The organism is Legionella sp. (genome assembly GCF_047605385.1).
GTDB lineage: Bacteria > Pseudomonadota > Gammaproteobacteria > Legionellales > Legionellaceae > Legionella.
The window spans coordinates 1-57,671 of sequence record NZ_JASGFU010000011.1 but is presented as its reverse complement, the minus strand read 5'-3'; the positions used below and the strand labels follow the sequence as shown (position 1 = coordinate 57,671).

Below are 57,671 nucleotides of genomic sequence, written 5' to 3'. Positions count from 1 at the left end.
AATAATTTTTTCATCACAGTTATATTTTGCTTTAATTGCTGTTTTGATAAGACTTAAAGATTCGTCAAGAAGGTAACTGTCTTGGCCAGTTAATAGATACAGTGGATGAATTTTTTTCTGCATTTGCTGGGCAAGCATGTGTTGCTTTATTTGCATGGCGTTATCTTATTTGTGTTCATTGAGCCGATAGTTATTTTGTAACGAGTACATATATCGTCATTGCGTGAACGGTTGTTATCTTTTTACATCCATCCAGGTTCATTACGGTGACTGAGTTGGTTGATGATTTGTACTACAGCATCTTGCTTCATTTCACCGATCAGAATATTTTCTTCGTCTGTCGAGCCCAAGATCCGGTCATTATTAATTGTTAATTGGCGAGAAACACTTATGGTCTTGGGTGCCTTTATTATCTGCCCTTTGCGTGTTTGTAGCATGAACTCTACATACAATAGTAACGTATATTGGCGGGGATTGGTACTGGCACCAATACTGATAATTTGGCGATCAATAGTGAGCCGATTAATGACCAGCCAATAGTTGGCAAGGGCCTCATCTGAATTTACATGAATATTATATCCTTCCAGTTGAGTCGTTAGGATTGAGATCAATTGTTTGTCATTATTGTTGCTGATGATAGCAACGTTATTAAGCCAGGTTGGAATATCGATCATACCACGTAAATGAAAACCGCAAGCCGATAACAGCAGCATTAAAACGAGTGGTGTGAATAGTTTTTTCATTAGCCCACCACCAGGTTAATTAATTGTCGATGTTGAACTACAATCGCTTTTTTCACTGTGAGATTGCCAATAAAGTCATGAGCATGTTCTTTAGCAGCAGCAATTAATGCTTCTTCACTTGTATCAACACTGGCAGTGAATTGTGCTCTTAATTTGCCATTTACCTGAACTACATAATCTACTTCATCGGTTTTTAAAGCTGCTTTATCGACACGTGGCCAATTGGCATCAATAATTGCTTTTTCAAAACCTAACTGCTGCCATAGATGATGAGTGATATGCGGTGTGATCGGTGCCAGTACGCGTAATAATATACTCATGCTGGAGTGAATGAAGAATTTATCTTCTTCAGTTTCAATGGCATAGCTGGAAATTTCGTTAAATAATTTCATACAACCAGATACAACAGTATTAAATTGATTACGATCATAATCACTAGTTGCTTGTGCCAGAATTTGATGGACTATATGACGTGATTTTTTTAAGCGACTGTCTACTTGTTGCCAATTCACATGTCCATTACCACTGAGAATGATGTCATTAATTTCTGTAAGCATAGTTTTATGCTGATGTGCGAAAGCCCAAATACGTTTTAAGAAGCGATGAGCTCCTTCAACACCAGAATCAGACCATTCTAAAGATTGCTCAGGAGGGGATGCAAACATGACAAATAAACGAGCTGTATCTGCACCATAAGTATCAATCAAATGGTTAGGGTCGACAACATTGCCCACAGATTTAGACATTTTATGCCCGTCTTTGAGTACCATTCCTTGAGTTAGCAAGGCTTTAAATGGTTCATCAGAATTTAGTAAGCCTTCATCACGCATTAATTTATGGAAGAAGCGCGCATACAGTAGATGCATTACTGCATGTTCAATTCCACCAACGTATTGATCTACCGGGGTCCAATATTTGGCACGATCATCGAGCATCGCATTTTCTTGCCCTTTACAAGCAAAACGCGCATAGTACCAAGAGGATTCAACAAATGTATCAAACGTATCTGTTTCACGGGTAGCATCTTGGTTACATTTAGGACAAGATACGTTGACAAATTCTTTGCATTGCGCAAGAGGTGATCCAGCACCAGTAAAACTGACGTTTTCTGGTAAGACTACTGGTAAGTCTTCATCAGGAACAGGAATAACACCACACTGTTCGCAAATAATCATTGGAATTGGTGTACCCCAATATCGTTGTCTGGAAACCCCCCAGTCGCGTAATCGGTAATTAATAGTTGCTTTACCCGCATCGTTATCTTCAAGAAATTGAGTAATGGCAGCAATTGCTGTATTTGAATCAATACCATCAAATTGACCGGAATTGATTAATGTTCCCTCACCACTATAGGCTGATTTTTGAAAATCATGATGAACGCCTTGAGCGGATTTAATTACTTGCTTCATTGGCAATTTGTATTTTTGTGCGAATTCCCAATCACGTTGATCATGGGCTGGAACCGACATTACTGCGCCAGAACCATACTGCATGAGTACGAAGTTAGCGATCCAAATGGGCAATTCTTCACCAGTAATTGGGTGGGTTGCAGTAAATTCAGTTGCGATTCCACGTTTTTCCATAGTTGCTAATTCAGCTTCAGCCATTTTGACGCCTTGGCAGCTGGTAATAAATTCAGCCACTTCTTGATTATTTAAAGCAGCTTCTTTAGCAATAGGATGGTCACTCGCTACAGCAAGGTAGGTGGCTCCCATTAAGGTATCTGGACGGGTTGTGTATATTTTTAAGCGTTTAGGGTACTTGTTTACATTAAAATAAATTTCTGTCCCTGTAGAGCGACCAATCCAATTGCGTTGCATTTGTTTTACTTGTGCTGGCCATTCATCTAAAGTGTCTAGGGAGCTTAGTAATTCATCTGCATAAGCGGTAATCTTAATAAACCATTGTGAAATTTCTTTACGCTCTACTAAGGCTCCAGAGCGCCATCCACGGCCATCAATAACTTGTTCATTAGCTAAAACAGTTTGATCTACTGGATCCCAGTTAACGACGGCGTTTTTCTTATAAACTAAACCTTTTTCAAACAAGCGGATAAAGAACCATTGTTCCCAACGATAGTATTCAGGAGCGCAAGTTGAAATTTCGCGGCGCCAATCATAAGCATTACCTAAACGTAAAAATTGTTTCTTCATGGATTCAATGTTTTGCTTAGTCCATTGAGCAGGGTGAATGTCGTTTTTGATTGCTGCATTTTCTGCAGGTAAGCCAAATGCATCCCAGCCAATAGGTTGCAACACATTTTTACCTAAAGCGCGTTGGTAGCGTGCAATCACATCACCAATGGTATAATTACGGACATGCCCCATGTGTAATGTTCCACTGGGGTAAGGAAACATGGATAAACAGTAGAATTTTTCTTTATTTAAATCTTCTGAAACATTAAAAGATTGTTTTTTTAGCCAATACTGTTGAGCGTGTTCCTCAACTTCTCGTGGTATATAGATATTATCCATGGTCCAGTTTATTAAAAAAATGATGGTTAAGATCGCTAAGGATAACTCCTCTTGTGTTTGCCAGCAATAGATAAACTTAAATTCCGGATTTGAATTGAGCATAAAAAATGCTTGACATGAAGATATTTTGGCTTGAATCGAGATTAATTAAGGTAATTGAGTTACTGTTTTTATTGTTGACCAATTATGTTTTTTATGATAAATTTGTGTTTAATTTTTTCATTAAAAACCTAATGAAGCTAACACATAATGATTTAATAAACCTTGGAACTGGATTGGGATATCAAAATCTGGAAGAAGGTTTATGTGCCGGTTTAGGGGGTATGTGGCTGCAAGCGGTTTTTGCAGAGGATGAAGCAACGTTTTATCAACGGCTTGAGTTTATTAGCGGTTATAAAGAGCGATTTTCTGATCTTATTCAGGAAATAAAACAAGCTCAACGAAAACAAAATAAAGATCTAACCTCTACAGATGAACAACTAGTTGATATTCCTGCATTTTTTGATGGAATTAAACTCTATTTGCATCCTGATCAAGGCTATTTTTCCAATGAGTTTTTTGTCACTCCACACCATATTTCAACTATTTTTTCTGCAGCAAAGTCAGATGTCTTAAAAAAGAAAGAAATAGAATTGCTTTTTGATAAAAATTGTTGCTTTACCAAAGCGTTATTAACTCATTTTATTCAGGATTTAGAAAGTATTTTAAGCAAAACGCAAGATTCAATTCCTATTATCTTGAATTCAGTAAATCATCAGATTTGTTTAAAATATAATAAAGAACACTGGTGTTGGGATTATGTTGATACAAATGATTTTGAACGTTTTCCTGAGGATGATCAGTATGTTCGGGAATTAAATATTTATTCTTTAGTGGGCAGTATTTTTGCATCTTTTTTTACGCGCGACTATGCTGTTTTTAATATCCAAATTTTAACCACTAGCGTTAATGATTCGCTTAAAAATGAATTGCATCAGTTTGATTTAAAATATCCACTTGATGCAACTCAACTAAAATATGATAGCTTGAATACGAGTGTTTTTCATTTAGCCTGTCGACATGGTGATCTTGAGACAGTTAAAGAGTTCTTAAAACCTGAAATGCGCACGGATGTGAATCAAGCAACATATAGAGGAGGAGCGCCACTTCATATAGCTTGTCAAAACGGTCATGTTAAGGTAGTTCAAGAACTCTTAAAACCTGAAGTACATGCCAATGTGAATCAAGCAAATAATAATGGAGCAACGCCGCTTCATATAGCTTGTCAAGACGGTCATGTCGAAATAGTTCAAGAACTCTTAAAACCTGAAGTGCATGTTAATGTAAATCAAGCGATGAATGATGGAGCAACACCGCTTCATGTAGCTTGTCAAAACGGTCATGTCGAAATAGTTCAAGAACTCTTAAAACCTGAAGTACATGTCAATGTGAATCAAGCAATGAATAATGGAGTAACACCACTTCATATAGCTTGTCAAAATGGTCATGTTGGAGTAGTTCAGAAGCTCTTAAAACCTGAAGCACATGCCAATGTGAATCAAGCGACGGATGAGGGAGTAACACCGCTTCATGTAGCTTGTCAAAACGGTCATGTCGAAATAGTTCAAGAACTTTTAAACCCTAAAATGCATGTCGATGTGAATCAAGCAATGAATAATGGGGGAACGCCGCTTCATATAGCTTGTCAAAACGGTTATGTTGAGGTAGTTCAAGAACTCTTAAAACCTGAAGTACATGTCAATGTGAATCAAGCAATGAATAATGGATTAACGCCGCTTCTTATAGCTTGTCAATATGGTCATCTAAAAATTGTTGAAGAGATTTTAAGCCAAACGCAACTAAACCCCATTAATTTTGATACCGTCTTATTTGTTGGTAATGATACTCAAAAAGAAGAAATGAGGATAACTGCTCTGGATGTAGCGATTTCTACGAATAACAAAATTTTGATCAGTATGCTAATCGATTGGATTAGTGAACAAAACTACTCACTACCGATGATTATTTCCCCAGGAATGCTCAACACATTAATTCATTTGGATATAAACAATCAATACCTCCCAAAATTACAACACTTTATGGATGGAGAGCAACTCCAAAGACTATTTAGTATTAAATATGATTTGTCTTATTCTCATGGCTCGTTAACTCAGTTAGGTCTATTTAATCAAAACTCGAAAAAAGTTGATTTGATCCTTAATGAAATTCTTCGTCAGGCAAAAGAAGGTCAGTCTGAATACACGAATATTTGTATTGAGTTGGGTTGGCTCAATCAGGAGAATCACTTAAATTTGCATGCTCCAAAAATTATTCATGAGGCTTATTCTGTTGTGGATAACGAGATAAAGTGTTTAAAATTTTGAGTTTTTAAAATTTATTCTGAATGTGCTTACATCGCTTTATTATAAAGGCAAAAACAGTGAATAATGCACAAAAAATAAGTACAGGATATTCACTCCAAATAATCCAGAGTGTGCTGCCTTGAGCTGAATAAATAGTGCTTTGTAATACCCCTGCGCTAAAAGGAGGGAGTGTATCAATTATATCTCCATTAGCATTAATCACAGAAGATAAGCCATCGTTATTCACTACTACTTGATAACGTCCAGTAAGTAGTGAAAGTACTTGCGCCATTTGTAATTGTTGATAACTGGCAAGAGAATGCCCAAACCAACCATTATCGCTAATGGAAACAATCCATTGTGCTTTGGGCATTTGCTCTCTTAAGGTATTTGGATAAGCAAGTTCATAACAAATAAGACTCGCAATAGGGTGGCCTGCAATTTTAATTAGAGGCTGTTCTTTTTTTCCTGGGACAAGATTAGGCTCAGGTAAATTGAACCAACGATTAATCGTTTTTAATGGCATAGGAATGTATTCACCAAAGGGAACAAGTTGTCTTTTTAGTTTTTTTCCTTTGGCTTGTCCTAAGGTAATGACAGAATTGTAATAATTAACTTCGTTGTCGGTTGTTGGTTGTAATATGCCAAGCATGATCGCACTATTGGCTTTCATGGCTTTATTATTTAATCGATGCAGATATTTATCAATATAACTTGCTGGCAGCGGTATTGCTGACTCAGGCAAAATAATTAATTGCTTTCCAAGTAGCGTATTGATTGAATTTTCATAATACTTTAAGAGATTCCAAAACAAACGTTCATCCCATTTATCACGCATGGATAAATTGGCTTGTATGCCGCCAACAGTAATTGCTTCTTTTTGAATTTGTGTCCAGGAAATATTCTTACACAAAGAAGGACTAATGAGGATTAAAATAAAAATTCCTGAGTAAACATAACGCTTTTGTGCGCTCTCTTGCATGATTAGGGCGAGAAGTGCTGAGGCAAAAGCACAAAGAAAGCTCAAGCCATACACTCCTAATAAAGAAGTCAAATATTTAATGGGTGTATCAATAAGTGGAGTACCTATGAGTAACCAGGGAAAACCTGTAAAAAGGGTAGAACGCAGGTATTCACTAAGACACCATAATACGCCGAATAAAATCGCAGAATAAAGTTTATGTTTTTTAAACTCAAGAAATTTAAAGCAATAAGCAAATATCCCTGGGAATAAGGACAAATACATAATAAAAATAAGAGTAACCAAGGCAGAGAGCCCGTAGTTTAATTGACCGTAGTCGTGGATACTGACAATGACCCAAGAAATCCCAAAACCAAAATATCCCAACCCATAAAAAAAACCTAAGGCAATAGCCTGTTTGCGCGAACAATTTTTAAGTCTGGCAAAAAGAAAAGCCAAACTTAAAATAATTAATCCTGGCATGTGAAAAGGAGCAAAGCCAAATGGTGCCAATAATCCATTGAAAAACATGAAAAAATAATTCAGATAACTCACCTGAATCGTGGCATTAATAGGGATGGAATTGGCTAAGGCAGTTTGCTTCATATACTGTCAAAGATTATAAAATCATTAAGATAAATGAGTCCTGTACTAAGGTCAAGAAATGATGAGCTGAACTTTGCAATTCTCAATATTTTGTGTAGGATGATCGCGTCTTACAAAGGAGAGGGATTTATGTATAACGTAATGATCACCGGCGCAGGGAAAATTGGAAGTTTGATTGCTTGCTTGTTAATGGAAAGTGGTTCTTACCAAATTCATTTAGTTGATGTTGATTTTAATGGTACTGATGTAAAACGGCTACTTAATGCATTGCCAAAAATTAAAACAGTTGCTTTAGATGTTACAGACAAACATGCCACACAAGCCTATATGGAAAAGCACGGGATTGTTGCGGTGATTTCTAGCCTCCCTTATTTTTTGAATACTCATGTGGCAGAAGCTGCCAAAGCTGCCAAAGCTCATTATTTTGATTTAACGGAAGATACGTTTGTTACCGATGCAGTCAAAGCAATTGCTGCTGATGCGCAGAGTGCATTTGTCCCTCAATGTGGTCTTGCTCCAGGTTTTATCAGTATTGCTGCAAACAGTTTAATGCAAGAATTTGAAGAATGTCATCATGTGCGATTACGGGTAGGCGCATTACCTCAAAATGCAAGCAATGCGTTGCATTATTCATTGACTTGGTCTACTGATGGTGTAATCAATGAGTACGGTAATCCCTGTTATGGAATTAAATATGGTAAAGCCGTTACCTTATCTCCTCTTGAAGGGTTAGAAGCCATCCAAATTGATGGATGTGAGTACGAAGCTTTTAACACTTCAGGCGGCCTGGGAAGCTTAGCTGATTTATATGCTGGTAAAGTACAAACCATGAATTACAAAACCATGCGTTATCCAGGTCATTGCCAAAAGATGCGTTTTCTCATGAAAGATTTACACTTAAATGAAGACAGAGCAACATTGAAGCGTATTTTAGAAAATGCGATCCCCAAAACATATCAGGATATTGTCATTGTTTATGTGACTGTTGAAGGAAAAAAACGAGGTGAATTGACTGAAAAGAACTATGTGAAGAAAATTTACCCCCAAGAGATTTCCGGATTGGAGTGGTCTGCAATCCAGGTAAGTACTGCATCAAGTGTTTGTGCAGTAGTTGATTTGGTTTTAGGGCAAGCCAACGAATATCAAGGCTTGGTTTTACAAGAGAAATTTCAACTGACTGATGTCTTAAAAAATCGTTTTGGTCATTATTACGCATAGATACGATGAAGAAAGTTATGGGAAGTCGTAGCTTGCTTTAGTTTCATTGCCATTAAGAGATTTGTCATGCTCACTTTCGTGAGGACGACACTAAAAAGCTTATGGCTCTAGTTTTATGCTTTTCCAGGAGTTATTTATGGAATTATTAAAGCAATTAGATATTCAAGATATTAATGCCGGTGCTTTTAGCGGCCAAGGTTGGCAAAGCGGGACTCATAAGCATACTTTTATTTCGTTTAATCCCACTAATGGGGAAAAGCTCGCGGAAGTCGCTTCTTGTTCTGCGGATGATTACGAGCAAGTCATAATGCGGGCACAAAATGCCGCGCAAGAATGGAGAAAGGTTCCGGCACCCAAACGTGGTGAAATTATTCGTCAAATAGGCCAACTACTGCGTGAAAAAAAAGATTTACTTGGCAGTTTGGTTTCCTTGGAAATGGGTAAATCCAAACAAGAAGGAGATGGGGAAGTTCAAGAAATGATTGATATTGCCGATTTTGCAGTGGGGCAATCAAGAATGCTCTATGGTAATTCAATGCATTCTGAGCGTCCTAACCATCGTATGTATGAGCAGTGGCACCCTTATGGAGTCATCGGAGTCATTTCTGCATTCAATTTTCCTGTCGCGGTTTGGGCTTGGAATGCATTTTTAGCCGCAATTTGTGGTAATGTAACACTTTGGAAGCCCTCAGATAAAACGCCTCTATGCGCAATTGCTGTGCAACATTTATGTAATAAAATATTAAAACAAAATGATTGTCCAGAAATTTTTAGTTTAATTATTACACAAAAACAGCAAGTCATCGATGCCATGGTTAATGATAGCCGCATTCAGCTAATTTCCTTTACTGGATCAACTGCTGTAGGAAAGCAGGTGGCAGCAAAAGTTGCTTCGAGACTAGGCAAAACTATTTTAGAATTGGGTGGTAATAATGCAATTATTGTAGATGATTGTGCTGATCTGCATTTAGCCATTCCAGCAATTGTTTTTGGCGCCGTAGGCACCGCTGGTCAGCGCTGTACTACTACACGCCGTTTATTTGTTCATGAATCTCACTATCATTTTGTTCTCGATAAGCTCCGTTTTGCTTATGAGCAAATCACGATTGGCGATCCTTTGGACAGTCATAATTTAATGGGGCCATTAATTGATCAACATGCAGTGGCGCAATTTAAAAAAACCATGAATCGCATTAAAGAAGCAGGTGGCAAGATTGTCTTTGGTGGTAATGTCTTAGATGAGCAACCAGGATTTTTTGTGCAACCCACTTTAGTGACGGATGTAAAAAATAATTGGGAAATCGTGCAAGAAGAAACTTTTGCACCTATTCTCTATGTTATGCCTTATCGTACCTTAGATGAAGCCATCGAATTACAAAATAGTGTTCCACAAGGTTTATCTTCAGCTTTATTCACGCAAAATTTGAAAAATGCGGAGCGTTTTCTGAGTGCCTGGGGAAGTGATTGCGGTATTGCAAATATCAATATTGGCACATCAGGTGCAGAGATTGGTGGGGCTTTTGGTGGGGAAAAAGAAACTGGCGGTGGCCGTGAGTCAGGATCTGATTCATGGAAGGCTTATATGCGTCGACAAACCAATACAATTAATTGGGGGGATGAATTGCCTTTAGCACAAGGTATTCGCTTTAATTTGTCGTAGTAATTAAATAATTGAATGTTACTTGGGCATTGCCCAAGTTCTTTAATGCTCAATAATGAGGGAAACATGATGCAAGAACCTTTTTTTATTAAAAAAGTCGCGGTTCTCGGTGCAGGAGTGATGGGAGCACAGATCGCAGCACATTGTGTCAATGCAGGGATTCAAACGTTACTGTTTGATCTGGCCGCAAAAGAGGATAATGCCAATGCATTGATTGATAAAGCAATTGCTAATTTAGGCAAACTAAAACCAGCTCCTTTGGCAACTGTGCAAACTGCTACTTTATTGCAGGCGCGTAACTATGAACAAGACTTAACTGATTTATCTTCATGTGATATTGTCATTGAAGCCATTGCTGAACGACTGGATTGGAAGGAGGATCTCTACAAACGCATTTCTCCTTACTTATCAGGACATACCATTTTAGTGAGTAATACTTCTGGTCTGAGTATCAATACGTTGTGCTCTGTATTGCCCCAAGTGCACCGCGAGAATTTCTGCGGCGTTCATTTTTTTAACCCACCGCGTTATATGCATCTTGCTGAACTGATTCCTGCAAAAACAACTCATAAGCATTTATTGGATCATTTGGAAACGTGGTTGACCAGTTATTTAGGTAAAGGAGTCATTAGGGCTAAAGATACCCCTAATTTTATTGCAAACCGTATCGGGGTATTTTCATTATTAACTACTATGCATCATGCTTTAACAATGAAGATGGGACTTGATGAAGTCGATGCATTAACAGGACCATTATTAGGTCGACCAAAATCTGCAACGTTTCGTACCATGGATGTGGTTGGTTTAGATACAATGGAACATGTGGTTCATACCATGCAAGAGGAGTTAAAAGATGATCCATGGCATTCTAGTTTCACACTGCCTCAGTGGCTCACTAAGCTTATTAAAGAAGGTCATTTAGGGCAAAAATCAGGTCAAGGTATTTATCGCAAAAAAGGTAAAGAAATTGAAGTATTGGACATTCAATCAGGCACTTATCGGTCATCCAAAGGGCAAGTAAGCGATGAGTTAAAAACCATTATGAGCAATAAAGATCCTGTAGCACGTATGCAAGCATTGATGAGTTCTAGTAATAAGCAAGCTCAGTTCTTGGCTGCTTGTTTTAGAGACTTATTCCATTATTGCGCTTACCACTTAGAAGAGATTGCTGAGAATACGCGTGATGTGGATTTAGCCATTCGTTGGGGTTTTGGTTGGATGCAAGGTCCATTTGAAACTTGGCAATTATCTGATTTAGCGCAAATGACTCAATTTATTAATCAGGGCATTAAGGACAAGCTTACCTTAAGTAGTGCTGCCTTACCGGGATGGCTTTTCGAAATTAACGCTTTTTATACAGAAGAAGGAGCTTATTCACCACAACAGAATAACCATCAAGCTCGTAGTTCGTTACCAGTCTATCATCGCCAATTTTTCCCAGAGCGTGTGATTAAAGAAAGAGTGCATCCTGCTTCGGTAATTTATGAAAATGAAGGGGTGAGCTTATGGCATTTGCAAGATGATGTTGCAGTGCTTAGTTTTAAAACTAAAGCCAATACCATTGGTCAGGAAATTTTGGATGGCGTCGCGGGTGCTTTAGAAGCTGCAGAAAAACGATGCCGCGGTATGATTGTTTACCAACAAGATGCAAATAACTTTAGCTCGGGCGCTAACTTAAAAGGTATTTTGCACTTAATTAAAGAAAATAAAATGCAAGCCTTGGAAGAGATGGTAAAACAATTCCAATATATCTCCTTGAGCTTAAAATACAGCCCAATCCCAACTGTTGCTGCTTTAAGAGGGCGTGCTTTAGGTGGCGGTTGTGAGTTTATGATGCATTGTGATGCTGTCGTGGCTGCATTTGAATCTTATCCTGGTTTGGTGGAAATGGGAGTTGGTGTTATTCCTGGTGGGGGAGGTTGTAAAGAAATGGCCCTGCGTGCTGCACAACGTGCAGCTCCTGGTGAACTGATGACTATTTTGCAAGGTTATTTCCAACAAATCGCAATGGCACAAGTTGCTGGTTCTGCTGCTGAAGCAAAACAGATGGGCTATTTACGTTCTAGCGATACTTTTGTAATGAATGCCAATGAGGTGTTGTATGCTGCATTAGCTAAAGTGAAGTTAATGCATGCAAAGAATTACATGCCACCACTGCAAAAGCAATTTCAAATCGCAGGAATTGAAGGCCGAGCTAAATTACAAGCAGGTTTAGTGAATTGGCTAGAGGGTAATTTCATTTCGCAGCATGATTATTTTCTGGCAACAGAATTGGCCAATGTGCTTTGTGGTGGGGATTTGAATCAAGGTACTGTTGTTGATGAACAATGGATGTTGGCTTTAGAGCGTAAAGCATTTGTCAAATTGGCAAGCACGCCATTAACACAAGCACGCATAACCCATATTTTAGAAACAGGCAAACCCTTACGTAATTAAATGGAGATTTAACATAATGACGAATATATACATAGTTGATGTATTACGAACTCCAGTAGGTAAGGCTCCACGTGGTGTTTTTAAGCATACTTTGCCGGATGATTTATTAGCATACACTATTCGTACTTTAACAAGTCGTAATAAGTCCATTGATTGGGAGGAAATTGGGGATGTGGTAATTGGTTGTGCTATGCCAGAGGCTGAGCAGGGAATGAACGTTGCTCGTATTGCCTCTTTGCTTGCTGACTTACCGCAATCAGTTCCTGCAATGACTATTAACCGTTTTTGTTCTTCAGGGGTGCAAAGTATTGCGACTGCAGCAGCCGCTATTCGTAGTGGGGAAATGCATTTAGCGCTTGCGGGTGGTGTTGAAAGTATGTCGATGGTGCCTTTAGGTGGTAATAAATATACAGCGAATCCTTCCATATTTGATAATGAGCATGTAGCTATTGCTTATGGTATGGGGATTACCGCTGAGAATGTGGCTAAACAATGGCAAATTACTCGCGAACAGCAAGATGAGTTTGCTGCAGAAAGCCATAAAAGAGCAGTTACTGCACAACAACGTGGTGATTTTAATGCGGAAATTGTTCCTGTCGAGATTACGATTAGGCACGCTGATTTGGTGAATGACACTACTGTTGTGAAGAAAAAATTGATCAGTGATGATGAAGGTCCACGAGCAGATACCTCATACGAAGTGATTGCGAAATTAAAACCGGTTTTTGCTGCACGCGGTACAGTGACTGCGGGCAATAGCTCTCAAACTAGTGATGGCGCAGGTATTGCTTTATTAGCGAGTGAAGAGGCTGTGCGCAAATATAATTTAAATCCTATGGGACGGTTATTAAGTTATGCGGTTGAAGGTGTGCCACCTGCAATTATGGGAATTGGTCCAATTAAAGCCATTCCTGTTGCTTTAAAACGTGCTGGGTTGACTTTAGATCAAATTGACTGGATTGAGCTTAATGAAGCATTTGCTGCACAGGCTTTGGCGGTCATCAAAGAACTTGGTTTGTCACGTGAGAAAGTGAATCCTTTAGGAGGAGCGATTGCCTTGGGGCACCCTTTAGGTGCAACGGGAACAATTAGAACGGCAACTTTATTGCATGGTTTAAAACGTACCAAAGGCCGTTATGGTATGGTGACTATGTGTATAGGTACTGGAATGGGTGCCGCTGCAATTTTTGAAGCATTATAAGTATGTAGATATCTCAATTATTCCGGAGAATAATTTTGATTATGTCGGGCCAAGGCCCGACCTACGTCTAGTAGCCAGTGATTGCGCATTCTTCTGGATGCCGCGAATAAACCGCGACACGCAAGGGGTAACACCTTGTGTATCGGAGGTTCACGGTTTTTGGTATGATGATTTTTACAGTATGGATTTAATTCTTATCGCGGAAGATAATGCGGCCTTTAGATAAGTCATAAGGAGTTAACTCGACTTTAACTTTATCGCCAGTTAAGATTCTAATGTAATTTTTACGCATACGACCAGAAATGTGGGCGGTGACAACATGTCCATTTTCTAATTCCACACGAAACATTGTGTTGGGCAGTGTATCTATAACAGTACCAGCCATTTCTATATGATCTTCTTTTGCCATAGGTCTCTCAGTGATGTACCAACAATTAATTAATAAAATTGAAAAATAAAAAACAAAATGTTTCTCGCAAGTATACTGCTAAAGTGAAGAGGATAGCAATTAACCTGTGTTAAAATCCTTGAAGTTGTAGAAAATTTAAATGTGATTCAATACGATGTCCCGATATCAATGAATAAACCAAACTCCTTGGTTGGTTGGATATTCCAAGGTATTTTTTAATAAGCGCAAGAATTCCTTGCGACTAATGATACTTGCACCCAGATTTTGCAAATGATTTGTAGGTAGTTGGCAATCAATAAAATCAAAATTCCAGGAAGAAATTGTTTGGGATAAATAATAAAAAGCAATTTTTGAGGCGTCAGTTACTTTATGAAACATGGATTCACCAAAAAATGCGTGGCCTAAGCTTAAACCATATAAGCCACCAACCAGTTCTTTATTTAACCATATCTCAAAAGAATGTGCATAACCCATAGCATGAAGTTCGGTGTAGGCTTCGATCATTTCGGGAGTGATCCAGGTATTTTCAACTCGCCCTTTGTTGCTTGCGCATTCAATCATTACTTGGCGAAATGCAGTATCTGTTGTCAACTGAAATGGTTTTTTGAGTGATTTTGCCAAACTATGGGATACCTTAAATTGATTAGGGTATAAAATTAATCGTGGATTAGGTGACCACCAAAGTACAGGTGAACCAGGGCTATACCAGGGAAAAATTCCTTGAGAATAGGCTTTGAGGATACGTTGCGGGGTTAAATCACCACCGATAAGCAATAAACCTTGTCGGTCACTGGTTTCGGGATCTGGGAATATATACTCTTCCACCATGCTAATTCATTTCTCCACAACTCTTGGTTTTATTTACGATATTTATTGCATATCCTACAATTATTATAAATGAATTTAGGGGAAATCAATTGGATTATCTTTATAGCTTAGGAAATATTTTAATTCTTCTTAGCCTTAGTTGTAGAAAAGTTCTTTTGATTCGTATAGTTTTTGCCTTATCGGACACTTCATTTTTATTGTATGGTATTTTAGCTCATGTTCCTCCAATTGTTTATTGGGCTATTGCCTCATTAGCTATTAATTTTGTGCAGATTGGCTTGTTAATTAGAGATATGGTTCCTAAAAATTTAAGTGAAGAATTACAAGAAATTAAAGGTCTATTTTTTGACAGTATGCAAACCAGTGATTTTCTGCGTCTTATAAAATTAAGCCATCATGGTAAAGCTGAGAATAAATTGATTTTAGAAATGGGGAAACCGGTGAGCGCATTAATGCTGATTACTCATGGAAAAGTGTATATCGACATTCATGGCAATATTTTAGAATTGGGTCCTTACCATTTTATTGGTGAAATGAGCTATTTTAGTGATGGCAATGCCAGTACCACGATTCACGCTCGCGAGCCAGTGGAGTATTTATATTGGAATTATGCCGATTTACATCGTTTGCAAATCAAAAAACCGCCTTTATTCATGAAAATGATTGAAGCTATGGGTAAGGATATTATGTTGAAAATGTTAAATCGTAATAAGGAAAGCATAGCCGTGGTTTCACCTTCGCCTTAAAGTGAGTGGGAAAGAGCTTCTTTCCCAACTATAGAATTTTACTTTAGAGATCCAAATCCAGATATTGTTCCGCATCAAGTGCTGCCATGCAACCAAAGCCTGCAGAGGTAATGGCTTGGCGATAGACGTGATCAGCCACATCCCCACAAGCAAATACACCAGGTATCGAGGTACTCGTGGCCATGCCTTCTAAACCTGATTTGATGGTGATATATCCATCACGCATCTGCAATTGCCCTTCAAATAAGCTGGTGTTTGGGGTATGACCAATAGCAATAAATACGCCATCGAGATTCAGCTCGGCAATGGTATCATCTTGTAAATGACGTACTTTAATTCCTGTTACTTTTTTGCCATCACCAAGTACTTCATCTAAGGCACTATTCCAAATAATTTTTATATTGCCATTACGGACTTTCTCAAACAGCTTATCCTGAAGAATTTTTTCAGAACGTAAGCTATCACGACGATGAATTAGCGTGACGGAAGAAGCCAAGTTGGAGAGATATAATGCTTCTTCTACAGCTGTATTGCCACCACCAATAACACAGACGGATTTATTGCGATAAAAGAACCCATCACAAGTAGCACACGCAGAAACACCACGTCCTTGATAGGCTGCTTCTGACTCTAATCCCAAATAACGAGCAGAAGCACCAGTTGCAATAATTAAGGCATCACAAGTGTAGGCTTCACTGTCGCCTTGTAGAGTAAATGGTTTTTTTGATAAATCAGTTGTTACAATATGATCAAAAATTACTTGCGTATCAAAGCGCTCTGCATGTTTTTGCATGCGCTCCATGAGGGCAGGGCCTTGTAATCCTTCGACATCACCGGGCCAGTTATCAACTTCAGTAGTTGTAGTGAGCTGTCCGCCGGGTTGCATGCCAGTAATTAAAACAGGATTGAGATTGGCTCTTGCAGCATAGACTGCAGCAGTGTAACCTGCAGGTCCTGAACCTAATATGATCAAGCGGTGGTGGTTGCTAACGCTCATCGTTTCAGCCTTCCTTAATATTTTGATATTTTGTGTTAAGATTGCGAATATTATGACATAAACAGGCATATGAAAATACCTATGGCAAAACAACAAATGGGAAGAAAGGCAAGTTTCCCTAAAAAAAACATGCCAAATTTTATTGCTAAACGAATTAGTGAAGGCAGTTTTATTATTACATTAACTGGGGCATTGTTTGTGCTCTTGTCGTTAATGACTTATCAATTTAGTGATCCTGGATGGTCTCATGTTTCTCATGTTGGGATAAAAATATCCAATTCTGGCGGACAAGTTGGGGCCTACATTGCCGATGCACTTTATTTTGCTTTTGGATATATGGCGTATCTATTACCTATCGCCTTAGTGTATGTTTCTTGGGCAATTTTGCAGGATTTACGTGCTTTAAACACCTTGGATCAACGTGTTTTAGCCTTGCGCTCGGCGGGTTTTGTTCTGATGATTATTGGTGGCTGTGGACTTTTAAGCTTTGAAACCCAATTAAACAAACTTGATGCCATGCATGGGCCTGGTGGTTTAATTGGACAAGCAGTGGGTCAAAGTTGGTATCATTTACTTAACTTACACGGGGCCACTTTATTGTTGTTGGCTACTTTTTTGGTGGGTACAACATGGTTAACCGGAGTTTCCTGGTTGCAAGCCGTAGAGTTAATCGGTTTTTATACTTTATTTTTTATTAATAAGCTTATGGCTGTTTTAAAAAAAGCAGCTTATCTAGGAAATGCTGGTATTGCTGGCTATAAAGCGCGAAGCATTGAAGTTAAAAATAAACCAGCACAACAAAGAGCAGCTCCAACATTATTTAAATCGAAAGCTGAACGAGAAAAATCAATAGTTGAGAAAGAAATGCCAGCCCCTGTTGTTTTAGTAACTCCAGAAGGGAAGCCTGTGATTGTGAAGCCTGCCCCAGTTGTTGTGGCTCCACCACCACGAGAAATGAAAGAAATTCGTGCGCCGAAATTGCATAACCCAGGTGCTTTGCCTTCACTGGAATTGTTAGATAAAGGGGAGCCGGGTAAGCCTATGGGCGGTTATACCCATCAAGAGTTGGAAAATTTATCTCGTGATTTAGAACAACATTTGTTGGACTTTGGTATTCAAGCCGATGTAGTTGCTGTACATCCTGGGCCAGTAGTTACGCGTTTTGAATTGCAATTGGCTGCAGGGGTTAAGGTCAGTAAGTTAACAGCTTTATCCAAAGATTTAGCGCGTTCATTATCGGTGATTTCTGTTCGTGTAGTTGAAGTTATTCCTGGTAAAACTGTTGTTGGTTTAGAGTTGCCAAATCAATCACGACAAATGGTTCGTTTATCGGACGTATTATCTACTGAAGTTTATCAACAGGCTCATTCACCGGTTACTTTGGCTTTAGGCGTTGATATTGCTGGTCATACAGTGGTTGTTGATTTAGCAAAAATGCCTCATTTATTGGTTGCAGGAACTACCGGATCTGGTAAATCGGTAGGGATTAACGCCATGATTTTAAGCATTTTATTTAAGGCAACCCCCGATCAGGTCCGTCTGATTATGGTTGATCCGAAAATGTTAGAATTATCAGTATATGATGGCATTCCCCATTTATTGACACCTGTCGTTACTGACATGAAAGAAGCCGCCAGTGCTTTACGTTGGTGCGTTGAGGAGATGGAACGTCGTTATAAATTGATGGCTGCTTTAGGAGTAAGAAATTTGGCCGGTTTTAATGCTAAAGTTGCTGAAGCAATTGCTAATGGTACACTCCTTGTAAATCCATTATGGAAGCCAATTGATTCTATGGATGATACAGCACCACAATTAGAAGCTTTGCCTTATGTGGTCATTGTTATTGATGAGCTTGCTGATATGATGATGGTAGTTGGCAAAAAAGTAGAACAACTTATTGCTCGTATTGCCCAAAAAGCTCGTGCCGCAGGAATTCACATGATTCTTGCAACGCAACGCCCATCAGTAGATGTTTTAACTGGCTTAATTAAATCGAATATTCCAACACGAATGTCATTCCAGGTTTCATCAAAAATTGATTCTCGTACTATACTGGATCAGCAGGGTGCAGAGCAGCTTTTAGGACATGGAGATATGCTGTATCTGGCCCCAGGCAGTGGTGCTCCTTTACGTGTGCATGGTGCCTTTGTTGATGATAAAGAAGTACACCGCATTGCGGACGATTGGCGTTCACGAGGTGAACCCAATTATATTGATGAAATTATTAAAATGCCTGGAGAAGGAGGTGAAGGTGGTTTTGATGAGGATAATCAAGCAGAAGATGATGATCCGCTCTATGATCAAGCTGTAGAATTTGTGATTCAAACACGCAAGGCTAGTATTTCTGCAGTACAAAGACGATTAAAAATTGGTTATAACCGTGCAGCCAGAATGGTTGAAGAAATGGAGCGTACTGGAATTGTTGGCCCGTTAGATGGCGGTTATAGAGATGTTTTAGTGAACTCAGTCACTGAGGAATAAACATGAAAAAAATAATGCTCACGCTACTTTTAGGTTTTACGACTGCAGCTTTTTGTGACACACCCGAACAAGTGCTGCAAACTAAGTTGAATTCCATCCATTCGATGACGGCCACATTTAAACAAGTGGTCAAAGCCAAATCGCGGGTAGTTTCTCGTTCTTCTGGAACAATGGCTTTAGAGCGTCCAGGCCGTTTTCGCTGGCAAACTAAAGAACCCATGCCACAATTAATGATTGCTGATGGCCAACGCATTTGGGTTTATGACAAAGATTTAGAGCAAGTAACGGTCAAAAAACAAGAAAAAGGTTTAGGCGGAACAGCTGCTTTGTTTTTAAGTGGCTATGATGATACAGTGACTCGCGATTTCACTGTTGCTCAAAGTGGTTCAATGGCAGATCCTGCCTTTGATTTGAAATCAAAATCAGCTAAAGCTAATTTCCAACGTATTCGTTTGATGTTTCATCAAAATATGCTGACTGGATTGGAATTGTACGACCAATTAGGGCAAATCACTACAGTGCAATTATCTCAAACAAAATTGAATCCTAAATTAGCAGCTGTTTTATTCCAATTTAAGCCGCCTAAAGGGGTTGATGTGGTAAAGCAATGAGTGATACTAAAAAGCAGCCGTTGCTCCCACTAGCAGAGCTTTTAAGGCCTAAGCATTTAGATGAAGTCATTGGCCAAAGTCACTTACTGGGGGAAGGCAAGCCATTGCGGTTGAGTTTTTCTGGCCGCAAGTTGCATTCAATGATTTTATGGGGGCCTCCAGGTGTTGGTAAAACAACAATAGCTCGGCTTGCAGCAAAAGCTTTTGACTGTGATTGGATTGCTCTATCTGCAGTGTTTTCTGGAGTAAAAGACATCCGTGCTGCTATGGAGCAAGCACAAGAAAATTTAAATCAGGGCAAACATACCATTTTATTTATTGATGAAATTCATCGTTTTAATAAATCACAACAAGATGCACTTTTGCCTTATACTGAATCAGGTTTAGTGACTTTTATTGGAGCCACTACTGAAAATCCTTCCTTTGAAGTGAATTCCGCCTTGCTTTCCAGAGCACAAGTGTATGTATTAAAGCCCTTGTCAAATGAAGAACTCAAACAATTATTCACCAAAGCTCGTAGCTCCATTATGAAGGATATTCTCTTTGATGAAGCAGCTGTTGCCATTATTGTCAATTATGCTGATGGTGATGCGCGAAGATTATTAAACTGCATGGAGCAATTAGAAAATGCTTGTGCAGCACTGAATATCCAGAAAATTACTAAGGAATTTGTTATTAACTCACTGGCTGAAAGTGCGCGGCGTTTTGATAAGGGAGGCGATCAATTTTATGATCAAATTTCTGCCTTACATAAGTCAGTTCGTGGCTCTAATCCAGATGCCGCTCTTTATTGGCTTTGTCGGATGTTTGATGGTGGAGTAGATCCAAATTATCTTTCGCGCCGTGTTGTACGCATGGCCTGGGAAGATGTTGGTTTGGCTGATCCACGTGCCATTCAAATTGCTAATGATGCAGCTGTAACTTATGAACGTTTAGGCTCTCCGGAAGGTGAGTTAGCTTTGGCACAGGCAGTGATTTATTTAGCAGTAGCTGCGAAAAGTAATGCGGGTTATAGAGCATTTAATCAAGCCATGGCCTTTGTAAAAAAAGATAAATCGCGAGAAGTTCCCATACATTTGCGTAACGCACCAACTCGTTTAATGAAAGAATTAGGCTATGGTCATGAATATCGTTATGCTCATGATGAGCCTAATGCTTATGCTGCCGGGGAAAATTATTTTCCTCAAGGAATGAAAAAACAAAACTGGTATCAACCAGTACCACGTGGTTTGGAAATTAAAATTGCAGAGAAATTATCATTTCTAAAAAAATTAGATAATGATGCTAATGAAAAATGAGCATTAACATAGCAATTTCTCTGATGATTCCTAGCCAAAAAGGTTATTTTTCATTCTTTAAATGAATATTGTTGAGCAATATTTTTTCAAGTCGTGCTTTTCCTGTCTTTCTGATTAATATTTACTAATTGCATGATTTTAAAAGAGTTTTCATTTCATAAAAAAATTTGATACATTCTTTAATATCCGAAAAAATGTAACGTCCAGAATGCATTATTCAAATTATCAAACATGTGCGGTAAGGCCACAGATTTCTCTATCTGAATGGGATATTTTGTCCAGTTTGCCTACTGCACTTGTGATTATTAATTCCCAAGGTCGAATGGTTTGGCTTAATCCTACAGCTGAAGCGATGTTAGGCTATGGCTTGCTAGGTTCATTATGGTTGGATGTTCTTTTACGTGCTTTTGTACCACGTGCTGATGATGGGCACGAGGTTTCTTTGGCGGATGGGCGACGTGTACACGTTGCTTTGGCTACATTAGACAGCTTACCAGGTATTTTAATCAGCTTAACCGATATTACTGCCACTCGCGATTATGAAAAAGCCAAAGAAAACGAAAAACGCTTGGTTTCCATTGGCACCATGACCGCTCAATTAGCCCATCAAATTCGAACCCCTTTAGCATCAGCAATGCTTTATACTGATCACCTAAACACAGTGGCCGAAATGGAGCCACGTGCTGAGGCTTGGATCTTACGCTTGAAAGAGTGTCATAGCAGTATTGAGCAACAAATTCAAGATTTATTGCTATTTGCCAGAGGTACCACCATTGAACCGACGCGCATGGATATGGATTATTGGTGCGCTCAGTTAGAGCATCGCGCCCAACCCTATGTAACAACGCATTCTGTCTTATTTCAGGTTAATAACCAACTAATTAAACGTGAAGGAATGATTCATGGTGAATCATTAATTGGTGCTGTTTTAAACTTAGTGATTAACGCAATACAATCAGATGCTACGGAAGTATACATAACTCTTGCATCTATGGATAATTCCGGTATACAAATATCTATTGATGATAATGGTAAGGGTATGTCAGAAGAGGTAAAAAACCATGCGTTTTCTCCTTTTTATACAACCAAAGCAAAAGGTACTGGTTTAGGTCTAGCAGTAGTTTATGCCGTGGTGAAAGCCCATGGTGGTTATGTAAGCTTAGAATCTACAGAAGGGGTAGGCACGCAGGTTAATCTGTATTTGCCATGATGCGCTAACCAAGTAATAACATTAGTATGAAAAAGGGACTTTGATATGAGTCATGTTCTAATTGTTGAAGATGATCCAGTATTAAGAGAAGCATTAGCTGAAACGATGACCATAGCAGGTCATACTTATATTACCGCTAAAGACGGTAAGGAAGCTTTGGCTTTACTTGAATTGCATAGTCCAGCAGTAGTTCTTACTGACATAAGAATGGATATAGTGGATGGTAATCAATTATTGGATGAAATCCAAAAACGACGCCCAGGTTTACCGGTGATTTTAATGACGGCTTATGGTTCAGTACAAGATGCGGTCATCGCAATGCGTCGTGGAGCGGTGGACTATTTACAAAAACCCTTTAGTGCACAGCTCTTAACCGAAAAAATTAATCAGTTTATTAAAGTTGAAATGGACGAGGATACTGGAGAGCCAATAGCCCAAGATCCTAAAAGCCAAGCTTTGCTCTCGATGGCTTTAAAAGTAGCGCAATCTGATGTGGGTGTCATGATTAGTGGTGAGAGTGGTACCGGTAAAGAAGTATTAGCTCACTTCATTCATGATCATTCATCACGTAAAAAACACCCTTTTATCGCTATTAACTGTGCTGCAATTCCAGAGCAAATGTTAGAGGCTACTTTATTTGGTTACGAAAAAGGTTCTTTTACTGGGGCATATAAGTCAACTCCCGGAAAATTTGAGCAGGCCCAAGGTGGAACTTTATTACTTGATGAAGTTAGCGAGATGCCTTTAAGTCTGCAAGCAAAATTATTGCGAGTATTGCAAGAAAAAGAAGTGGAGCGCATTGGTTCCAATAAAACAATTAGCCTTGATGTGCGTATTCTTGCAACAACCAATAGATTACTTAAAGATGAAGTGTTAGCAGGACGCTTTAGAGAGGATTTATTTTATCGCTTAAATGTTTTTCCTTTGCAGTGGCATCCTTTAAGAGAGCGAAAAAATGATATTATTCCTTTAGCTAATTACCTGATCCGCAAACATTGCCAACACAAGCAACCTATTATTCCAGTTATTAGCCCTGCGGCACAAAAAATGATGCTTGCTTATCCGTGGCCTGGGAATGCTCGTGAGTTAGATAATGTGATTCAAAGAGCACTTGTGCTGCAAACTCAAGGTATAATTGAAGGGGAGCATTTGCAATTATCCGCCTCTACAGTCACATCAGAAACCATGACTGCAGCGCAGAGTAAAAATTTGCAAGTACATGAATTTGAGTTAATCGAAAAAACTTTATTAGAAAATGGAGGAAATCGCCAAAAAGTGGCTACTTTACTCGGAGTTAGCGAGCGAACTTTGCGCTACAAATTAGCAAAAATGCGTGAAGAAGGTTATGTAGTTTAAACGTAGTTGTTGGGGATCTTTGAGATTCTGGCAGTTGTGGGCATCAGGGACGGGATGTGTTCAAGACTCAGGTTTTTCATAACGATAAAAATAAGAAATATTGTTTGTGTAAAAAGGAAGAATAAGGTCATGAATGAAGTTAATACCGTTAACCTGTTTAATCAAATGCAATCTATGTCAGCTAAAGCTGAAGCAGGAATCACTGAGCCAGAAACAAATCAATTTTCTTTTGGTTCTGTTTTTCGAAAAGCAATGCAGCAAGTTAGCGATCTAAGTTTTAAAGCAGATTCTCTAAAAACTCGTTATGAGCTTGGTGATCCAAAGGTTAGTATTGGGGAAGTAATGATTGCAACCCAAAAATCTAATATTGGACTTGAAGCCGCGCTACGTGTTCGAAATAAATTTTTGCAAGCATATCAAGACGTTATGAGCATGCCAGTATAGACAAATAAACATCCCACCTTATTTTACATGGTAGATTTTATAGGAGTTTAATATGGCATTTGCTGATAATGCGTCAATGGTAGCAGCAAAATTTGCAAGTTTATCTGTTCCTCGTCAGATTGGTTTATTAATTGGCTTAGCAGCGAGTGTGGCGATTGGTTTAGCGGTTGTTTTATGGTCTCGTGATCCAAACTATGTTCCTTTGTATACACAAATGAATGCACGTGATACTGCTGAAGTGGTATCGGCATTGGAGCGTAATGGCATAGACTTTAAAATAGATAATAATAACAGCACCATTTTGATTCCTTCACAAAGTCTACAAAGCACACGTCTTAAATTGGCAGCAGAGGGTTTGCCCCGTGACCCTGTAGGTTCTGAAGAGTTATTTAATAGCGGCAATGCATTTAATAGTAGCCAATTTATGGAGAATGCGCGCTACAAACAAGCACTTGAAGCTGAGTTAGCGAGGACTATTAGTAAATTTAATGACATTAAATCCGCACGTGTGCATCTAGCACTGCCACGCGAATCTGCTTTTGTTCGCGATTTGCATCAACCCAGTGCTTCCGTATTTATTGACGTTTATTCCGGTCTAGAGCTTAAAAAACACACAACTGCTGCTATTATTAATTTGGTGGCTTCCAGTATTCCCAACTTATCAGCAAGTCGAGTAACTGTAGTTGATCAGGATGGTCAATTGCTAAATGAGGGAGGTGGTCAAACATTATTCACAGAAACCGAGCGTTTTTCTGAATATCGGCAAAATTTAGAGCATCAATTTGCACAAAAAATTCAAGAAATATTAACGCCTTTATTAGGTTATGGGCGGGTTCGAGCTAAAGTTTCTGCAGATATTGATTTTACGAGTTATGAACAAACTCAAGAATTATTCAATCCAGAACTTCCTGCATTACGTAGCGAGCAAACCATGAAAGAAAAGCGAACTTCATCTAGCGAAGCTATGGGGGTTCCTGGCTCTTTATCGAATACGCCACAACCTAGCCCAGCCTTGGCTGCTCGAAATCCCAATGCACCACCTACGACGCCAACTGCACAGCCAACAACAGATACCTCACAGTCTGGTGATACACGCACGCAAAGCACTAAGAATTTTGAGTTGGATAAGACTATTAGTCATACTAGAAATCAGCCAGGTACAATTAAACGTTTGTCTGTAGCTGTATTAGTAGATAATCCCAGTGTAATCGATGAGAAAACTAAAGCCGTGACTAAAAAAGCATTAACAGCCAAAGAGATAAATCAGATTAAACTTTTGGTTGCTGATGCAATTGGTTTAAATACTCAACGTGGTGATAGCCTTAATGTCATCAATAGCGATTTTGTGAAACCAGATCCGATTGCGCCAATACCCGAAGAGCGATTTTGGCAAAAAGAGATTTTTTGGTCAATAATTAAGCAGGTCATGGGTGCCTTATTTATACTTGCCATGGTTTTTGGTGTGTTACGTCCTATGTTGAAAACATTGGCAAGCAATAAAGGGGCTGATGGTATTCCCTATCTGGAAGAACCTGAAGCTCAAGGAGGAGAGCTGACTTATGATGGTGGTATTGCCGTCAAGGATGCTAATGACTATGAATCGCAGTTAAATTTATTACGCCAAGTTGTTGATAAAGAGCCCAAGCGTGTTGCGCAGGTAGTTAAAACTTGGGTTGATCGAGGATAAAAATGGATGGAATAGAGCGTGCAGCCATACTACTTTTAAGTATGGGAGAAAAAAATGCGGCAGAAGTAATGAAGCATTTAGAACCAAGACAAGTACAAAAAGTAGGAGTAGCAATGACTACTTTAAGTACAGTAACCAAGGCAAAAATGCAAAATGTTTTGCTTGATTTTACTAATGCAATAGGGGATCAGACAAGCATTACTGTTGATACGGAGCATTATTTGCGAACGGTATTAATTGAAGCCTTAGGTTTAGAAAAGGCAACTCCTCTGATTGACCGGATTTTAGTATCTGATAAAGACAGTGGTCTCAATCGTTTGAAATGGTTAGATGGACGCTTAATCGCTGATGTAATTCGTAACGAGCATCCGCAAATTATTGCAACCATATTAATCCATCTCGATAGTGAACAAGCATCAGAAGTGGTGAGCTACTTTAGTGTTGACAAACGCTCAGAGGTTTTACTACGTATGTGCAATATTGATACGGTAAAGCCCGAAGCAATTACAGAGCTTGGTCAGGTTATTGAAAAACAACTTAGTGGGCAAAAAGTAAGTAAAACCGCATCTATTGGAGGCATTAAAAGCGTTGCTGATGTCATTAACTATTTTGATGGAGCCATGGAGGATGAAGTTCTTAATAAAATTAAGGATTGGGATGAGGAGTTAAGCGAAAAAATTCGCGATAAAATGTTCGTATTTGAGAACTTGGTAGAGATGGATGATCGTAGTGTACAAACTTTATTGAGGGATGTTTCTCCTGAATTATTAAAGCTGGCCTTAAAAGGCACAACTGAACCCACGAAGGAAAAAATATTTACGAATATGTCTAAACGTGCTGCTGACTTGTTACGTGAAGATATAGAGTTACAAGGTCCTGTTAAAGTTATTGATGTGGAAAAAGCGCAACGCGATATCTTGGCTATTGCAAAGAGCCTGGCAGAGGAAGGTAAAATTGCCTTGGGAGCCAAGGGTGGAGATGAGATGATTTAAACCCAGGTAAGTGTTGGCCCAACAGGCGTTTGTACACTCTTCTCAATTTGTTGGGCCAAGGCCCAACCTACACATGGATCTTAATATAATAAGGATTTTGTATGCCGAATAAATTTGAGCCTTATAATAAAAAACAAAATAATGAAAATGAATTTAATACTTGGGAATATCAATCTGTAAAAAAAGAGTCTAAAGAGGAGAAAGCCGTCGAAGTTGATGAACAAGAAGCGTTTCGTATAGAATGTGATCTTTTACGGCAAGAGGCAGTAGAGAAAGGTTATAAGCAGGGTTTTCAACAAGCGCAAGCGGAACTCGATGAAAAAAAGAAAGAACTTGCTTACTGGTTTGAGCTGATAAAAAATCCGGTCAAGTTACTGGATGAACATATTACCCAAGAAATAATACAAACAATAGTTTGGTTATGCCAACATTGTATTGCGGTAGAGCTTTCTGTCCAGCCCGAAAAATTACGTGATTTATTGAATAAAGTCAAAGCAGAATTACCTACCTTAAATAATCATCGTCAACTCGCAATGCACCCGTTGGATGTTGCCTGGATCCAAGCTGAAGTGGATGAAAATGAAATTCCAGGCTTGCATGAAATTTTAATGGCTGATCCTGAACTTAACCGGGGAGATTTCTATCTTAAGGGTGAGTACAGCGAATTAGATGGGCGTATCCACAATCGTTTTGCTAGTTTATTTGCAAAATATATTACTAAAGATAATTTATTTATGCCCATCCAAGTACAGGATTAATTCATGGATAGCTATGAGTCACGTTTAATTAAAATTCTCTCTGAGGTACGTCAAAAAGAAGCATCAGGCTTATTACATTGTGGTCGAGTAAGTCGAGCTATTGGACTTACCTTAGAAGCTAAAGGTTTTAATCAACCGGTAGGCGCTCGCTGTTTTATTAAGGTGAATGAAACGCATTCGATTGAAGCAGAAGTGGTGGGATTTAATCACGATAATGCCTATTTAATGTCTATAGGTGCTATTCAAGGCTTAGCTCCAGGTATGATTATTACGCCCACAGGACGGGTGGCGCAGGTGGAAACAGGGTGGTCATTATTAGGACGTATCGTGAATGGTTCAGGTGCTATTATTGATGATGGCTCACCTTTAGAGCTTACTGAGACTTACCCACTTGAATGTGCGGTAATTAACCCATTAAAACGTGCGGCCATTGATACTTATTTAGATGTTGGAATTCGCTCTATTAATGGTTTGCTTACTGTAGGCCGAGGTCAACGAATCGGTTTATTTGCAGGAAGTGGTGTGGGTAAATCGATACTGCTTGGTATGATGACGCGTTTTACTAAAGCTGATGTGGTGGTGGTCGGATTAATTGGTGAGCGTGGTCGAGAGGTCAAAGAGTTTATTGAGCTAAATTTAGGCGAAGAAGGCTTAAAGCGAGCAGTGATCGTTGCCGCTCCTGCAGATGAAAGCCCCTTAAGACGTTTACATGGAGCTAAAGTTGCAACGAGCATCGCAGAATATTTTCGTGATCAAGGCAAACATGTATTGCTATTAATGGATTCGTTAACTCGTTTTGCCCAAGCACAGCGAGAAATCGCTTTGTCCATCGGTGAAGCACCAGCGACCAAAGGATATCCGCCTTCAGTATTTGCTAAACTGCCCAGGTTAGTAGAGCGTGCAGGTACTGGTGAACCTGGCAGTGGCTCGATTACCGCATTTTATACGGTACTCACGGAGGGCGATGATTTACACGATCCTATAGCGGATGCAGCACGTGCAATTTTGGATGGCCATATTGTCTTAAGTCGAAATTTAGCTGAAGAAGGTCAATATCCTGCGATTGATTTGGAAGCATCGATAAGCCGTGTGATGCAAGCAGTGGTATCTCCTTCGCAAATGAATGACATGCTGTTGTTAAAAAAATATTTGTCTCTTTATGAAAAGAATAAAGATTTTATCTTGCTCGGTGCTTATGTCAAAGGCACTGATCCCAATTTGGATAAGGCTATTTTGGCAAGGGAGCAAATTAGAAAGTATATGGAGCAAGGAATAAATGAGCAATTCAACTATAATGATAGTGTGAATTTATTATCTCAATTAGCTTCATCATTTAGGAGCTAATGAATGAATCAGCGATTGGACCGCTTAACGCAATTATGGAATATCAAAAAAGAAATGACCAAAGTGGCGTATCAGCAATTTTTAGATGCTCAAGAGCAATTTAAAAAGAACAAATTAAAACATGACCAATTAGTAGGATATCGACAAGACTATTTAAAACAATTAGAGTTATTAGGTGAGAAAGGATCGCATGTTGGCAATCTTCGCAATCGCATCGATTTTATTGCGCACATTGATACCGCTCTAGGGCAACTTAATGCTCATTTGGCACAGCTGGCTAAAGTGCGTAGCCGGGCGGAAATTGTCTATAAACAGGCTAAAGTCTCTGAAGAAGGGGTTAATCTATTAATAGAACGGGTTAAAAAGAAGCAACAGTCGCAGTTGATGCGCCAAGAACAAAAAGAAAATGATGAGTATGCGCAAAAGCAATGGTATAGTGATGAGATTAACGAGTAATTGAAGCAAATATAGTGAATAAGATACTAAAAAAGATTTGGATGACTTTGGCCATCCTAATTATTTTTATGGCTGTTTTATCCAGCATTTTCCGCTCGTTAACGCCTTGGGCGATACAGTATAAGCATGATGTAGAAAAACATCTTTCCTCACTTCTTGGGCAGCAAGTAACTATTCAAACCATGGAAACCGGATGGTATTGGTTCCAGCCAGTGCTTAAATTAAATCAAGTAACGTTAGGTGATGACTCAAAAAAAATATTTCGTTTAAATAAATTATTGGTAGGCATTAACTTATTTAAATCCATTTGGAATTGGCAAATTCAGCCAGGTGTTCTTTATATAGATGACATGCATTTAACCCTTAGGGAACGAGTAGGGCATTGGACTATTGACGGCATCAGTACTGATACAATTAATAACGATGAGGTGACTCCCGAAAAATCAAAGCAGATCTTAATTTGGTTATCACAGCAAGAACGCTTAATTATCAAGCGGGTTTCTGCTTATTTTTATTTTAGTGACGGTGGAATTATTCCCGTTGATGGCCTTAATGTTTCGATATTAAATAGTGGTGGGCATTATAAACTAAAAGGCAATGCACGTTTGGAGCAGACCAACAGCACTGATTTTGAATTACTTGGTGATGGTTATTTTGATCCCGAACATTTTGAAGATATTGATGGAAAATTTTATTTTTCAGCACAAAATATTTTACCTGCGCAATGGCAAAGTTTATTTCCAAAAGCAACAGAACATCTGGAGAGTGGTAAAGGTGGAATTAAACTATGGATGGATGTACAAAAGGGGAGAATTTCTTCTATTCAGGCACATATTACGCTAAAGCGTTTGGCCTGGCGCCTATTAAATAATCAAAATAGCCAATTAGTGCAATACTTTTTTGCTAATTTATCGTGGTTGCCCGATGACGAAGGTTGGCAATTACGTGGCGATCACATTCAATTACGTATTGGTGATGTCAATTGGCCAGAAAATCAACTCTTAATTAAATACAATAGAGAACAACAAAGCTATCAATTTTTTGTGAAAAACATCATCATTCATTCTTTATTATCCGATGCGGTGAATTGGCCTAAGAGTGTTGATAAATTACTGCAATTACATCCTGAAGGTATTTTGCATGATACGCAAGTATTAGTAAAAATTAATGATAATTCATTTCATATTCCCTCAATTACCTCTGCATTTGCCCTCAAAGCTAATATTCCTACAAGCAGAACCTTGGAAGATGCTCAAGATCTTTGGACGCATGAGCATGAGGTGAGCTATATTTTAACTCGTTTTGAACAATTAGGCTGGAATGGAAATGCCAAAATGCATATTCCAGAGATAAAAAATCTTTCTGGAGTAATCAATTGGCAGCCAAATGAAGGACGTTTGGAATTGGATTCTGAAAACACCACAATACATGTTGATGGTTATCCTAAGCAAATTTTATCTTTACTGAATGGGGCTTGTGATTGGAAAGAATTGAATGATGGATTACGCATTAGTTTGGAACGATTCGTTTTAAGTAAGACCGATTTTACTTTAAGTGCACAAGGCGCTGTGGATCAGGTGAGTAAGAATTCTATAGGTCATATTCGGTTGGGTGCGGAGTTTTCGGGTAAAAATATTGAGCAGTGGGCCGCTTTTTTACCTGAGAATAAACTCAAACCTAAATTGTATGCTTGGTTAACTAAAGACTTGAAACATATTGCAGACATGAGTGGCACCATTAGCTTAAATGGATTAGCGAAAGATTTTCCTTTTGATAATAAAGAGGGTGAGTTTTTAATCAACAGCCATGTTTTAGGTGGGGAACTATTTATTAACCAAAAATGGAAAATCATTAAAGATTTAGAAGCAAATATTCAGCTTAAAAACCGTGACTTAAATATCGATATTATCAATGCTGATTTTCAGGGGGTGCCTGCAAGAGATTTGAATTTACGAATCGATGATATTGGTAAAAATAAAGAAAATATGGTGATTAATGGGAGCATCACAGGCCCAGTGCAAAAAATGGTAAATTATGTGATGGCTTCTCCTTTAAAGCAAAAATTAGACCTTTTAAAACAATTAACCATTAAAAGTTCTGCACAACTTAATTTAAACATCCAAGTGCCACTTTATCCTGAAAACGATAAGATTTTGGCGAAAGGGGATCTCACTTTTAATGACAATACAATTTTAGTCAAACACGAATTCGTTAATTTCGCTTTGAACGAAGTTGTGGGAAAGCTATTCTTTAATGAAGAAGGGGTTAATGATAGCGCACTAACTGCTTTTGCATTAGGCCATCAATTAAATATTAAAGTGCAATCGGTAAAAACTCCTATTGCAGCGACGACGATTACAGCAGATGGAGTATGGACTGTAGATTCTTTAAAAAGTCAATTTGATCTTCCCATGGTTTCTGTTTTAAATGGTAGTTTTCCGATAACAGCAGTATTAAAATTAGCGAATAAAGCCTCAGAGCCGGATGTCTTTAGTTTTAATTCATCACTGCAAGGATTGGCAATTAATTTGCCTGAACCATTAGGTAAGAAACAACAAGATAAAGCAAATTTAACGGTGGATATTAATTTAAATTCGGATAATTCAATCGGCTTAAAATCAAATTATGACGATCGATTAAGTTCTGATCTTTTATTTAAAACAATTAATGGCGCTTTAGGTTTTTATTCTGGCCAAGTACGTTTGGGAAGTACTCCTGTGGGCAACCCAAAATTACCAGGACTTGCAATTGTAGGTTCGTTAAAAGGATTTGATTTAGGTGAGTGGAAAAATGTATACACACAATTTTCTTCGGCCAAAACAAATGCAAATTTTGCGAATAAGTTACGAATTATCAATGTTACCTTAGACAAGCTGCGATTCTTAAATCAGCAATTTGATTCTATGGTAGTGAAAGCGAAATTATTACACAATAAAGATTGGTCTTTTCATCTATCGCAAGAAAATATTGCAGGGGACTTAATCTATCGTTCTGCTACGAATGAACTTAGTGGTGAGGTGCACCATTTGCATCTAAAAAAACTAGATAGCGAAAATCTGAATTCTTCCAATGGTCAGATAACAAATTTACGTCCGGATCAAATTCCAGGGCTTAATTTACAAATTGATAATTTCTCAGTAGGGAAAATAGATATTGGTGATGTGACTTTAAAAAGTAAATCGACACATGAGCGTTGGTCTTTGGAATATTGTCGTATTGATTCACCAGTATATCAATTTAATATTGAAGGCGAGTGGATCTATAAAAATGGTATCAATCGGACCAATGCTCATGTACGTCTGGATATGACGAGTTTGTCAAAGAGCTTGGCGCGTTGGAATTTCTATCCTGCAGTTGATGCGAAAAAAGGTTATGTAGAATTTAAAGGTGGCTGGAATAATAGCTTACTACGCTTCTCATTAGCATCAGTACATGGTGCAATGTATATTCAGTTAAAAAATGGGCGTATTACGGATTTAAGCAAGGAAACAGAGGAAAAGCTCGATTTAGGCAAGCTTTTAAGTATTTTAAGCTTACAGACCATACCCCGACGTTTACAGCTTGATTTTAGCGATTTAGCCCATCAAGGCTATAGCTTTGATATATTTCAAGGTAATTTTGGTATTAGTAAAGGCACTATGAGTACTCAAGACAGTTATATTGATGGTCCTGTTGCTTATGTTAGTATGAAAGGTGACTTAAATTTAGTGAGACGAGTATATGATCTGAATTTAAAAATATCACCGCATATCACAGCAAGCTTGCCTATTGTGGCAACAATTGCCGGTGGACCAGTTGCTGGAGTTGCTGCCTGGGTTGCTACTAAAATCATCAACCAAAGTATGCAAAAGATTTCAGCTTATAGTTATAAGGTTTCTGGGCCTTGGAATCATCCTGTAGTCCAGCAATTAAGTATTGTTAAGAAAAAAAGTGAACTAATTCAAGAAGGGCAAGGAGCAATGAAAGTTCATCCTAATTTGGATTAGACTACACTTTGAGAAATGATTTAACAATGAAGGATTAAATGGTTCATCTTGTATTAGAGCGCTATTTGGGATATCTGTTTATTAAAAGAAAGCTTCTGCACTAGATACTACTGCCAGCCAATCGGTACTTGTTGCATTTGGCTTAATCGCAGTCACTATTTTAACCGTTTCTTTATTACAATGAGAGAATTATGCATCTACATATTTTAGGGATAAGTGGAACTTTCATGAGCGCTTTAGCGCTCCTTGCTCGCGATGCTGGTCATACAGTAACAGGCAGTGATGCACATTGTTATCCACCAATTAGTGATTTACTCCGGGCAAAAGGAATTTCCTGGATTGAAGGATATGAAGATACTCGTTTAGCTTTAGAGGCAGATGTAGTGATTGTTGGGAATGCGATTAAACGAGGAATGCCCGTTTTAGAAGCAATTCTTGAGTCAGGTAAGTCTTATACTTCAGGGCCACAATGGCTTGCAGAGAATATCTTATCAAAATATCAAGTGATTGCTGTTTCAGGAACTCACGGTAAAACTACTACAACATCAATGCTTGCATGGATTTTAGATCAAGCTGGTTTAAATCCTGGTTTTTTAATTGGCGGAGTTTCCTCTGATTTTAATACGAGCGCGCGTCTGGGGAGTGGTCCATGGTTTGTAATTGAAGCAGATGAGTATGACAGTGCATTTTTTGATAAGCGCCCTAAATTTATGCATTATCGTCCGCGAATTGCTATTTTAAATAATCTGGAATTTGATCATGCCGATATTTATGCCAATCTTGAGGCCATTCAATTACAGTTCCATTATTTTTTACGTACTATTCCTGCCAGTGGTGTGGCCATTAAACCTCGTGATGATAAGGCTTTAAATGAAGTATTTGTACGCGGTACTTATTCTCGAATAGAGGATATCACACTTGCTGGTGCTGCTTCTTGGTCAGTACAATTACTCGAAGACAATGGAGCTTCCTTTAAAATAATGCATCATGGGCAAGAAGTTGCCGAGGTAACCTGGCCACTTATTGGCCGTTTTAATGTAGAAAATGGCCTTGCTGCTATTGCTGCGAGTGTGAATGCAGGAGTTGACCCCAAAATAGCGGCAAAAGCCTTAGAGAGTTTTACACCAGTAAAGCGACGTTTGGAAGTAAAATCGAATCAGCATGGCATTACTGTTTATGATGATTTTGCCCATCATCCAACTGCAATTACTCGAACTATTAATGCTTTGATACGCAGTAAGAAACATCAGCGTATTTTTGCTGTTTTAGAGTTTGCGTCATACACTATGAAAACTGGTGTACATGCTGCAGAAATGGCTACTGCATTAGCAGGCGTTAACGGCGCCTATGTTCTGAGGCCTTATGATTTTAATCTGCAAGAGACAATAAGCCATTGGACTTGCCCTTACCGTATTTGCCAAGATACTGATGAGATTGTGCGTGAAGTTTCCAATCATGTGCGAGAAGGAGATGCAGTATTGGTCATGAGTAATCGGGGTTTTAATGGAATTCATCAGCAACTAATCCAATCTATTGATAAGCGTTTTACTCTGTAATCTTTTGTACTATCGAGAGAGGTTTAATATTCATGTACAAATAGCAAAGATTCAAAATACAAAAAAAGAAAATTGAATTTAAGCTTGGACTCTTAATCATTGTAGTATAGATGAATGAAATCTTAATGGAGTTTTTAAAAAATGTTTGGTAGCTAACTCCAAATGGACATTATGATGGGTTGGATCTTTTAGAATTCAGAAATGAGTGAAAAGGAGGTTATATGATATTTTTATCAGAATATGAGAAGAGCATAAAAGAAATTGCCGCTATAAGTAGTTGGTATTCAATAAAGCTAGGGCGATATACAATAAAAGATCCAAATAAAGATATTTCTTCACAAAGCAAAAAAAAAACTAGTCTTGAAGTTTTAATTGGGCGTGTAAATAAATTTATTATTACAGACTGTGACACTGTTCATGTTACTGCTCGTGACGTATTTTCAAATATAACGAATCAGTTACGTCGACAATATCTAGACGTAAAATGTACTCCTGAAGACGAAGCTACAGCTTCTTTATATTTATTAGGTGCGTTGATTCATCGTTATTTGAGAATAAAAGAATCATGCAATTACTCTCTTTCACTTTTTAGATGGTTTTCCAAACCGAAGAACAGCGACTTATATTTAGGTGTATGTGCTGCATTAGAAGTCACCAAGAGAGCACTCGATGATTATACAATTTATACTGGCTTATCAGCATTTCGTATGCTTATGTATGCGGATGTTGAATATGAAGAAACTATTGACGCTACGAAGACAGTTGTAAAAAAGCCTAAATATAAGACATTTGTACATTTTAATAACGATCCAAATTTTCAAACACATTTAGACGATTTAATTAACAGTTATAAGATTCGTGGCGCTGAAGTAATTTTTCAATTTAATGCTATTTACTTTATAGATTCATTGGCTAAGCAGCTTGAGAAAGATCGGATAATATTTGAAGAGGAGCTTAAGCAATGGCGTAAATATTTAGAGAGTCAGAGCAAGGAATTTTATCAGTTAAATTACCTGACTATAAAAAAACATATCAATGAATATATTCAGGAAAAATTAGATTGTATTCACAGGATAGGTGATCCAAAAGAGAATGAAAAAGCGCAACAACAAGCCTATACCTATATTGTCACTAAAGATAAGTTATTGTTTTTAGTCGGTCATATATATGAGACTCCTGAAATATGGAAAAAAATAAGCAATTTTCCAGACTTTTTTGATGCTCTAAAAAAAGCCAACATTACTAACAACCGTTTAATACTTTGTGGTGGTTACTCATTATTATTAAAGAGTAAAGAATGGTTAAATGATAAAAGCATTAATTCTGATGTGTTACATCAAATCGAAGAGTCTATAAGTCTTGAGGAGAGTCTTACTGAAGAGGAACATTGTGATTGCACCAAGAAGCTCCGGGTATATGTTGAGTCTGAACTACCGCCTGTTTTAAATTGTGATTTTTTTGATGGCCGTGGGAAAATGTTGACTATTTTGACTAATGTTACGAGCAAGTTATCTCAAGCAATGAAAGAGCAACGGGAAAAAGAGAGGCGGGAAAAAGAACTGCAGGAAAAGCGAGCAAAAGAGCAACATGAAATTGTTCCTGAACCCGCTTTGGCATTGGAAAGTCCGTGTACGTTTCGTTAGCACGGACTAAAAAGGAAGTTATTTGGTGCTAAATTGCATTAAACCATCTTTAAAGTCTACTTTAATGGCCTCTCCAGATTTAAATTTTCCAGCTAAAATTGATTGTGCTAATGGGTTTTCAAGTTGCTGTTGAATTGTGCGTTTTAGCGGTCTGGCGCCATATACAGGGTCAAAACCTGCTTCAGCTAAATGATTTAATGCATTGCCATTGACATCAAGGAGAATGTCTTGCTGTTGCAATCGCCTACGCAAATACTCGATCTGGATCTCTGCAATTTTGGCAATTTGTTCTTTGGCTAACGAATGGAAAACAACAGTATCGTCAATGCGGTTGATAAATTCTGGTCTGAAATGCTGAGTGACAAGCTCCATGACAGCATTTTTAACCTCCTCATAACTGGCTTTATTACCCATTTCCTGGATAACATGCGAACCTAAATTCGAAGTCATGACAATGATCGTATTGCGAAAATCAACTGTACGTCCTTGACCATCGGTTAGACGCCCATCATCCATTACTTGCAATAGGATGTTAAAAATATCGCTATGCGCTTTTTCCACCTCATCAAGCAAAATCACTGAATAAGGTCTACGGCGAATGGCTTCAGTTAAGTAACCTCCTTCTTCGTAACCTACATATCCTGGAGGGGCACCAATAAGTCTTGCTACGGAATGTTTTTCCATGAATTCAGACATATCAATGCGGATCATGGCTTCTTCCGTATCAAAAAGATAAGCGGCCAAAGCCTTACAGAGTTCGGTTTTACCAACCCCGGTAGGACCAAGAAATAGAAAGGAACCAATAGGACGATTAGGATCGGCTAATCCTGCACGTGAACGGCGAATGGCATTAGATACTGCCTCAATCGCTTCATTTTGGCCAATAAGTCGTTTGTGTAACACTTCTTCCATTTTGAGTAGTTTTTCTTTTTCACCTTCCATCATCTTGGACACAGGAATGCCAGTCCATTTGGACACCACTTCGGCAATTTCATCCTCAGTGACTTTATTTCGGACAAGCTTGGTTTCATGTTCTTCACCACTACCTACTTGTACCAGACGTTTTTCTAATTCAGGAATGCGTCCATATTGTAATTCAGACATACGACTTAAATCTCCTGCGCGGCGGGCAGTTTCCATTTCCAATTTTGCTTGCTCCAATGCTTCTTTAATTTGCGTTGCTCCTTGCATGGTTGCCTTTTCTGCTTTCCAGATCTCTTCTAAATCAGAATAATTTTGTTCTAATTCATCAATCGTATGCTGTAAATCGTCCAATCTTTTTTTAGAAGCTTCGTCATGCTCTTTTTTTAATGCTTCACGTTCAATTTTTAATTGAATTAAACGACGTTCTAATTTATCCATGCTTTCGGGTTTGGAGTCAATTTCCATGCGAATAAGACTACCGGCTTCATCAATTAAATCAATAGCCTTATCAGGCAATTGGCGATCGGTGATGTAGCGATGCGACAGTGTTGCAGCAGCAACAATTGCAGGGTCAGTAATTTCAACCCCATGATGGACTTCATAGCGCTCTTTTAAACCACGTAAAATAGCAATGGTATCTTCAACATTTGGTTCATCAACCAAAACTTTTTGGAAGCGTCGCTCTAAGGCGGCATCTTTTTCAATATATTGACGGTATTCATCCAAAGTGGTGGCACCGATACAATGCAATTCTCCGCGGGCTAAAGCGGGTTTTAACATATTACCGGCATCCATTGCACCTTCAGCTTTACCTGCACCAACCATGGTATGAAGTTCATCAATAAAGAGTATGATCTGCCCTTCTTGTTTGGAGAGATCATTAAGTACTGCTTTTAGCCGTTCTTCAAATTCACCACGGAATTTTGCACCAGCGATTAAAGCTCCCATATCTAAGGAAAGTAAGCGTTTATTTTTTAAACCTTCTGGTACTTCACCATTAATGATGCGTTGTGCTAACCCCTCGACAATGGCTGTTTTACCAACACCAGGTTCTCCAATTAACACAGGATTATTCTTAGTGCGGCGTTGTAATACTTGCACCGTACGACGAATTTCATCATCACGTCCAATAACGGGATCTAATTTACCTTGTTCAGCACGTTCCGTTAAGTCTAATGTATATTTTTCTAAAGCTTGGCGCTGCTCTTCTGCATTTGGATCATTGACGTTTTCACCGCCACGTATTTCGTTAATTGCATTTTCAATAGTTTTGGTTGTGGCACCTGCCTCTCTAAGCAAGCGTGCTAAGGGACTGCTTTCTTCATTCATAGCGGCTAAAACAAATAGTTCACTGGAAATAAAATTATCTTTTTTTTGCTGTGCCAATTTATCGGTAAGGTTTAATAGTCTATTTAATGAGTTTGAAATATGCACCTCACCACCTACACCTTCCACTTTAGGGAGTTTATCTAAAGCCTGATCTAAAAGTGTTCTTAACAAAGGGATATTTACACCAGCTTTACTAAGTAAGGGACGGCAGCTACCTCCTTGCTGATCCAGAAGCGCTTTCATTAAATGTTCTGGCTCTATGAAATTATTGTCTCTTCCAAGAGCCAAAGATTGCGCATCAGCTATAGCTAATTGGAATTTTGAAGTTAATTTATCCATTCTCATAATGATCACCTTATTTTATGGGTGTTAATTCTTGCTTATCTACCGTAGAATGGGGTTTAATTTAATTATTTCAAGTAACTTAATTTATATGACAAACAATCTTACTACTAATTCTAATCCTGATTCTCAAGCTTTGCTTAATCAAATTATTATAGATTACATCAAAGAGCAAAAACGCAAGCGCAGATGGCGTTGGTTTATGCGCATTATTTATTTGTTAATTATTGCTTTTGTTGTATATCAACTTTTTTATAGCGGTAATGAAGAAACAGGTTCCAATACAAAACCTCACGTTGGTTTAATCGATATTAATGGTGAGCTTTTTGATGCGAAGCCTGCGAATGCAGATGACTTTGCTAAGGGCATAGAGGCAGCATATAAAAATTCAGGGTTAAAGGCATTAGTAATCCGTATTAACAGTCCTGGAGGCAGTCCGGTACAAGCTGAATATATGTACAATACCATCAAATATTATCGAGAAAAATATTCAAATATTAAAGTGTATGCAGTATGTATGGATTTATGTGCCTCAGCTGCTTATTATGTTGCGGCTGCGGCTGAAGACATTTATGCCAGTCCAGCGAGTATGGTTGGTTCTATTGGAGTGATTTATAGTGGTTTTGGATTTGTTGAGGCAATGAACAAAATCGGTGTGACTCGCAGGCTGCAAACAGCTGGGGCTAACAAGGGCTTTTTAGATCCATTTTCTCCTGACAGTGATTTTCAAAAACAAAAATTACAAGTGATGTTAGATGACGTACACCAGCAGTTTATTAATCGTGTTAAAGAGGGACGAGGGGATCGTCTACATGTTGATAATGATACCTTTTCTGGTTTGGTTTGGACTGGTGAACAAGCATTACCCATGGGCTTAATTGATGGATTTGCCAGTAGTGGTCAGTTAGCTCGTGATGTAATTAAAATCGATTCGATGATTGATTATACACATAAACAAAATTTGTTTGATCGTGTGACTAAGAATTTGGGCACTGCAATGGCTGATGAGCTACCCCTAAGTTTAGGGATTAAGCCTGGTTTGCGATAATCGTATGTTAACTTGACGGTGCCTTAATCAAATTCTTATAACTATATAATTTTTTTTGAGAAGGATTTTGAGGATAGAAAAATGAGACTAGTACAGTAGATATTCATTGGATACATATTGCATAAGGATATGAATATGAAAAAAAATTCTTTCAAAGAATTCCTGTATATCGGTGCAATGATATTATTATTCCTTGTAACGACTCATGTCAGTACACGGTATGGCAATCGCACTTAATTTTGAAGGGTATTAAAAATTAAATAGTTCGCGCAAGCGCTCATTCACGTGAACGTTTGCGTGCCCGCTTGCGTCCCCGAAGTGATTCGAGCCATTTTGATCAACATGGAAACGATTCGTAGTAACAAGTAACATGATGTTAAGCTTATATTTTCATCGATTTTTGCAGTATTTGCTCCTTATTCCATAAACACTTTATTCAATGATATTGCGCCTTCATGTGCAATTATTCGATAAGATGTTCTCATTGCTATGGACCCATCATTTAATCCATTATTTAGCTCAGAAGAAAAACCTCTCGTTTTATCTATTGTATTTTGCCCTGTTACCGAATAAGTATAATTTATTTTAATAAACCAGCTTGAGGAAAGATAATATGCATAACCCGTTTGCACTGCGCCACCCCATAGCCATCGAGAGCGTGAAAAGCCATCAAGATCACCTATATAATATGCTGATAATGTATCAGAACTAGAATATGCTTTGTATCTGGTCTTAAATACAGAAGGACCACCTCCTAAATAAAGGAAACTTTGTTTAAAAAAACGTCCAATAAATACGGGTAGTATTAACTCATCATTAACTTTGAGTTGCAGTCCATTGCTTTGGAGTACGTCAGAAGTATTGGCTGCTGCATTAATTAAGTTAAGACGTGTGCCACGATTGTAAGAAGTTTTTTTTATCCGCGAATATTGGTATAAAAATTCAATCCCTAATAGCCAATTACTTTGGTTAAGTCGCTGGAAATAACCTGTTTGCACTTCTGGTGAAAAAGCTGGTTTGGAAATAGCATAAGAGCCTGTTTGAGCAGAAAATATACCTAAAGGTGGAGGACCATCAATCACATTAAGTATTCCTTCACCTGTTGCATTATAACGTATGCTATTGTAACTTCCGCCAGCACCAAGAAAAAAACCTGTTTTCAATGTGGGTTCTACTGTGCCCATTGCGCCGGCGTTTAATGATGAGCAGAAAGAAAAGAGACTCATACTGGAAATGAGCCAACAAAGATGTTTCATACTTAATCCTTTATTAATAGTAACAATTGTTCGCATTATCATTAGGGCAATTACATGTTCCAGAAAAAGTGATTTGCTGCTGAGCATTAATTGATTTCACTGTACTGGTGCAAGAAGGATTCCCTCTAATTGTGATCTTCGCTCCAGGAAAGATTAAATATTGAGGCCAAGGCGCATCCGCTAAAGGATCGGCGGTGCCTTTGCTACTGATGGTAACATTTGCAATTTTCCGGGTGATGGGATTAGTTTGCGTGATAATTAATGTATAAAGTGTACCAAATCCAACAATGGTGAGTAATGCACCACCTGAAAAGCCTTGGCAACCGAGATTATTTCCTGGTGAATAACTTGTGTTTGGCAATAAATTGACATTATTAGGTCCTTTCAAATTGCAGTTGTAGTCAAACATACCATAATAATCTTCCATACTGGTGCCGCCTGGCATCTTAGCGGGTTCATCATAGGCTTCAAAAACTAAGACTCCACTATTATTGCTTGGTGTGTTCACGAATTGATAAAGCGCAGTTAAATAAGTAGCTTCATTAGCAATACTTGGCATGCAGTGAGTACCACAGGCATATCCTGGGTTTGTGGTTCCTGCAGAAGCCCAACCGGATTCAGCCATTAAAATACTCCGTGGTGGGGCATAAAAACTTTGTTGTTCGACTTGATAATAGTCCCAGCCAATCGAATTTATCACTGAAGAGCTACTCACGGTTTGTACTGCTTGAGCTACAGGAACTCCCCATTGAAAAGGATAAGGGTCAAATCCTAATGGTGCTGAAGGGTTATAACTATTTACTAAAGTGCTAATGTCACCGGAAGGTGGGGCAATTAAATCACCACTGACTAGAGCAGAGTTGACTGGGATACTAGGTGTTATACTTTGTAAAGCACTTACGGCTTGTGTCAAATAAGTAATATTACTGTTGCCTCCTGGTCCGCAGGTATCACAATAATTTTCATGACCTGCCAAGATTAGTGTGACAGTATTGTTAAATTTGGCTGCTCCTACAGTATGAATCACTGTTGTTAATAGATTTGTTGCGGCATTGATGTCTGCAGTGGAACCAGTTTGAGGAATTACTGCCTCATAAATTACATGCATACTTAAAGCATTGGCTTGATTGATCAGATCTACCCAAGAATAGTCAGTCGTTTGATAGGAGCGAACTGTATTAAATCCTGCTGCTTTTAATTGCGATAATTCGGCATAGATGTTTGTTATTGGAGTTTTTTGATTCATTCCCACATAAAATACATCGTGATTATTTAATGTATTTCCTGAAGGATAATGATTGGGTTGATAGTCTACGCCAATTAAGCCAGTCCATGAAGTTGCGGGAAGCGAAGTTGAAAAGATGAGGAATAATGAGCTCAGTATTGGGGCTTTGAAACGCTTCATTGAGTATACCTTTACGTCTTATGTTAACTTTGTCATCTTGATGTATGAAGATGACGTTCCTTGTGATGCATTCAGCACATTGGTTGTGTTGTGAAACATTTCAGCATCAGCTGCACACTCTACCAAATGCGATGACTTTTTGCTAATACGTTTTTCAGTGCGCATTGCATATGCGCGTTAATAACTCACGTGTCATAGCTTAAATTTTAAAGCATAAGATATATATACTCCGTGAGCTATTACCAGTAATGTCATTAAATTGTAGATTTCAATGTTGGAGATAATGTTTGTAATAATGACTTAAATACTTTAGGTGTTCCGGCAACTACATCGCCATGCTTTAAAAAATCATCACCACCATAGATATCACTGATTAAACCACCTGCTTCACGAATAATTAACGAACCCGCAGCAATATCCCAAGGGCGCAAGCCTAACTCCCAGAAACCGTCTAAACGACCACTGGCTACATAGGCTAGATCTAATGCTGCTGAGCCTGTTCTGCGTACTCCGGCACATTTGCCAAATAAAGCTTCAAATGTAGGTAAATACCGTCGACCAATGCTCGCATCGCGAGAGGGGAATCCGGTTCCTAATAATGAAGTGCTTAATTGAGTTTGTTTGGAAACACGGATTCTACGATCATTTAAGCGAGCCCCTCGTCCACGGCTTGCAGCAAAACATTCATGACGTAATGGGTCATAAATCACACCATGCTCAATACGACCTTTGATTTTTAAAGCAATAGATACTGAAAAAAAAGGAAAGCCATGTAAATAGTTTGAAGTTCCATCCAGGGGATCAATAATCCATATTGAGTCTCCATCACCCTCTTGAAGTCCGCTTTCTTCAGCAAGAATTCCATGTTCAGGATAGGCTTTATGGATGGTGTTAATAATTGCTTGTTCGGCCTTGATGTCTACTTCGCTGAAAAATTCAGTGCTACTTTTAGCAGTGACTTTTAAATGATCTACTTGTTCCATGTGACGAATAATGATGTCCCCGGCTTGGCGAGCCGCATTCACTGCAATATTTAAAAGTGGTTCCATGGAGTTTCTCGTTAAAATTACAAAACCGGCAATTCTATCATACTTTTTTTATGCAAAGGTAAGCATTTTCATTGAAAACTTTAGTTTTATTTTAATGCTGTTCTAAAAAGGATTTTGAGTGAAGAACCAGTTAAATGCTATTATATAAAGATTGTTTGTATTAAGTTAAGTCTTTTTTATGAATTTAAGTTCAATTCGCATCATTTTGGTGGCAACTTCACATCCTGGTAATATTGGTTCTACTGCTCGTGCTATGAAAACCATGGGATTGCAGTCCCTGTATTTAGTGACACCTAAATCATTTCCTGATCTTAAAGCTAAGGAAATGGCAGCTGGAGCTGATGATCTTTTAGCATCGGCGATGATCACTGCAACTTTGGAAGAAGCTTTGGCTGGTTGTCAATTAATATTAGGAACTAGTGCACGACCAAGAGGCTTATCTTTACCTGGGTTAACACCTGCTGCATGTGCTGATTTAGTCAATAAGCAAAGAGATTCAACGCAAATTGCCATTGTTTTTGGGCGTGAGCATGCAGGATTAACTAACGAAGAACTGCTAAAATGTCATTATCACATTCATATTCCAAGTAACCCTGAGTACAGTTCTTTAAATCTTTCGCAGGCAGTACAAATTGTTGCTTATGAGCTGCGCATGAAATTATTAGCACCCAAAGCCGAAGTTGCCTTGCGTACTGATGAATACGCTACAGCGGATGAAATTGAGCAATTTTATGAGCATTTAAGAGAAGTATTTATTGAAATTAAATTTTTAAGAGAGGCCAATCCGCGGCGGCTCATGCAACGGGTGCGCCGTTTATTTAATCGTGTGAATTTGGAGAAAATGGAAGTTAGTATTTTGCGAGGAATGTTAAGCCAGGTACAAAAATCATTAAAATGGGCTAGTAAACGAGGTGGGGAGTGAGTAACATAATTAAAACACCTATTTATTTTGATTATATGGCTACCACGCCGGTTGACCCGCGTGTTATTACACATATGGTTCATTATTTAGGTCCTGATGGCGATTTTGGCAATCCAGCTTCAGTAACCCATGATTTTGGCCGTGTTGCAGCTTTGGCTGTGGATAAAGCGCGTACACAGATTGCTGATACTGTTCATGCTTGCCCACAAGATATTATTTTTACTTCCGGTGCTACGGAAGCAAATAATCTTGCTATTATTGGCGCTGCTCATTTTTACCAAAATAAAGGCAAGCATTTAATCACTATGAGCACCGAGCATAAGGCAGTTTTAGATAGCTTTAGCCACTTGGAAAAAGAAGGTTTTACAGTCACTTATATTGATCCTGAACCTGATGGCCTGCTAAATTTGCAAAAATTAGAGCAAGCTTTACGCACAGATACTATTTTAGTATCTGTGATGCACGTTAATAATGAAATTGGTGTGATTCAGAACATCGCTGCCATCGGTGAGTTATTACGTAATCAAGGCATTATTTTTCATGTGGATGCGGCACAAAGCATAGGTCGTCTTCCAGTGGATTTAAGTCAAATTTGTGTTGATTTAATGTCCTTTTCAGCACATAAAAATTATGGTCCTAAAGGTATAGGGGCTTTGTATGTACGTCATAGGCCAAGAGTTCGTTTACAACCGCAATCCTTTGGAGGAGGGCATGAAAATGGTTTACGTTCGGGGACTTTAGCTACACATCAAATTGTTGGCATGGGAGAAGCTTTTGCTTTAACTGAAAGCATTCGCGAAGAAGAACAAATACGTATCTTAGGTTATCGCCAACGGTTATGGAATGGGATTAAGCACTTACCCGGAATTCAGCTGAATGGTCATGAGCAGCAGCGTATTGCTGGAAATCTAAATATTAGTTTTAAAGGTTTAGATGGTGACTCTTTATTGTTGGCATTGAGTGATTTAGCGATTTCTACCATGTCAGCCTGTAGTTCGGCCAGCATTCAACCTTCTTATGTTTTACGTGCCATTGGTTTGAGCGATGAATTGGCACAAAGTTCAATACGCTTGTCCATAGGGCGTTTTACTCAATCAGAGGACATTGAGCATGCGATTAACGTAATCTGTATTCAAGTGATTCGTTTACACGAAATAGCACCATTATGATGTATAATAATACAGTATACGATTGTTTTTTTGCTCCAAAACATGTCGGTGTGATTGACCCAAACCATGAATTGACTGTGTTTTTTAAGAATAGTCAAAAAGGTCAGGGGCATATCGAGTTGTATATGCAGTGTGGTGAAGATAGAATAATCAAAAAGATATGTTTTAAAACCAATGGTAATCCTTATTTGATCGCGGGCTTAGAATGGATTTGTCGTCAATTAGAAGGCCAATCTGTGGGGCAAATAACTTCTGTAGAATACCAGGTATTGGTAAAAGAGTTAGATATTCCTGTATCACAATACTCTTTAGCAGTAAGGATTGTTGGCGTTTTAAAAGAGGTTTTAAACTTAATGAAAAACCGGTTGGCCCAGGAGGGGCAACATTTATAGAGGTATAAATTATGAGCGTAGTAATGCAGAAAGCATTCAATGAAACAGTCCCTGAAATTAGCTTTACTGAATCTGCAATTAAGCATTTAGTATCTTATTTACAACAAAATGCGCAATATGCTGGAGTCCGTTTGTCAGTTAATAAAACAGGATGTTCTGGTTTTTCTTATGTTGTTGATTATGTTGTATCACCTGCAGAAGATGATTTGATGAAGCCTTTGCATGAGAGTTACGTTGTTTGTATTGATAAAGGAAGTTATCCCTTTTTGAAGAATATGAATGTTGATTATATAAAACAAGGCTTAAATTCTCGTTTTGTCTTTAATAACCCTAATCAAACCGGGCAGTGCGGGTGTGGAGAAAGTTTTACTGTTGATTAATGGACTTGCGTATTAAATTAGAGACTGCAATAACAATCTAAAAGCTTCTATATCGGTAACGGGATCCAGTTTTCTGCCAGTATGCTCATATCTTGCATTCTCAGAAGGTGTGCCAGGCTTATTTTCAAGCAGTTGAGGGATTAAATGCTCTTGTGCTTCTTTGGTAAATTGTCCTTGATATTAAGTATGGGATAGGTCTTTTCAATTGGAAACCACATTTGCATGTTTTGCATCATCAGCAGTTTCAATTACTATAATATTTATCTTTTAAAGAGAATTGTTTATATTATAGCCATTATTATTGGTTTTCTTTGATATAGCTCATATAAACACCTTTTCTAGACAAAAAGAGTATATGAAATTCTTTTTATATCAACGAGTTATTCTTTTAATCTCCTTCCATTTGCAGTTTTTTGTCCCGTACAAAGTGGTTTTGTACTAAAAAGGTTTTTTTCCACATTTTCAGACCACTTTGTCAATGACTTTCCATTTTCTTGAAACAACATGGTTTCATGATTTTCTGCGATTGAATGCTTAAGTACCCATTAAAAAATAACTCCCCCGCCATCTCTTGCTACACTCTGTATGACGGGGAGTTAGAGAAAAAATGAAGTGATTTTTTATAAGCAAATTTTTTCTTTAAGAAGAGGAACTTAGTACAAGAAAATAACTGAATGAGCATAAAAAACTTAAATAAATACATAAATAACCTTGGGATTTGCCTTAATCAATGATAGAATTTTTCCTTCTTAATATTTTCTTAATAAATGAGTATCATTAAAACAATGTTTACACTCTTTGAGATGTTTGATACTATATAGACCATGATGTTTGGTATGTGTTTGTGCTGAGCATAATTTAATTTATTCTAATATGTACTAGGAGGCTTTATAATTATGAGTACAGATGTTGCTGTGCAAAGCAAAGAAGCGCTTTCGCATCAAGTAATTCATGCTGTTAAAGGATACTTAACCAGTGTTAATAATAAAGATGCTAATTTGAACTTATATCAATTAATCGTTGAAGAAGTTGAAGCACCTTTATTCCGTACTGTTATGGAATTAACTCGCTATAATCAATCTAAAGCTGCTCGCGTACTTGGTGTAAGTCGCGGAACGCTACGCACTAAGTTAAAGCGCTATTTTGATGACGAGTTTATTGGCACTCGCGATTTCTAATTTGATGTGTTACAGATATTTTTTTGCGTTTTAATCTCTAGTTGTTGTGGTCTTTAGCTGGGCACTCTGTTATTATCGATAACAGAGTTGGTTAGACAATCGCTCTTTGCTTTGTGCAAGGGGAGGAAAGTCCGGGCTCCAAAGGGCAGAGTGCCAGGTAACGCCTGGGAGGTGTGAACCTACGGAAAGTGCCACAGAAAATATACCGCCTCTTTGAGGTAAGGGTGAAATGGTGCGGTAAGAGCGCACCGCGCGACTGGTAACAGTTGTGGCAGGGAAAACCCCACTCGGAGCAAGACCAAATAGGAATCCATGTGGCTGCAAAGCCACAATGTGTGGCCCGCACGGGATTCGGGTAGGTTGCTTGAGGCATACGGTGACGTATGTCCCAGATGAATGATTGTCCTTGACAGAACCCGGCTTATCGACCAACTCTTCTTCGTAGCCATGTAAGTTACAATGAGCTTAAGATTGAGCCAGGTACTTTTTCAATAATTGACTCACTATTTCAGGATCTGCTTGCCCTCTAGTTTGTTTCATTATTTGCCCCACAAAAAAAGCCAGTAATTTTTCTTTACCTGCGCGATAATCAGCAGTTTGTGCAGGATATTTGGTGATCAGTTCCTGAATCATTTCCTCTAATGCAACAGTATTATCCATTTTTTGCAAGCCTTCACGCACAATAATGGCATCAATATCTTCTTCACCAGCCCATAAGAATGTAAAAATCGTACGTGCATTGGTTAATGATATTTTATTTTCATGGATTCTTGTGAGTAAATCAGCCATTAGTGGCGCAGACACGCGTAGAGACTCAAAGCTTAATTGTGCTTCATTGACTGCAGCAGCGTATTGGCCTTTTAACCAATTTACAATCATTTTTTCGGATGCGGAAGTTAACGTTTTTATTGCTTTATAAAAATGATAGATTGCCGGGGCAGAAAGCAGAAAATTAATATCTTCCTCTTTTAGATTCGGCGTTACCTGCAAGTGTTTATAAATTGTCTGAGGTAATTCGGTTAAATTATTCTTAATTATCTCGATATGTTCTGTAGTGATGGCAATGGGCAGCAAGTCAGGATCTGGAAAATAACGGTAATCGTTTTCATTTTCTTTCTCGCGCATGGGGTGAGTGCTGTTCGTGTCTGGATTATATAGACGAGTTTCTTGAATAATTTTTTGCCCACTTTCCAGCAGATCCTGATGTCTTGCTTGTTCATATATAATCGCTTTTTCAATAAAACGAAATGAATTTAAGTTTTTGAGTTCAGTGCGGGTTCCCAATACCAAAGAGCCTTTAGGTTTTATTGAGATATTTACATCGCAACGAAATGATCCTTCTTGCATGTTCCCATCGCAAACTCCTAAGAATTGTACTAATTGGTGTAAAGTTTTTAAATAAATAACCGCTTCTTCAGCACAGTACATGCATGGGGCAGTAACTATTTCTAATAACGGAGTTCCTGCGCGGTTTAAATCGATACCGCTAAAACCTGGAAGCACACCATGTAAGGATTTGCCCGCATCTTCTTCTAAATGAGCACGGGCAATTGCAATTTCTTTGTTACCGCCGTCAACTAAGCGAATAGTCAATTGGCCATTAGAAACAATTGGTTTTTGAAATTGGCTAATTTGATAACCTTTCGGTAAATCAGGATAAAAATAATTTTTACGCTCAAAAACACTGTGATTATTAATCTGTGCGTCAATAGCCAAACCAAACTGAATTGCCATAGTGACGGCCTCTTGATTTAATACAGGAAGAACACCAGGAAAACCTGCATCAATAAAACAAGTTTGTGAGTTTGGTGCAGAACCAAAGGCAGTTGAGGCACCGGAAAAAAGTTTGGATTTTGTTTTTAATTGAGCATGAACTTCAAGACCAATTACTGTATCCCATTCCATAGTCCACCTCTATTGCTTTGGTCTGGCTTGGTGCCAGTCGGTATGTTGTTGGTATTGGTGCGCTGCGTTTAGTAAACTTTGTTCACTGAAATGTTTGCCCATTAATTGCATTCCTATTGGTAAGCCATCAGCAAAACCCACGGGTATGGAAATTGCTGGCAATCCAGCAAGATTGGCGGCCACTGTAAATACATCAGCTAAATAGTTTTGGATGGGGTCGGCAATTTTTTCTCCAAGCTTAAATGCTGTAGTGGGTGTGGTAGGACCCAAGATGAGATCAACACAGTTAAGTGTTACCAGCAATTCTTCCTGGATTAAGCGGCGAATCTTTTGTGCTTGGAGGTAATAGGCATCAAAATAGCCGGAAGATAAAACATGGGTTCCCGTGAGAATGCGACGCTTTACTTCAATACCAAATCCTTCAGTACGCGAATTGCGAATGAGCTCCATCAAGTTAGCTGCCTTGGCACTGCGATGACCAAAGCGTAGGCCATCATAGCGAGAAAGATTGGAGGAGGCTTCTGCACAGGCGACTACGTAATAACAGGGGACCCATAAAGGTTGTAATTTTAATTCCAAAGGAACAATGACAGCACCTAAGCTTTTGAAAATACTCACAGCAGTAAGTATGGTTTGTTGAATGCTTTGCTCTACCTCTGGTTGAAAAAAACAAGAAGGTAGGCCAATGCGTATTTTGTCTAAAGGCTTATTTAATTGTTGCATATAATCAGGAAGCGGGCTTTTCACAGATGTTGAGTCTTTAGGATCAAATCCTGTCATAGTCTGCAAGATAATTGCCAAATCTTCAGCACTTTGTGCCATGGGACCAGCCTGATCCAGACTGGAGGCATAAGCGACCATGCCATAACGAGAAACCAAACCATAAGTCGGTTTGATGCCGCTGATACCACAAAAGGCTGCAGGTTGGCGAATGGAGCCTCCTGTATCTGAACCGATAGCAAAAGGAATCAGCCCTGCGGCAACTGCTGCTGCGGAACCTCCAGAGGACCCTCCAGGAACACGTTCTTTATCCCAAGGATTTTTAACTGAACCAAAATAACTGTTTTCATTACTTGATCCCATAGCAAATTCATCCATATTGGTTTTGCCTAATAAAATGGCACCATTTTCTTTTAATTTGCTAAATAGGGTGGCTTCATAGGGCGCTTTAAAGTGTGCGAGCATTTTTGAGCCACAGGTTGTATTCATAGTGTGGGTACAAAAAATATCTTTTAGGGCCATCGGAATGCCGGTTAAGCTTTTACTCTTACCTTGATTTATGTCCTTGTCAGCTTTTTGCGCTTCCTGCAAGGCTTGCTCTTCATCCAGACTAATAAAGGCATTTAAATCCTGATGCTTATTAATTTGTGCTAAATAGTATTGAGTTAATTCTACACTGGAAAATTGGCCTTGTCGTAAGGCCTGAGATAATTCTTTTAAAGACATTTGTTCCATAGTTATTGTGTCTCATCGATGACTTGTGGCAGGAGATAAAGATCTTTTTCAAACAGCGGAGCCAAGGCTTCTAATTGTGTTCGGCAGTCCTCTTCGGTAATAACGTCTGGCCTTAGGCGCTGCTGCAAGGCAAGGGGATGAAATAATGGGGCAATATCGGTGGTATCTACTGCACGTAACTGGTCCACAAAATCCATAATTTCATTGATTTCTTGCATTAATCGCGGGCGGTGATCAATATTCGTATCTAAATAAGCAAGCTGTGCGATTTTTTCCAAATCTTTGAGGGAGATGGTCATAATATGCGTCTCCAAAACCTAAGCAATTTATTATATCCAGGATGAGAAAAGATACAAAGAGTTTATCTCGTTTCACAGTTAAAGCAATATTATGTAGAATGATGATTAATCTCTAATCATTTAGTCGAGTACTATATTATGTTACAACACGTTAAAACAGAGGGAGGAATTTTAGTTGAGGTAACTCAACAGGCGTTAGATTATCAGCAAGGCATTGAGCACCTAATTGAACATTTAGATTCACAACGAGGAGCGTTATTTGCTTCTAGCTTTGAATACTCCGGGCGTTATACATGTTGGGATATTGGTTTTTATAATCCTCCTTTGGTACTGACTTGCCGACATGGTTTAATTGAGATGGATGCCTTAAATGTACGTGGTCAGGTACTTTTATCGTTTATTATTCCTCTTTTAACAATGCAAAATACACTGGAAATCCTATCACAAAATCAAGAGCAGATATGTATTAAAATTAAAAAATCAGAGCATGTTTTTAGTGAAGAGGAACGCAGTCAACAAACTTCAGTATTTACGATAATTAGGTTGATACTTGCTTTGTTTAAAACAAATGAAGAATCTTATTTAGGTTTATATGGATCGTTTGGTTTTGATCTAATTTTTCAGTTTGAAGAATTAGAGCGTCATAATCCTCGCGAGCAAGCTCAGCGTGATATGGTTGTTTATTTGCCTGATGAAATTTTTATCGTAAATCATCGTAAAGAAGAGGCCTTTGTGCGTCGTTATGAATTTGCATTGGATAAGCAAAGCACACAAGGTTTGCCTAGAGAAGGTAAGGCTCTTTCTTATCGGGCTTTGTATAAGCCAGAACAGGCTAGTGATCATACTCCTGGAGAATATGCTCAAGTAGTGCGTCAGGCTAAAGAGCGTTTTGCTTGTGGGGATCTATTTGAAGTGGTTCCTAGCCAAACCTTTTTTACACATTTTGAAGACCAGCCATCCGTATTGTTTCGCAAAATGCGACGCTTAAATCCATCTCCTTATGGTTTTTTAATTAATTTAGGAGAAGAAGAATATTTAGTGGGAGCCTCACCTGAAATGTATGTGCGTGTACAGGGAAATCGTGTAGAAACATGCCCGATTTCAGGTACCATCCGTCGCGGTGCTGATGCAATTGAAGATGCGCAAAATATTCAAGTTTTACTTGATTCGAAAAAAGAAGAATCTGAATTAACCATGTGTACTGATGTGGATCGCAATGATAAATCCCGAATTTGTGAAGCAGGAAGCGTTAGTGTAATTGGTCGTCGCCAGATTGAAATGTATTCACGGGTGATTCATACGGTGGATCATGTTGAAGGCATATTAAGAAAAGGCTTTGATGCTGTTGATGCTTTTTTAACCCATATGTGGGTTGTTACCGTAACTGGTGCGCCGAAAATTTGGGCGATGAATTTTATTGAGCAGCATGAAAAATCTCCGCGTAAATGGTATGCAGGAGCAGTGGGTTGGTTTGGGTTTAATGGGCATTTAAATACCGGGTTGGTGTTAAGAACTGTACGCATTAAGCAAGGTATTGCTGAGGTACGTGTGGGAGCTACCTTGCTTTATGATTCTGTACCGGAATCTGAAGAGCAAGAAACACGTTTAAAGGCTTCTGCTTTTTTAGATATGTTACAAAATGAAGAGTGTAGTTTGAAAAATATCACCGCCTCTTTACCTCACACAGGAAAAGGGCAGCAAGTATTATTGATTGACCATCAAGACTCATTTGTCCATACCTTAGCAAATTATCTACGTCAAACTGGAGCTGAGGTGAGCACGGTTCGTTTTGATAAGGCTTTATATTATTTACAAGCCCATGATTATGATCTAGTTGTTTTATCTCCAGGACCGGGAAAACCTGGTGATTTCAACTTGTCACAAACAATTGAAGCGGTAGTTGCACGCGGTATTCCTTTATTTGGAGTTTGTTTAGGTTTGCAAGGTTTAGTGGAGCATTTTGGCGGTAAGTTGGATGTTTTAACTTATCCCATGCATGGTAAACTGTCGACAATTCAGGTATTGAATAAATCTGGCTTATTTACAGGTCTAGGAGATAGTTTCAATGCGGGACGTTATCATTCTTTATATGCACGTCATAACGCTATGCCTGAAGAATTAGTAGTGACTGCAGTGAGTGATGATGGGGTAGTTATGGCTATTGCTCATCGTGATTTACCTATTTACGCGGTGCAATTTCATCCAGAGACTATTTTATCTTTGGTGAATCAAGCGGGATTAAAGATTATTACCAATTTAATGGATATGGTGAGGCATGCATAAAAAACTGTTGATACTGTATGGTGTCGCTATTGTTTTGGGAGTTTTTGTTGGACTTTTGGGCTCTGCATTTCGTTTATCTATTGATGTTTTGGACTCTTTATTAGTTCATTTTTTTCATTTTGCGGCAGGTCAAGGTTGGCATACAGGTTTATTGTCTGGTTTGCTTTCCATGTTATTGGTTGGTGCTGGCTTTTTAGCAGTGAAACATTGGGCTCCGGAAGCAGGAGGAAGTGGAGTTCAGGAAATTGAAGGAGCCTTATTACATCTTAGGCCGGTACGGTGGCGACGCGTACTGCCAGTAAAATTCTTTTTTGGTATTTTAGTATTGTCGGCCAAAATGATTTTAGGACGAGAGGGGCCGACTATTCATATCGGTGGTAATTTGGGAGAAATGTTAGGCAGTGTTTTTTCCATGACCCGGCGTCGACGTGATAGTTTGATTGCTTCGGGAGCGGCGGCCGGCTTGGCCGTGGCATTCAATGCTCCTTTAGCTGGTGTGCTTTTTGTTATGGAAGAGATGCGTAATCAATTTAACTATTCATTCACTAATTTTAGTATGGTAATAATTAGCTGTATTACTGCTACAGTAATTTTAGATTTGCTCATAGGGGGAAAAGCAACTATTCAAATGGATGTATTTCAACTTCCTGAATTAGGTGCTTTATGGTTGTTTGTCGTTTTAGGAATAGTGATTGGTTTTGCTGGGCTTTTATTTAATAAAGTACTTATGAGTTCTTTATATTGGATTGATAAATTGTCTTCGCGTGCAAAGTTAGTGTATGTACTTTTAGTGGGATTCACTATTGGCGTATTGGCTATCTATTATCCTGTTGTCACCGGTGATGGCATGGAAATTATTCATCAGTCTTTATATCTATCTGTAGGATGGGATATTCTATTGCTTTTATTTATTCTGCGTTTTATTGGTACAATGGCGTGTTATTCCACGGGGGTTCCTGGAGGGATTTTTGCCCCGTCGCTAGCTTTAGGTACTTTATTAGGCCTAGCCTTGTTCCAAATACTTACCTTTTTACATCTGGAAAGTTTAACACATTCAGGTATGTTTGCTGTTGCAGGTATGGCTGCATTTTTTGCGGCAGTTACTCGCTCACCTATTACTGGAGGTGTTTTGGTGGTTGAAATGACGCAAAATTATTCATTAATTTTTCCAGTAATGATTACCTGTATTGCAGCAACCATTGTAGTGCAATTGACGCATAATGGGCCCATTTATGAATTACTGTTGAGACGTACTTTATTAAAGGATCGAAGATGAACTCTGGGTTTAATTACAGATCTGAGGCAAAAGCAAACCAGGATCTTATTTTTGAATAAGCTAAGAACAGAAATCCCTAAACACTCAAAATTTCATTAGACCCTCATTTGAAACTTGAGACTCTTTTTCTTCAATATCATTATATTCACTCTCAGTGGTTTCACATTCAGGTAAAGAAATAATTAGTTCAATTTCATCTCCATCATTATTATCTTCTAATGACACATGTTTTTTCATCCGCTGAGTAGCATAAGAGAGATAAAAATTAGTTCCATCATTATCCATTTCTGCACGTTTTTTGGAGGAATTTTTATATTCTTTAAGCCATTTTTCAGAAAAATATTCCAGTTCATTCAGTAGTTGTTTATTTTGTTTAATCATAACTGAATCTTTCTTTGTTTCAGCAATTACAATGGACTTTTGTAAAATGCTATAGAGAGTTCTAACAGAATAGGATTTATCTTTATGAGTTAAGATAGTTTGTTCATCATTTGCTAAAATTGCTTCAATCACTTTATTGTAAAAGCTTGACTGAGAATATCGTAAAACATGAGGTGATGGCAGAAAGAAATTAACTACTTCTCCCTTTTCATTATAGAAAGCAAATATTTTGCAATAATTGTTTAATTGGTAGCTATCATTTTTTAATAATTCTTTTAAATACATCAAGCCTAATGTTCCGCATTCATCTACTCCAGCTTGAGCTAAAGGCTGCTTTTCTAAGCTCTTCCATCCTTCTTTAAGGATAAAATCCTGGGTATTAGTAAAGTAAAGATCTGTAATATCCTCTGTATCTAATGCTTTCTTTATTCCACTTTGATTAACTTGCTTTCCCCAATTAATAGGTTTGATAATTTTGGATGAGGTAATAATTAAAACTTCAAAATGGTCTTGATCCAATACATTACCATTAGTGAAAAAATAACCTACTATCTCATTCTCTTTTAGCTCTTTTTGAATAAATTCAATTTCTCGTGGGATGCTTTCACGCGATAGCCCCTTATTCTCTAATATTTTTTTAAATTCTTTTTGATAGCATATTATGCTTTCATCAAATAAAAATTTAAATTCAGAGTTTCTAATTAATTCATTTAAAGAAATTTTTTCGATATTGTTTAATTGTCTTAATAATCCATTACAATCCAGGAAATTATTGTTTGATAAAAGTAGATAAATTTGACTAATATAATCTTTAAATTTGGGGTATTTTTCTGAGAATGAAAAAGGATATTCATATCCATTTTTTAACATATTAGTTTTCAGCTCCCATTGTGCTATCAAAAAAACGCTATATTTAGATTGATCATCTTCTAATTTAGAAAATATGAGCATTTCTTCTTCTCTTAAAGAAAGAATACTTTTTTTCCCAAATTCAGTTTCTCCATTTATTATTATTCTAATATTAAATTTATTAGAATAATGCTCTCTAATAATTGGTAAATCCCGTGATAATAAGGTGTATGGATCAGATGGAGATTTCATAAATTTTTCTTTATTATTTATGTATGTATCTCTATCTTCTATAAAAAATCTCATAATTATCCAATTAATTAATATATGTATATTATATATCTTCATTATTAACATTTTATTAATTATTTAATACATTGATTTGTCAAACGTTTTGGGATTGAACACCGGCTACGGTTCTCCCTTTGTATAATTTTTCTATTCTGGAACAGATTTCGTTACGTCATACCTATTGAGATTATTTGGAGCAGAATAATTGACTGATTAAACCCAATGTGATTTCCATTTTTTATTTAAAATATCACGGTGCCCCACTACCAAATTTCCAGACATTCTCCTCGGACGTTACCTAATCGTTTCATTTAATCCTTACAGTATCTAACACAAGATCATCTACAGAATTATTTGGAGAAATATCTTGATTATTTGCAGGAATGTCTGTGCGTATACTGTTTTTTCTATTTTCATGAAAAAATTTGTATGCATACATGGCGAATAAAAGAGGTATTTGTACAGTCAAAAACTGCTTAAAATTTATAGTATACTTCGACTGAACCTCATAAGTATTCTGAGTTTCTTCAGTATTGGTATTGTCTTTAGAATAAGGGTTTGTTCTTTTATTGATTTGCTCCTCAAGAAGTGTTCGTGCCAATCCATAAATACGTTGAGCTTCCTCTTCATAAATTACAGTGCAGTGATCAGGGTGCAGCATTTGATGTATCTGTAGACGAAAACGTTTGAGTTGCTCATCTGTTAATTTATCTAAATTGATGCCAAAGAAATTTTTATGCGTTATTTTTTGAAACCTTAAAAGATATTTTTTCCTTTCTGTGTCTGTGAGTTTCTCCCAATTTTTGGCAATATTTTTTATTTCTATGTTTAAGTGATCTGGGGAGTTATTATGTGGAAAAAAAAATCGTGTGCTTTTTGTTTGTGCTAACGATTTGGGCATTATTAATGGTGTGGCCTTAGGAAAAAACTTTATCATTCTATACATTAGATAGCCTCTATGCATGGAAAAAATCTATTTTACCTTGATATTGCTTGTTTTTCAATCAGATGGAGTTGTTTTTATATAAATACGTAAAGAGTTGTAACTCCCCAGGTATTTAATTGAGCTCACCGGGCTTCCCCTCTCCACCGCGC

Annotated in this window: 44 protein-coding genes and 1 other RNA gene (1 of these 45 running past the window's edge); 29 read left to right on the top strand and 16 right to left on the bottom strand. The window is 38.1% G+C overall.

What is annotated here, in order from left to right:
* The 3 genes from holA to leuS all read right to left on the bottom strand — a co-directional run.
* Positions 1-156 carry the 5' end (the start) of a DNA polymerase III subunit delta gene (holA, locus tag QM652_RS04300; protein ID WP_415073195.1) on the bottom strand. Its footprint begins 873 nt before the window's first position, so the window shows 156 of its 1,029 coding nt (coding positions 1-156); the start codon lies at positions 154-156; its stop codon lies off the left edge, out of view.
* An 86-nt stretch (positions 157-242) separates the two neighbouring features.
* Positions 243-743, bottom strand: a complete 501-nt coding sequence (gene lptE, locus QM652_RS04295) for an LPS assembly lipoprotein LptE (protein ID WP_415073193.1) — start codon at positions 741-743, stop codon at positions 243-245.
* A complete protein-coding gene (leuS, locus tag QM652_RS04290; protein ID WP_415073213.1) occupies positions 743-3,217 on the bottom strand; it encodes a leucine--tRNA ligase in 2,475 nt (824 codons plus the stop codon). Before leuS ends, lptE begins: the two co-directional genes overlap by 1 nt.
* Positions 3,218-3,492: 275 nt before the next feature.
* Between leuS and QM652_RS04285 the strand changes: the two genes are divergently transcribed.
* Positions 3,493-5,580, top strand: a complete 2,088-nt coding sequence (locus QM652_RS04285) for an ankyrin repeat domain-containing protein (protein ID WP_415073191.1) — start codon at positions 3,493-3,495, stop codon at positions 5,578-5,580.
* Between the two features lie 4 nt (positions 5,581-5,584).
* Here the strand turns inward: QM652_RS04285 and lnt are convergent, their stop codons facing one another.
* Positions 5,585-7,126 carry an apolipoprotein N-acyltransferase gene (gene lnt, locus QM652_RS04280; RefSeq protein WP_415073189.1) on the bottom strand — a complete coding sequence of 514 codons (1,542 nt, stop codon included), beginning with the start codon at positions 7,124-7,126 and terminating at the stop codon, positions 5,585-5,587.
* 129 nt (positions 7,127-7,255) lie between these two features.
* On the opposite strand from lnt, the gene QM652_RS04275 reads away from it, so the two are divergent.
* The 4 genes from QM652_RS04275 (at position 7,256) to QM652_RS04260 (ending at position 13,641) form a co-directional block, all read left to right on the top strand.
* Entirely contained in the window at positions 7,256-8,344 is a 1,089-nt protein-coding gene (locus QM652_RS04275) for a saccharopine dehydrogenase family protein (RefSeq protein ID WP_415073187.1), read from the top strand.
* 136 nt (positions 8,345-8,480) lie between these two features.
* Positions 8,481-10,004, top strand: coding sequence for an aldehyde dehydrogenase family protein (locus tag QM652_RS04270; RefSeq protein ID WP_415073185.1), 1,524 nt, complete (start codon positions 8,481-8,483; stop codon positions 10,002-10,004).
* Between the two features lie 69 nt (positions 10,005-10,073).
* Positions 10,074-12,440 (top strand): 3-hydroxyacyl-CoA dehydrogenase/enoyl-CoA hydratase family protein, encoded by a 2,367-nt coding sequence (locus QM652_RS04265; RefSeq protein WP_415073211.1) that lies wholly within the window; start codon positions 10,074-10,076, stop codon positions 12,438-12,440.
* A 16-nt stretch (positions 12,441-12,456) separates the two neighbouring features.
* Positions 12,457-13,641 (top strand): acetyl-CoA C-acyltransferase, encoded by a 1,185-nt coding sequence (locus QM652_RS04260; protein ID WP_415073182.1) that lies wholly within the window; start codon positions 12,457-12,459, stop codon positions 13,639-13,641.
* Between the two features lie 187 nt (positions 13,642-13,828).
* On the opposite strand, the gene infA is transcribed toward QM652_RS04260, so the two are convergent.
* Both infA and aat read right to left on the bottom strand, forming a co-directional pair.
* On the bottom strand, positions 13,829-14,050 hold the full coding sequence (gene infA, locus QM652_RS04255) for a translation initiation factor IF-1 (protein WP_006872751.1): 222 nt from the start codon (positions 14,048-14,050) through the stop codon (positions 13,829-13,831).
* Positions 14,051-14,215: 165 nt separating this feature from the next.
* Positions 14,216-14,884 carry a leucyl/phenylalanyl-tRNA--protein transferase gene (aat, locus tag QM652_RS04250; protein WP_415073209.1) on the bottom strand — a complete coding sequence of 223 codons (669 nt, stop codon included), beginning with the start codon at positions 14,882-14,884 and terminating at the stop codon, positions 14,216-14,218.
* Positions 14,885-14,967: 83 nt separating this feature from the next.
* Here aat and QM652_RS04245 point away from each other — a divergent pair, with 83 nt between their 5' ends.
* Positions 14,968-15,624 (top strand): cyclic nucleotide-binding domain-containing protein, encoded by a 657-nt coding sequence (locus QM652_RS04245; protein ID WP_415073179.1) that lies wholly within the window; start codon positions 14,968-14,970, stop codon positions 15,622-15,624.
* 43 nt (positions 15,625-15,667) lie between these two features.
* On the opposite strand, the gene trxB is transcribed toward QM652_RS04245, so the two are convergent.
* Positions 15,668-16,621, bottom strand: a complete 954-nt coding sequence (gene trxB / locus QM652_RS04240; RefSeq protein ID WP_415073177.1) for a thioredoxin-disulfide reductase — start codon at positions 16,619-16,621, stop codon at positions 15,668-15,670.
* Positions 16,622-16,702: 81 nt separating this feature from the next.
* Between trxB and QM652_RS04235 the strand changes: the two genes are divergently transcribed.
* The 14 genes from QM652_RS04235 to QM652_RS04170 all read left to right on the top strand — a co-directional run bounded on the left by QM652_RS04235 (position 16,703) and on the right by QM652_RS04170 (position 36,443).
* Positions 16,703-19,102 carry a DNA translocase FtsK gene (locus QM652_RS04235; RefSeq protein WP_415073175.1) on the top strand — a complete coding sequence of 800 codons (2,400 nt, stop codon included), beginning with the start codon at positions 16,703-16,705 and terminating at the stop codon, positions 19,100-19,102.
* A 2-nt stretch (positions 19,103-19,104) separates the two neighbouring features.
* Positions 19,105-19,713 carry an outer membrane lipoprotein chaperone LolA gene (lolA, locus tag QM652_RS04230; protein ID WP_415073173.1) on the top strand — a complete coding sequence of 203 codons (609 nt, stop codon included), beginning with the start codon at positions 19,105-19,107 and terminating at the stop codon, positions 19,711-19,713.
* Positions 19,710-21,011 (top strand): replication-associated recombination protein A, encoded by a 1,302-nt coding sequence (locus QM652_RS04225; protein WP_415073171.1) that lies wholly within the window; start codon positions 19,710-19,712, stop codon positions 21,009-21,011. The genes lolA and QM652_RS04225 overlap by 4 nt, the downstream gene beginning before the upstream one ends.
* Before the next feature lie 208 nt (positions 21,012-21,219).
* Positions 21,220-22,221, top strand: coding sequence for a sensor histidine kinase (locus QM652_RS04220; RefSeq protein WP_415073169.1), 1,002 nt, complete (start codon positions 21,220-21,222; stop codon positions 22,219-22,221).
* A 45-nt stretch (positions 22,222-22,266) separates the two neighbouring features.
* The gene (locus QM652_RS04215) at positions 22,267-23,577 is read left to right on the top strand and encodes a sigma-54-dependent transcriptional regulator (RefSeq protein WP_415073167.1); all 1,311 of its coding nucleotides are present in this window, start codon (positions 22,267-22,269) and stop codon (positions 23,575-23,577) included.
* Between the two features lie 129 nt (positions 23,578-23,706).
* Positions 23,707-24,021 carry a flagellar hook-basal body complex protein FliE gene (gene fliE / locus QM652_RS04210; protein WP_415073165.1) on the top strand — a complete coding sequence of 105 codons (315 nt, stop codon included), beginning with the start codon at positions 23,707-23,709 and terminating at the stop codon, positions 24,019-24,021.
* Between the two features lie 52 nt (positions 24,022-24,073).
* Positions 24,074-25,708 carry a flagellar basal-body MS-ring/collar protein FliF gene (gene fliF, locus QM652_RS04205; RefSeq protein ID WP_415073163.1) on the top strand — a complete coding sequence of 545 codons (1,635 nt, stop codon included), beginning with the start codon at positions 24,074-24,076 and terminating at the stop codon, positions 25,706-25,708.
* A 2-nt stretch (positions 25,709-25,710) separates the two neighbouring features.
* Positions 25,711-26,700: a flagellar motor switch protein FliG gene (gene fliG, locus QM652_RS04200; RefSeq protein ID WP_415073161.1), complete on the top strand. Its 990-nt coding sequence runs from the start codon at positions 25,711-25,713 to the stop codon at positions 26,698-26,700.
* 101 nt (positions 26,701-26,801) lie between these two features.
* Entirely contained in the window at positions 26,802-27,458 is a 657-nt protein-coding gene (locus QM652_RS04195; RefSeq protein WP_415073159.1) for a flagellar assembly protein FliH, read from the top strand.
* 3 nt (positions 27,459-27,461) lie between these two features.
* Entirely contained in the window at positions 27,462-28,802 is a 1,341-nt protein-coding gene (gene fliI, locus QM652_RS04190) for a flagellar protein export ATPase FliI (protein WP_415073157.1), read from the top strand.
* Between the two features lie 3 nt (positions 28,803-28,805).
* Complete coding sequence (gene fliJ, locus QM652_RS04185) at positions 28,806-29,258, top strand: flagellar export protein FliJ (protein ID WP_415073155.1); 453 nt, start codon at positions 28,806-28,808, stop codon at positions 29,256-29,258.
* Positions 29,259-29,299: 41 nt separating this feature from the next.
* Entirely contained in the window at positions 29,300-33,244 is a 3,945-nt protein-coding gene (locus QM652_RS04180; protein WP_415073207.1) for a YhdP family protein, read from the top strand.
* Positions 33,245-33,435: 191 nt separating this feature from the next.
* Positions 33,436-34,800, top strand: coding sequence for a UDP-N-acetylmuramate:L-alanyl-gamma-D-glutamyl-meso-diaminopimelate ligase (mpl, locus tag QM652_RS04175; protein WP_415073153.1), 1,365 nt, complete (start codon positions 33,436-33,438; stop codon positions 34,798-34,800).
* Positions 34,801-35,021: 221 nt separating this feature from the next.
* On the top strand, positions 35,022-36,443 hold the full coding sequence (locus QM652_RS04170; RefSeq protein WP_415073151.1) for a hypothetical protein: 1,422 nt from the start codon (positions 35,022-35,024) through the stop codon (positions 36,441-36,443).
* 18 nt (positions 36,444-36,461) lie between these two features.
* Here QM652_RS04170 and clpB read toward each other — a convergent pair whose 3' ends face one another.
* The gene (gene clpB / locus QM652_RS04165) at positions 36,462-39,041 is read right to left on the bottom strand and encodes an ATP-dependent chaperone ClpB (protein WP_415073149.1); all 2,580 of its coding nucleotides are present in this window, start codon (positions 39,039-39,041) and stop codon (positions 36,462-36,464) included.
* A gap of 88 nt (positions 39,042-39,129) precedes the next feature.
* Here clpB and QM652_RS04160 point away from each other — a divergent pair, with 88 nt between their 5' ends.
* Positions 39,130-40,086, top strand: a complete 957-nt coding sequence (locus tag QM652_RS04160) for a S49 family peptidase (RefSeq protein ID WP_415073147.1) — start codon at positions 39,130-39,132, stop codon at positions 40,084-40,086.
* A 416-nt stretch (positions 40,087-40,502) separates the two neighbouring features.
* Here the strand turns inward: QM652_RS04160 and QM652_RS04155 are convergent, their stop codons facing one another.
* The 3 genes from QM652_RS04155 to QM652_RS04145 all read right to left on the bottom strand — a co-directional run bounded on the left by QM652_RS04155 (position 40,503) and on the right by QM652_RS04145 (position 43,796).
* Positions 40,503-41,342, bottom strand: coding sequence for an outer membrane protein (locus tag QM652_RS04155; protein WP_415073145.1), 840 nt, complete (start codon positions 41,340-41,342; stop codon positions 40,503-40,505).
* A gap of 13 nt (positions 41,343-41,355) precedes the next feature.
* Positions 41,356-42,747, bottom strand: coding sequence for a hypothetical protein (locus QM652_RS04150; protein WP_415073143.1), 1,392 nt, complete (start codon positions 42,745-42,747; stop codon positions 41,356-41,358).
* 254 nt (positions 42,748-43,001) lie between these two features.
* Positions 43,002-43,796 (bottom strand): inositol monophosphatase family protein, encoded by a 795-nt coding sequence (locus QM652_RS04145; RefSeq protein ID WP_415073141.1) that lies wholly within the window; start codon positions 43,794-43,796, stop codon positions 43,002-43,004.
* 178 nt (positions 43,797-43,974) lie between these two features.
* Between QM652_RS04145 and trmJ the strand changes: the two genes are divergently transcribed.
* The 6 genes from trmJ (at position 43,975) to rnpB (ending at position 48,277) form a co-directional block, all read left to right on the top strand.
* Positions 43,975-44,718, top strand: coding sequence for a tRNA (cytosine(32)/uridine(32)-2'-O)-methyltransferase TrmJ (gene trmJ, locus QM652_RS04140; protein WP_415073139.1), 744 nt, complete (start codon positions 43,975-43,977; stop codon positions 44,716-44,718).
* A gap of 8 nt (positions 44,719-44,726) precedes the next feature.
* A complete protein-coding gene (locus QM652_RS04135; RefSeq protein WP_415073205.1) occupies positions 44,727-45,887 on the top strand; it encodes an IscS subfamily cysteine desulfurase in 1,161 nt (386 codons plus the stop codon).
* On the top strand, positions 45,884-46,279 hold the full coding sequence (locus QM652_RS04130) for an iron-sulfur cluster assembly scaffold protein (RefSeq protein ID WP_415073137.1): 396 nt from the start codon (positions 45,884-45,886) through the stop codon (positions 46,277-46,279). Before QM652_RS04135 ends, QM652_RS04130 begins: the two co-directional genes overlap by 4 nt.
* A gap of 11 nt (positions 46,280-46,290) precedes the next feature.
* Positions 46,291-46,659 (top strand): HesB/IscA family protein, encoded by a 369-nt coding sequence (locus QM652_RS04125; protein ID WP_415073135.1) that lies wholly within the window; start codon positions 46,291-46,293, stop codon positions 46,657-46,659.
* An 896-nt stretch (positions 46,660-47,555) separates the two neighbouring features.
* Positions 47,556-47,837 (top strand): helix-turn-helix domain-containing protein, encoded by a 282-nt coding sequence (locus tag QM652_RS04120; RefSeq protein ID WP_415073133.1) that lies wholly within the window; start codon positions 47,556-47,558, stop codon positions 47,835-47,837.
* A gap of 83 nt (positions 47,838-47,920) precedes the next feature.
* Positions 47,921-48,277, top strand: an RNA gene (gene rnpB / locus QM652_RS04115) — RNase P RNA component class A.
* 25 nt (positions 48,278-48,302) lie between these two features.
* On the opposite strand, the gene gatB is transcribed toward rnpB, so the two are convergent.
* From gatB to gatC, 3 genes are read right to left on the bottom strand one after another with little or no spacing between them, the layout of a single operon-like run.
* A complete protein-coding gene (gene gatB / locus QM652_RS04110; RefSeq protein ID WP_415073131.1) occupies positions 48,303-49,742 on the bottom strand; it encodes an Asp-tRNA(Asn)/Glu-tRNA(Gln) amidotransferase subunit GatB in 1,440 nt (479 codons plus the stop codon).
* A gap of 9 nt (positions 49,743-49,751) precedes the next feature.
* Positions 49,752-51,197, bottom strand: a complete 1,446-nt coding sequence (gatA, locus tag QM652_RS04105; protein ID WP_415073129.1) for an Asp-tRNA(Asn)/Glu-tRNA(Gln) amidotransferase subunit GatA — start codon at positions 51,195-51,197, stop codon at positions 49,752-49,754.
* A 2-nt stretch (positions 51,198-51,199) separates the two neighbouring features.
* On the bottom strand, positions 51,200-51,496 hold the full coding sequence (gene gatC, locus QM652_RS04100) for an Asp-tRNA(Asn)/Glu-tRNA(Gln) amidotransferase subunit GatC (RefSeq protein ID WP_415073127.1): 297 nt from the start codon (positions 51,494-51,496) through the stop codon (positions 51,200-51,202).
* A gap of 138 nt (positions 51,497-51,634) precedes the next feature.
* Here gatC and QM652_RS04095 point away from each other — a divergent pair, with 138 nt between their 5' ends.
* A complete protein-coding gene (locus QM652_RS04095) occupies positions 51,635-53,779 on the top strand; it encodes an anthranilate synthase component I (protein WP_415073125.1) in 2,145 nt (714 codons plus the stop codon).
* Positions 53,772-55,055, top strand: coding sequence for a H(+)/Cl(-) exchange transporter ClcA (gene clcA, locus QM652_RS04090; protein WP_415073123.1), 1,284 nt, complete (start codon positions 53,772-53,774; stop codon positions 55,053-55,055). The genes QM652_RS04095 and clcA overlap by 8 nt, the downstream gene beginning before the upstream one ends.
* A gap of 84 nt (positions 55,056-55,139) precedes the next feature.
* Here the strand turns inward: clcA and QM652_RS04085 are convergent, their stop codons facing one another.
* The gene (locus QM652_RS04085; protein ID WP_415073121.1) at positions 55,140-56,591 is read right to left on the bottom strand and encodes a hypothetical protein; all 1,452 of its coding nucleotides are present in this window, start codon (positions 56,589-56,591) and stop codon (positions 55,140-55,142) included.
* Between the two features lie 292 nt (positions 56,592-56,883).
* Positions 56,884-57,522 (bottom strand): hypothetical protein, encoded by a 639-nt coding sequence (locus tag QM652_RS04080; protein WP_415073120.1) that lies wholly within the window; start codon positions 57,520-57,522, stop codon positions 56,884-56,886.
* Positions 57,523-57,671: the final 149 nt, after the last annotated feature.

What these genes read in the sequence shown, in the direction of transcription:
- QM652_RS04145 (WP_415073141.1), bottom strand. Translation starts at nt 43,796, where the DNA reads ATGGAACCACTTTTAAATATTGCAGTGAATGCGGCTCGCCAAGCCGGG.
- mpl (WP_415073153.1), top strand. Translation starts at nt 33,436, where the DNA reads ATGCATCTACATATTTTAGGGATAAGTGGAACTTTCATGAGCGCTTTA.
- QM652_RS04260 (WP_415073182.1), top strand. Translation starts at nt 12,457, where the DNA reads ATGACGAATATATACATAGTTGATGTATTACGAACTCCAGTAGGTAAG.
- QM652_RS04270 (WP_415073185.1), top strand. Translation starts at nt 8,481, where the DNA reads ATGGAATTATTAAAGCAATTAGATATTCAAGATATTAATGCCGGTGCT.
- trmJ (WP_415073139.1), top strand. Translation starts at nt 43,975, where the DNA reads ATGAATTTAAGTTCAATTCGCATCATTTTGGTGGCAACTTCACATCCT.
- lptE (WP_415073193.1), bottom strand. Translation starts at nt 743, where the DNA reads ATGAAAAAACTATTCACACCACTCGTTTTAATGCTGCTGTTATCGGCT.
- QM652_RS04085 (WP_415073121.1), bottom strand. Translation starts at nt 56,591, where the DNA reads ATGAGATTTTTTATAGAAGATAGAGATACATACATAAATAATAAAGAA.
- QM652_RS04155 (WP_415073145.1), bottom strand. Translation starts at nt 41,342, where the DNA reads ATGAAACATCTTTGTTGGCTCATTTCCAGTATGAGTCTCTTTTCTTTC.
- QM652_RS04235 (WP_415073175.1), top strand. Translation starts at nt 16,703, where the DNA reads ATGGCAAAACAACAAATGGGAAGAAAGGCAAGTTTCCCTAAAAAAAAC.
- QM652_RS04275 (WP_415073187.1), top strand. Translation starts at nt 7,256, where the DNA reads ATGTATAACGTAATGATCACCGGCGCAGGGAAAATTGGAAGTTTGATT.
- QM652_RS04080 (WP_415073120.1), bottom strand. Translation starts at nt 57,522, where the DNA reads ATGTATAGAATGATAAAGTTTTTTCCTAAGGCCACACCATTAATAATG.
- QM652_RS04220 (WP_415073169.1), top strand. Translation starts at nt 21,220, where the DNA reads ATGCATTATTCAAATTATCAAACATGTGCGGTAAGGCCACAGATTTCT.
- QM652_RS04150 (WP_415073143.1), bottom strand. Translation starts at nt 42,747, where the DNA reads ATGAAGCGTTTCAAAGCCCCAATACTGAGCTCATTATTCCTCATCTTT.
- QM652_RS04265 (WP_415073211.1), top strand. Translation starts at nt 10,074, where the DNA reads ATGCAAGAACCTTTTTTTATTAAAAAAGTCGCGGTTCTCGGTGCAGGA.
- QM652_RS04195 (WP_415073159.1), top strand. Translation starts at nt 26,802, where the DNA reads ATGCCGAATAAATTTGAGCCTTATAATAAAAAACAAAATAATGAAAAT.
- QM652_RS04225 (WP_415073171.1), top strand. Translation starts at nt 19,710, where the DNA reads ATGAGTGATACTAAAAAGCAGCCGTTGCTCCCACTAGCAGAGCTTTTA.
- gatA (WP_415073129.1), bottom strand. Translation starts at nt 51,197, where the DNA reads ATGGAACAAATGTCTTTAAAAGAATTATCTCAGGCCTTACGACAAGGC.
- fliE (WP_415073165.1), top strand. Translation starts at nt 23,707, where the DNA reads ATGAATGAAGTTAATACCGTTAACCTGTTTAATCAAATGCAATCTATG.
- fliI (WP_415073157.1), top strand. Translation starts at nt 27,462, where the DNA reads ATGGATAGCTATGAGTCACGTTTAATTAAAATTCTCTCTGAGGTACGT.
- QM652_RS04170 (WP_415073151.1), top strand. Translation starts at nt 35,022, where the DNA reads ATGATATTTTTATCAGAATATGAGAAGAGCATAAAAGAAATTGCCGCT.
- QM652_RS04130 (WP_415073137.1), top strand. Translation starts at nt 45,884, where the DNA reads ATGATGTATAATAATACAGTATACGATTGTTTTTTTGCTCCAAAACAT.
- fliJ (WP_415073155.1), top strand. Translation starts at nt 28,806, where the DNA reads ATGAATCAGCGATTGGACCGCTTAACGCAATTATGGAATATCAAAAAA.
- fliG (WP_415073161.1), top strand. Translation starts at nt 25,711, where the DNA reads ATGGATGGAATAGAGCGTGCAGCCATACTACTTTTAAGTATGGGAGAA.
- QM652_RS04095 (WP_415073125.1), top strand. Translation starts at nt 51,635, where the DNA reads ATGTTACAACACGTTAAAACAGAGGGAGGAATTTTAGTTGAGGTAACT.
- lnt (WP_415073189.1), bottom strand. Translation starts at nt 7,126, where the DNA reads ATGAAGCAAACTGCCTTAGCCAATTCCATCCCTATTAATGCCACGATT.
- lolA (WP_415073173.1), top strand. Translation starts at nt 19,105, where the DNA reads ATGAAAAAAATAATGCTCACGCTACTTTTAGGTTTTACGACTGCAGCT.
- gatB (WP_415073131.1), bottom strand. Translation starts at nt 49,742, where the DNA reads ATGGAATGGGATACAGTAATTGGTCTTGAAGTTCATGCTCAATTAAAA.
- leuS (WP_415073213.1), bottom strand. Translation starts at nt 3,217, where the DNA reads ATGGATAATATCTATATACCACGAGAAGTTGAGGAACACGCTCAACAG.
- gatC (WP_415073127.1), bottom strand. Translation starts at nt 51,496, where the DNA reads ATGACCATCTCCCTCAAAGATTTGGAAAAAATCGCACAGCTTGCTTAT.
- QM652_RS04180 (WP_415073207.1), top strand. Translation starts at nt 29,300, where the DNA reads ATGACTTTGGCCATCCTAATTATTTTTATGGCTGTTTTATCCAGCATT.
- infA (WP_006872751.1), bottom strand. Translation starts at nt 14,050, where the DNA reads ATGGCAAAAGAAGATCATATAGAAATGGCTGGTACTGTTATAGATACA.
- clpB (WP_415073149.1), bottom strand. Translation starts at nt 39,041, where the DNA reads ATGAGAATGGATAAATTAACTTCAAAATTCCAATTAGCTATAGCTGAT.
- QM652_RS04215 (WP_415073167.1), top strand. Translation starts at nt 22,267, where the DNA reads ATGAGTCATGTTCTAATTGTTGAAGATGATCCAGTATTAAGAGAAGCA.
- trxB (WP_415073177.1), bottom strand. Translation starts at nt 16,621, where the DNA reads ATGAGCGTTAGCAACCACCACCGCTTGATCATATTAGGTTCAGGACCT.
- QM652_RS04160 (WP_415073147.1), top strand. Translation starts at nt 39,130, where the DNA reads ATGACAAACAATCTTACTACTAATTCTAATCCTGATTCTCAAGCTTTG.
- QM652_RS04120 (WP_415073133.1), top strand. Translation starts at nt 47,556, where the DNA reads ATGAGTACAGATGTTGCTGTGCAAAGCAAAGAAGCGCTTTCGCATCAA.
- clcA (WP_415073123.1), top strand. Translation starts at nt 53,772, where the DNA reads ATGCATAAAAAACTGTTGATACTGTATGGTGTCGCTATTGTTTTGGGA.
- fliF (WP_415073163.1), top strand. Translation starts at nt 24,074, where the DNA reads ATGGCATTTGCTGATAATGCGTCAATGGTAGCAGCAAAATTTGCAAGT.
- QM652_RS04125 (WP_415073135.1), top strand. Translation starts at nt 46,291, where the DNA reads ATGAGCGTAGTAATGCAGAAAGCATTCAATGAAACAGTCCCTGAAATT.